This window comes from Streptomyces palmae (assembly GCF_004684805.1).
GTDB classification, from domain to species: Bacteria; Actinomycetota; Actinomycetes; order Streptomycetales; family Streptomycetaceae; genus Streptomyces; species Streptomyces palmae.
In genome coordinates, this window is sequence record NZ_SRID01000016.1 from 1 (window position 1) to 41,846 (window position 41,846).

A 41,846-nucleotide genomic window follows, 5' to 3' on the forward strand; every position below is an offset into this window, starting at 1 on the left:
GAGTGGTGGGCCCGCCGCGTACCGCGGGCTCCTGGGTGAACCGCAACTCCAGCGGCCACCGGTCCGCCCCGGCCCGGTCCGCGCCGGTGCGCTCCACGGTGAAGTGGTACGTGCCCGCCTGGCGGCAGGTCGCGGCGGGGCCGGAACGCAGCAGCCGGGAGGCGTAACCCGCCAGCGGATAGGCCACATCGGCCGCCTCGGCCACCGGATGGGCCTGGCCGCAGACCCGGCCCCCGGCGTCGGTCAGGGTCAGCTTGACGCCGTCGGTGAAGGCGGATACCCGGGCGCCGGGGCGGGGCACCGCGACGGCCGACACATAGGCGGTGGACCGCTCGTCCAGCCGGACCCGGTAGGAACGCTTCTCGCCGGCCCCGACGCTGTCCACATAGCTCTCGCCGGCGCTCATCGGCGGTGCGTCCCGCGGGTCGGCGGTGCCGCGGATCTCCCGCCCCCGCGGCTGGTACCCGGCGCTCCCGGAGGCGCTTCCGCCGGGGGCGGCCGGCGGTTCGCCCGGGGCACGGCCCACCTGCCCGGCCGGACCGCCGGCCCGAAGCCCTTCGGCGGTCCCCGCGGGGGCCGCCCGCGCCGGGCCCGGCGCGGCACCCAGCAGCGCCCCCAGGGCCAGCGCCGCCGCGAGGGCGGCGCCCCGCCTGCCGCGGTCCCTCATCCCGTCCCACCCCTCGTCGTACCGGCCGCCGCGCCGGGTGCCCCGCGGCGCGGACCAGGGCCTGTGCTCCGGATCCTGCCGGGCCGATGGTCGTTCGCGGAAGTGAACCGACTCTTGCGAGCCAACGTCAACGGGGCCCCGGCCGCCTCAGCGGTCAGGGCCCCGTTCGGGATCTGTGGGTGTCTCAGACACTCGAACCTGCGGGCACGGAGTCGGTCGCCTCCGTCCACAGGTCCTGCTCGGCGCGATCCGCCTGGATCTGGCGGTACACGAGGAGCCCGCCGATGGCGGCCAGTGCGACCAGGAGAAGCTTCTTCACCGCGCGACCTCGTCTTTCATTGACGTAGGGGACCTCTGGCGCCCGATGATACACACCGCTCGATATCAATCGGTGACCTATACCCGGTTTGGGGCGGCAGCAACCGGACAGCGCTCCGATACGACCCGTAAGGGGAATGCTCAGCCGACGTTGACGGGAAGGGCACGGCTGCCCGGGTGAGTGGCGCCCCACCGGCCCCGGCGGGAACAGTCCAGGGCCACGGAAGTCGGCGCGGTCCGTCCGTGGTGCCGTGCGGGCTGCTCTGGTCGGGCCAACCGGTGCCTGGGCGCCCCTCTGGGAGCCGCTCGGCGCCCAGAGCGCCGGCCTGGGTCCCGTCGGATGCCCTGGGCGCCCGCCCGACCCTGGGCACCGGCCTGGGAGCCGCCCGGGCCGCGCTCGACCTCGGCGGGACCGCCGCTCTTCGCGGGGAAGCCGCGAGGAGGCCTCAGAGGCCGTGGAGCCTGCGCCGCCGGATCCCGATGGGTCACCACACACGCCGGAACCGGAACCTCCGGAGGCACTCGACGCGGCCGGCGAACTCGGCACGGCCGAGAAACCGAAGGCGACCGAGAACGCCTCCGCCCGGCCCCGTCGGTGATCGGCCGGCACCCGGCAAAGGGGCGGCGAAAACCTTTTGCCGACGGGCGCGGAGGGGAAACGCGAAAACCCCGGAAACGCGAAAACGCCCGGCCCCTCCGAGGAGGTTCCGGGCGTCTGACCTGCTGGTCACGGTGCGGCTACCAGGACTTGAACCTGGGGCCTCTTCCTTATCAGGGAAGCGCTCTAACCGTCTGAGCTATAGCCGCTCGTTCGCTGCACCGAAAGATTAGCGCACCACCGGCCAAGTCCCAAAATCGGTATCGGGCGACCGTCGGCGACTGGTCAGTCGTCCTCCGCCAAGGTCACCTCCACACCCCCGACGAAGCCCGCGGAGATGTTGTAGATGAAGGCGCCCAGCGTCGCCAGGGAGGTCACCAGCACCACGTTGATCAACGCGATGATGGTGGTGAAGCCCATGACCCGGGGCAGCGACAGGAAGGACTCCAGATCGAAACCGCTGCCCTTCTTGGACTCGGTCGCCTCGCTGATGGTGCCGCCGACGGTGCTGAAGACACCCATCGCGTCCATGACCGTCCACAGCACCGCGGAGGCCACCACGGTGCATATGCCCAAGGCGATGGCGAGCAGGAAGCTGACCTTCATGACCGACCAGGGGTCGATCTTGGCGACCCGGAGCCTGGCCTTGCGCACCCGCGGCCCGGTGCGGGGCGCCGCGGCCGGCTTGGGGCGGCGGGCGGTGGCCCGGCCACTGGGGGCGGGAACGGACCGCCGAGCGCCCTCCCGGGCCCCCGAGGCGCCCGGGGCGCTCGACGCACTGGCGGCCGTGCCCGGGGCACTCGGTGCGCTGGGAGCGCTTGCGGGAGGCGTGTACGCCTGCGGCGGGTGGTACGGCTGCGCGGGCGGCTGGGCCGGCCGCTCACCGGGCAGCGGGCCCGCCGAGAACGGCTCGTACTGCGGCTGCGGCCCTCTGGCGTCCGTCACGGTTCGCCTTCCCCCTCGGGAGTCCGCGGCAAAGCCAGGGGCGCCGCCGGCTGCGGGCGGCGGTACGGCACCGGGATGTCCCTGGCCGCCTTCGCCGCCGCTTGCCGCGGCGCCCCTGGCTCCACTCACGTCTTACTCCTCGGTCTCCTCAGCCGGGGGCACCTCGCCCTCGGCCGGCGCCTGAGGCGTGGCGCCCTCGGCCACGTCGACCTCGTCGGTCTGGTCGACGTCGTCGGCCTCGCTGCCCGCCTCGGCGTTCCGGGCGATGCCGACCACGGCATCACGCTTACCCAGGTTGATCAGTTGGACGCCCATGGTGTCACGGCCCGTCTCCCTGACCTCATTGACCCGGGTACGGATCACACCGCCGCCGAGCGTGATGGCGAGGATCTCGTCGTTCTCCTCGACCACCAGCGCGCCGACCAGCGAACCCCGGTCCTCCACGATCTTGGCGGCCTTGATACCCAGGCCACCGCGACCCTGAACGCGGTACTCGTCCACGCTGGAGCGCTTGGCGTAGCCACCGTCGGTGGCGGTGAAGACGAACGTACCCGGCCGGACCACATTCATCGAGAGGAGCTCGTCCCCCTCGCGGAAGCTCATGCCCTTCACACCGGAGGTCGCACGCCCCATGGGACGCAGCGCGTCGTCGGTGGCGGTGAACCGGATCGACTGCGCCTTCTTGCTGATCAGCAGCAGGTCGTCCTCGGCCGAGACCAGCTCGGCGCCGATCAGCAGATCCTCGCCGCCGTCCTCGGTCTCCCGCAGGTTGATGGCGATCACGCCGCCCGAGCGCGGGGAGTCGTAGTCCTTCAGCGAGGTCTTCTTCACCAGGCCGGACTTGGTCGCCAGCACCAGGTACGGGGCGGCCTCGTAGTCGCGGATGGCCAGGATCTGGGCGATCTGCTCATCCGGCTGGAAGGCCAGCAGGTTGGCCACGTGCTGGCCCTTGGCGTCCCGGCCGGCGTCCGGCAGCTCGTAGGCCTTGGCCCGGTAGACCCGGCCCTTGTTGGTGAAGAAGAGCAGCCAGTGGTGGGTGGTGGAGACGAAGAAGTGGTCGACGATGTCGTCCTCGCGCAGCTTGGTGCCGCGCACGCCCTTGCCACCGCGCTTCTGCGAGCGGTAGTCGTCGGTCCGGGTGCGCTTCACATAGCCGCCACGCGTGATGGTGACGACGATGTCCTCCTCGGCGATCAGGTCCTCGATGGACATGTCGCCCTCGAAGGGCACCAGCTTGGAGCGCCGGTCGTCGCCGAACTTCTCGACGAGCGCGGTGAGTTCCTCGCTGATGATCTGGCGCTGCCGCTCCGGCGAGGCCAGGATCGCGTTGTACTCGTTGATCTTCGCCTGGAGCTCGTCGTGCTCCTGGATGATCTTCTGCCGCTCCAGGGCCGCCAGCCGGCGCAGCTGCATCTCCAGGATCGCGTTGGCCTGGACCTCGTCGATCTCCAGCAGACCCATCAGGCCGCCGCGCGCCACCTCGACCGTCTCACTGCGCCGGATCAGCGCGATGACCTCGTCGATGGCGTCCAGCGCCTTGAGCAGGCCGCGCAGGATGTGGGCGCGCTCCTCGGCCTTGCGCAGCCGGAAGCGGGTGCGCCGGACGATGACCTCGACCTGGTGGGTGACCCAGTTGCGGATGAAGGCGTCCAGCGACAGGGTGCGCGGCACCCCGTCGACCAGGGCCAGCATGTTGGCGCCGAAGTTGGTCTGCAGGTCGGTGTGCTTGTAGAGGTTGTTCAGCACGACCTTGGCGACCGCGTCCCGCTTGAGCACGATGACCAGGCGCTGGCCGGTGCGCGAGGAGGTCTCGTCGCGGACGTCCGCGATGCCGCCGATCTTGGCTTCCTTCACCAGGTCGGCGATCTTCTGCGCCAGGTTGTCCGGGTTGACCTGGTACGGCAGCTCGGTGACCACCAGGCACTGCCGGCCCTGGATCTCCTCGACCTCCACCACCGCGCGCATGGTGATCGACCCGCGGCCGGTGCGGTACGCCTCCTCGATGCCCTTGCGGCCCACCACCAGCGCGCCGGTGGGGAAGTCCGGGCCCTTGATCCGCTCGACGAGCGCGTCCAGCAGCTCCTCGGGGGTGGCGTTCGGGTTGGCCAGGTACCACTGGGCACCCTCGGCGACCTCGCGCAGGTTGTGCGGCGGGATGTTGGTCGCCATACCGACCGCGATTCCGGCCGAGCCGTTGACCAGCAGGTTCGGGAAGCGCGACGGCAGGACCGTGGGCTCCTGGTTGCGGCCGTCGTAGTTGTCCTGGAAGTCGACGGTGTCCTCGTCGATGTCCCGGAGCATCTCCATGGCCAGCGGCGCCATCTTGCACTCGGTGTAGCGCATGGCCGCCGCCGGGTCGTTGCCCGGCGAGCCGAAGTTGCCGTTGGAGTCCACCAGCGGCATCCGCATCGACCACGGCTGGGCGAGCCGCACCAGCGCGTCGTAGATCGAGGTGTCGCCGTGCGGGTGGTACGTACCCATCACGTCGCCCACCACGCGGGCGCACTTGTAGAAGCCCTTCTCCGGGCGGTACCCGCCGTCGTACATCGCGTACAGCACACGGCGGTGCACCGGCTTGAGGCCGTCCCGGACGTCGGGCAGCGCGCGGCTCACGATCACGCTCATCGCGTAGTCGAGGTACGAGCGCTGCATCTCCGTCTCGAGCCCGACGGTCTCGATGCGCATCGCGGCGCCCTCGGCGGCGGCAGCGGCGGATGCCTCGGAGGGTGTGGGAGTGTTCTCGTCGTCGGCCATTGCTGGTCAAAGTTCCTTTCGAAGCGGCCGGTGCGGTACGGGCCGGCGCCAGGGCCGGCGGGCCGACTCAGATATCGAGGAAGCGGACGTCCTTGGCGTTGCGCTGGATGAAGGAGCGCCGGGCCTCGACGTCCTCGCCCATCAGCACCGAGAACAGGTCGTCCGCCTGGGCGGCGTCGTCCAGGGTCACCTGGCCCAGGACGCGGTGCTCCACGTCCATGGTGGTGACCCGCAGCTCCTCGGCGTTCATCTCGCCCAGACCCTTGAAGCGCTGCACCGAGTCGTCCCTGACCCGCTTGCCCGCCTCCCGGCCGGCCTGGATCAGCACATCCCGCTCGCGGTCGGAGTAGGCGTACTCGAAGTCGTCCCGGCCCCACTTGATCTTGTACAGCGGGGGGCGGGAGAGGAACACGTGCCCGGACTCGACCAGCGGCCGCATGAAGCGGAAGAGGAAGGTCAGCAGCAGGGTGTTGATGTGCTGGCCGTCGACGTCGGCGTCCGCCATCAGGATGATCTTGTGGTACCGGAGCTTGCTGATGTCGAAGTCCTCGTGGACCCCGGTGCCGAAGGCCGAGATCAGCGCCTGGACCTCGTTGTTCTGCAGGATCTTGTCGACCCGCGCCTTCTCCACGTTGAGGATCTTGCCGCGGATCGGGAGGATCGCCTGGTACAGCGGGTTGCGGCCGGACTTGGCCGAGCCGCCGGCGGAGTCACCCTCGACGATGAAGATCTCGCACTTGGCCGGGTCGTTGGACTGGCAGTCGCTCAGCTTGCCCGGCAGCGAGGCGGTCTCCAGCAGGCCCTTGCGGCGGGTCAGATCGCGCGCCTTGCGGGCCGCCACCCGGGCCGTCGCGGCCTGGATGGACTTGCGGATGATGTCCGCGGCCTCGTTGGGGTTGCGGTCCAGCCAGTCGGTCAGGTGCTCGCGGACGACCTTCTGGACGAAGGTCTTCGCCTCGGTGTTGCCCAGCTTGGTCTTGGTCTGGCCCTCGAACTGCGGCTCGCCCAGCTTGACCGAGATGATCGCGGTCAGACCCTCCCGGATGTCCTCACCGGTGAGGTTGTCGTCCTTCTCCCGCAGCAGCTTCTTGTCCCGCGCGTACTGGTTGATCAGCGTGGTCAGCGCGGCGCGGAAGCCCTCTTCGTGGGTACCGCCCTCATGGGTGTGGATGGTGTTGGCGAAGCTGTAGACACCCTCGCTGTACTGGGTGTTCCACTGCATCGCGACCTCGACCGAGAGCATCCGCTCCTTGTCCTCGGCCTCGAAGCCGATGACGGTCGGGTGCACCAGCTCGCCCTTGCGCGAGTTGAGGTACTGCACGAAGTCGACGATGCCGCCCTCGTAGTAGTACCGGACGCTGAGCGGCTTGCCCTCCTCGTCGACATGCGCCTCGCGCTCGTCGGTCAGCGAGATGGCCAGCCCCTTGTTGAGGAAGGCCATCTCCTGGAAGCGCCGGGAGAGGGTCTCGAAGGAGTACTCGGTGGTCTCGAAGATGTCCGGGTCGGCCCAGAAGGTGACCGTGGTGCCCGAGTCCTGGACCGCCTCGTGCCGCGCCAGCGGCGCGGTCGGGACGCCCATCTTGTAGTCCTGCGTCCAGCGGTAGCCGTCCGTCTTGATCTCCACGGACAGCCTGGTCGACAGGGCGTTCACCACGGACACACCCACACCGTGCAGACCGCCGGAGACCGCGTAACCGCCGCCGCCGAACTTGCCGCCCGCGTGCAGCACGGTGAGCACGACCTCGACGGCCGGCTTCTGCTCCACCGGGTGGATGCCGACCGGGATACCGCGGCCGTTGTCCACCACGCGCACCCCGCCGTCGGCCAGGATCGTCACCTCGATGGAGTCCGCGTGGCCGGCCATGGCCTCGTCGACGGAGTTGTCCACGACTTCCTGCACCAGGTGGTGCAGACCGCGCTCACCGGTCGAGCCGATGTACATGCCGGGGCGCTTGCGGACCGCGTCCAGGCCCTCCAGCACGGTGATCGAGCTGGCGTCGTACGACGGCGGTGTGGGGGCCGCGGTGTCGTCGTCGGACGGGATGTTCTCGTTGAGGTTGCCGGAATCGGCCACGAAGCGCCCTTTCTGGCACAGCACAAGCCGACTCCGGGACAGGAGGAGGCTGCGTCAATCAGTGCTTGTCGACGTGTCCCGCCAAGCCGGGCGGGATTGCTCTCATTCTACCGGTAGCACTGACATGAATGGGGGTTTGCGGGTGCCTGGATACGCATGTGCCGCCCTGAACCGGCCGTGGCCGACTCCCCATATCTGGGTGAGGGCTCCAGGGGGCTCACACCGGCACTCAGCGCTTCGGACTGTCAACCGCGGGCTACCGTGACCGGGCTCACCCGAGAAGCCGCCCCCGCGGGGACGGCTCGAACGCCTGCTCGGAACGGCAAGGCGGCGGCGGGACGACGGGAACGACGGGACGACGGGAACGGAACGGTGAGAACGGCGGGAACCGAGGGAATGGAGGGAACGGTGGAGGTCCCGCCTCAGCCGTAGGTGTCGCCCGGGCCCGTACTGCCCGGAGCGCGCAGCGGCCCGTACCGGCGGGGCGGCCCGCCCGGCCCCAACACCTTGATCAACCGGACCGTGCCCTGACCCAGGTCCTGGTTGAGCCGCGCCACCAGCTGCGGGGCGAGCAGCCGCAGCTGGGTCGCCCAGGCCGTGGAGTCGCACCGCACGGTCAGCACCCGCGCGTCCTCGTCGTACCGCTGCGGCGCACAGTGCTGCGCCACCTCCGGACCCACCAGCTGCGGCCAGCGGCCCATCACCCCGCCCACCGCGGCCGGCGTCTCCCAGCCCCGCTCGGTGATCAGCCGGTTGATCGCCGCACCCAGCGGCAGCGGATCCCGCCCGTCGGCGCGCGCCCCCGAACGCAGACCCCCGCGGCGCGCCTGCTTCCGCTGCTGCGCCGCCGCGCCCCGCGCCCGCGCCTGCTCCCTGGCCGCGCGCAGCGCCACCCGCGCCAGGTCCACCCCGGAGGGCTCCGCGGGCCGCGGGGCCTGATGCTCCCCGCTCACACCCGCTCCACCGTGCCCGCGGCCACCGCGTACCGGGCGCCGCTGAGCACCGGCGGGACGTCCTCGTCCACCGCCGCCGTCACCAGCACCTGCTCCCCCGGGGCCACCAGCTCCGCCAGCCGCTCCCGGCGCCGCGCGTCCAACTCCGCGAAGACGTCGTCCAGCACCAGCACGGGCTGCTCCCCCTCCGCGCACAGCAGCTCGTAGGAGCCCAGCCGCAGCGCCAGCGCGTACGACCAGGACTCGCCATGGCTGGCGTACCCCTTGGCGGGCAGCCGGCCCAGCCGCAGCGCCAGGTCGTCGCGGTGCGGGCCGACCAGCGTCACCCCGCGCTCGATCTCCTGCTTGCGCGCCTCGCCCAGCGCGCCCAGCAGCAGCTCGTACAGCACCTCGCGCCCGCCCGCCTCGGCCGGCAGCTCCCCGGCCGAGGCCCGGTAGTCGAAGGCCACCGGACCGCCGCCCGGCGCCAGCTGCTCGTACGCCTTGTCGGCCAGCGGCTCCAGTACGGCTATCAGGTCCAGCCGCTGCGCCAGCAGTTCGGCCCCGGCCCGCGCCAGGTGCTGGTCCCACACGTCCAGGGTGGACAGGTCCATGGAGCGCCCGCCGTGCCGCCGGGCCATCGCGGCCGACTTCAGCAGAGTGTTGCGCTGCTTGAGCACCCGCTCGTAGTCCGCGCGGACCCCCGCCATCCGCGGGGTGCGCGCGGTCACCAGCTCGTCCAGGAACCGCCGCCGCTCGCCCGGATCGCCCTTGACCAGCGCCAGGTCCTCCGGCGCGAACAGCACGGTGCGCACCATGCCCAGCACGTCGCGCGGCCTGACCTGCGAGGAACGGTTGATCCTGGCCCGGTTGGCCTTGCCCGGGTTGAGTTCCAGCTCGATCAGCTGCTGCCGGTCCCCGCGCACCACGGCCGCCCGCAGCACCGCCCGCTCGGCCCCCATCCGCACCAGCGGGGCGTCGGAGGAGACCCGGTGGCTGCCCAGGGTCGCCAGATAGCCGACCGCCTCGACCAGGTTGGTCTTGCCCTGGCCGTTGGGGCCCACGAAGGCGGTGACGCCCGGGTCAAGGGGCACCTCGGCCCGGGCGTAGGAGCGGAAGTCGGCGAGCGAAAGGTGTGAAACGTACATGCTTACCTCTCCCCCATGACCCTTCGGGTATGGGCGGTACTCCCCGATCTCTCCCGGCGGACCTCTCCGGTCAGCGGTGCTGGGTGCTGCCGGTTACTTGCTCTCCACCGCGTGGCCGCCGAACTGGTTGCGCAGCGCGGCGATCATCTTCATCTGCGGGGAGTCGTCCTGCCGGGACGCGAAACGGGCGAACAGCGAGGCGGTGATCGCCGGCAGCGGGACCGCGTTGTCGATGGCCGCCTCCACCGTCCACCGGCCCTCACCGGAGTCGGCCGCGTAGCCGCGCAGCTTCTCCAGGTGCTCGTCGTCGTCCAGCGCGCGAACGGCCAGGTCCAGCAGCCAGGAGCGGATGACCGTGCCCTCCTGCCAGGAGCGGAAGACCTCGCGGACGTCGGTGACCGAGTCCACCGCCTCCAGCAGCTCCCAGCCCTCGGCGAAGGCCTGCATCATCGCGTACTCGATGCCGTTGTGGACCATCTTGGCGAAGTGCCCGGCGCCGACCTTGCCTGCGTGCACCGCGCCGAACTCTCCTTCGGGCTTCAGCGCGTCGAAGATCGGCTGCACTCGGGCCACATGCTCGGCATCGCCGCCGTACATCAGCGCGTAGCCGTTCTCCAGGCCCCAGACCCCGCCGGAGACACCGCAGTCCACGAAGCCGATGCCCTTGGCGGCCAGCTGCTCGGCGTGCTGCTCGTCGTCGGTCCAGCGCGAGTTGCCGCCGTCCACCACCACATCGCCCGGCGACAGCAGCGCGGCGAGCTCGTCGACGGTGGACTGGGTCGCGGCTCCGGCCGGCACCATCACCCACACCACTCGCGGGCCCTGGAGCCGGTTCACCAGCTCCTCGAGGCTGTGGACGTCCGCGAGGTCGGGGTTGCGGTCGTATCCGATGACGGTGTGGCCTGCGCGGCGGATGCGCTCGCGCATGTTGCCGCCCATCTTGCCGAGGCCGACGAGACCGAGCTCCATCAGTGATCCTTTTTGCCGTAGTCCTTGCGGGGGCGCGCGGGTGGCGCGCGGTTGCGCGGTTGGCGCGGGTGAGGCGCTGCGTACCTGGTCCGAGCGTACGCCGGGGGCGCCGGGAAGCGGGGGGTGCGCCGTGGGGTGCGTCTGGGGGGTGCGGTGTGTTGTCGGCTGCGGACCGTGGTGGGCTGGTCGCGCAGTTCCTCCCCCGGACTTCGTCCGGGGGGACCCCCAGCGCCCTTGGGGCGCGCTCCCCTAGCGGAGAGGAGAGCGCGCCGGGGGGTCAGCCGGAGAGGCGGACGGGCATGATCAGGTACTTGTAGGCGTCGTCCGCCTCCGCGTCCACCGCGGGCCGGCCGCTGAGCAGCGCGGGCTTGGTGGAGGTGGTGAACGACAGCTGGGCCACCGGCGCGTCGATCGCGCTCAGGCCGTCCAGCAGGAAGGTCGGGTTGAAGGCGATCGAGATGTCATCGCCCTCGAGCTGGGCGTCGACGCGCTCCACAGCCTGTGCGTCGTCGCTGGAACCGGCCTCCAGGGTCAGCACACCCTGCTCGAAGCTCAGCCGCACCGGGGTGTTGCGCTCGGCGACCAGCGCCACACGCTTGACCGCCTCGACGAACGGCGCGGTCTCGATCACCGCGACCGAGTTGAACTCGGTCGGGAACAGCGTGCGGTACTTCGGCAGGTCGCCTTCGAGCAGACGGGTGGTGGTACGCCGCCCGGCGCCCTCGAAACCGATCAGGCCCTCGCCCGCACCGGAGCCCGACAGCGCGAGCGCCACGGTGTCGCCGCTGGTCAGCGACTTGGCGGTGTCCAGCAGGGTCTTGGCGGGCACCAGCGCCACCGCGGAGATGTCCGGGGTCTCCGGCTTCCACAGGAACTCGCGGACCGCGAAGCGGTAGCGGTCGGTGGAGGCCAGGGTGACGGTGTCGCCCTCGATCTCGATCCGCACACCGGTGAGCACCGGCAGGGTGTCGTCGCGGCCGGCGGCGATGGCCACCTGGGCGACGGCGGCGGCGAAGACCTCACCGGGCACGGTGCCGGTGGCCGTCGGCATCTGCGGCAGCGCGGGGTACTCCTCCACCGGCAGGGTGTGGAGGGTGAAGCGCGAGGAGCCGCAGAGCACGGTCACTCGTACACCGTCTGTGGAAATCTCGACCGGCCGGTTGGGGAGGGCGCGGCAGATGTCGGCGAGCAGCCGGCCGGAGACCAGCACGGTGCCCTCCTCGTCGATGTCCGCCTCCACCGACACCCGGGCCGAGACCTCGTAGTCGAAGCTGGAGAGGCTGAGCGCGCCCTCCTCGGCCTTCAGCAGCAGGCCCGCGAGAACCGGCACCGGCGGACGGGCCGGAAGGCTGCGGGCCGCCCAGGCCACTGCCTCCGCGAGTACATCGCGCTCCACCCGGATCTTCACCGGAACCGCCTCCTGCTGTTGCTGGCTCGCCCTGCTGGCCTTCGTCGTCGGCTGAGTGCCGGGGACCAGTCTGACGTACAGCGCCGACAGGCGGAGCGGCTCGGGGTCAAGTCGGGGCCCAAGGTGCGGGGCGGCTCGGCGCCGAGTTGTGCACAGGCCCCGCTTCGAACCGATTTCCTCGCTCTAACTACGTGGTCGTAGTAGTAGGGCCTGTGGAAACCGTGGATAACTGCGTACGCGCAGGTCAGCGCCGCTTTTTTGTCCACCGCCCCTGTGGGCGGAGGCAGTGGATAACCAGGGGTGTCTGTGGATCGCCCGAGGTTGTGCACACCCCATACACAGGGAAGCCCTGGTTCTCCCCAGCGCTGTCCCCAGTTTTACCCAGGTTCCCCACAGCCCAACCAGGCTTGTTGGTGTGACGCCTTTCACTCGCTCCGGTGACGGGCGGTGTCTTGTTGCCGAACAGTGGACAAGGGTGTGGAGAAGCTGTGGGCAACGGCTCTTTTGCTGTGGGCGGGCGGTGGACAACCGAGACGGCGGGTTGTGGACGAGTCGGTCATCCACAACCTGTGGAAACTGGTTTGCCACAATTCCACAGGCGGATGACCTGCCTGGATGTCGATCACCAGAGTGGCCCTGTGGACAAGATCGGGACAACTTCGGCTTCCCCAGGGTGTGGATTCCGTATCGGGCCCGATTCTGTGGAGAACTGACTGTTCCCGCAGGTAATCGAACAGAGCCGGGAATCCGTTCGCCCGGCCGGAGACGGCCCCGGAAGGGGCCGGCGGGCTCGAAGCGGGCTCGAGGAGCGGTCTTCGAGGGTCCGCGGGGGCCTGGACGGCACGGGGCGGAGCCCGATCGGCGGGCCTTGCCGGAGGTCGCGGGAACGTGTGTCGAGGCTCTGCCGGGGCCCCGGACGGCAGGGGAGAGCCGGGTCGCGGCGGAGGGCTCTGTCGGGCCCTGGGGCGGTGGGGGAGAAGGCCTCCGGGGCGTACCGGGACCGTCGGGGAGCCATGCGGCGCTGACCCGCTGGTGTGCCGGAGGACGTGGTCCGGGCGGTCGGCGGGCGGCCCGGGGGCATGGCGAGGGCGCCCCGGGAAAGTCCTCCCCGGGGCGCCCTCGAAGATGCCGCGACCGCATGGCCACCGGCCGCCGTCAGCCGTTCTTGATGCGGTTCGTCAGCTCGGTGACCTGGTTGTAGATGGAGCGCCGCTCGGCCATCAGCGCACGGATCTTGCGGTCCGCGTGCATCACGGTGGTGTGGTCCCGGCCGCCGAACTGAGCCCCGATCTTCGGCAGCGACAGGTCCGTCAGCTCCCGGCACAGGTACATCGCGATCTGCCGGGCGGTCACCAGCACCCGGCTGCGCGAGGCGCCGCACAGGTCCTCCACCGTGTGCCCGAAGTAGTCCGCGGTGGCGGCCATGATCGCGGTGGCGGTGATCTCGGGGGCGGTGTCCTCGCCGCCCGGGATCAGGTCCTTGAGGACGATCTCGGTCAGGCCCAGGTCCACCGGCTGCCGGTTGAGGCTGGCGAACGCGGTGACCCGGATCAGCGCCCCCTCCAGCTCACGGATGTTGCGGGAGATCCGCGAGGCGATGAACTCCAGCACCTCCGGCGGGGCGTTCAGCTGCTCCTGCACCGCCTTCTTGCGCAGGATCGCGATCCGGGTCTCCAGCTCGGGCGGCTGGACGTCGGTGATCAGACCCCACTCGAAGCGGTTGCGCAGCCGGTCCTCCAGGGTGACCAGCTGCTTGGGCGGCCGGTCGGAGGAGAGCACGATCTGCTTGTTGGCGTTGTGCAGGGTGTTGAAGGTGTGGAAGAACTCCTCCTGGGTGGACTCCTTGCTCGCCAGGAACTGGATGTCGTCCACCAGCAGGATGTCCATGTCGCGGTAGCGCTTGCGGAACGCGTCCGCCTTGCCGTCGCGGATCGAGTTGATGAACTCGTTGGTGAACTCCTCGGAGCTCACGTAGCGCACCCGGGTGCCCGGGTAGAGGCTGCGCGCGTAGTGCCCGATGGCATGCAGCAGATGCGTCTTGCCCAGGCCGGACTCGCCGTAGATGAACAGCGGGTTGTACGCCTTGGCCGGTGCCTCGGCCACCGCCACCGCGGCGGCGTGCGCGAAGCGGTTGGACGCGCCGATGACAAAGGTGTCGAAGAGGTACTTGGGATTGAGCCGCGCGGTCGGCTCCCCCGGACCCGAGGCCGGCGCGGGCTGCGCGGTCAGCGGACCGGAGGCACCGCCCGAGGCGCCCGGGCCGCCCGTCGCTCCGGGGGCGGGCACGCCGCCGCCCGGGCGGCCGGTGCCCGCGGCGGGGCCGCCGCGCGGGCGCTCGCCCTGCTCGGGCAGCTCACGGCCGCGCTGCTCGTACGTGTGCTGGCCGCGCGGGGAGGTGTAGGGGTCGCCGCCGTCCGGGAAACCGCCCAGCCGGGGCTGCTGCCAGGAGTAGTCCTCCTGGGCCCGCGGCCAGGCGCCGGGCTCCGGACGCGACGACGAGTAGTCGGGGTACGCCGGGCGGGCGGCGGGCAGCTCGTCCGCGGCACGCCCGTAGCCCCCCTCGTAGCCGCCGTCCCGCTCGTACCCCTCCCGCTGCTCGCGGCCCTGGTACGGCTCGCGCGGCTGATCCTCGTAACGGGACTGCGGCGGCTGCGGGCGCTGCGGCGGCGCCGGCGGTTCGCCCGCCGAGTCGTCGACCGTGATCGCGATCCGGATCGGCCGCCCGCACTCGCGGCTGAGGGTGTCGCTGATCAGCGGTGACAGCCGGCCTTCCAGTACGCCCTTGGCGAACTCGTTGGGCACCGCCAGCAGAGCGGTGTCGGCGACCAGGGCCAGCGGCTGGCATCGCTTGATCCAGTGCTCGTCCTTGGCCTCCACGCCGTGGCCGCGGCCTTCGCCGAGCAGCTGCTCCAGCACGCGTGGCCACACTGCGGCAAGATCGGCAGGTACGTCAGCCACAGGGCACGCTCTCTCACTCAGGGCGGGGGACGCCGACAGGTCCCACGAATGTGTGGTTCTTGGGACGGGCGGGTAGGAATCGGAGCCCAGCCACGGTAGTCAGGCTGAGGTGCGCGGTTCAAGTCGTTGTCCACAGGGTGTGTACAAATGTGCCATGCGAGGCCGCCAGGTGCCCTATCGGCCTGGTGAGAGACGGGTTCCCAGGCTTGCTGGGCCGTCGGTTTGACCGGAAGACGCGGCCCCGCGTACCGTAACCAGGTCGAGTTGTCGATGGCTGCTGCCGCCTGCCTCCGATGGGCAAGGCCACGTTCCGTGGCTATGAAGCGGTGCACTCGGGCGTATTGCGAGCTACTCGTGGGCGCACGGTGACAGCCAGGCGATGTCCCGCCACCACCGAATCATTTCTGGAGCCCCCGAGTGAGCAAGCGCACCTTCCAGCCGAACAACCGCCGCCGCGCTAAGACCCACGGCTTCCGGCTGCGCATGCGTACCCGTGCCGGCCGCGCGATCCTCGCAGCTCGCCGTGGCAAGGGTCGCGCGCGCCTGTCCGCCTGATCAGCATCAGGTCATGACGTGCTGCCTACCGAGCATCGGCTGAGGCGGCGCGAGGACTTCGCGACCGCGGTACGCCGAGGACGCAGGGCCGGGCGCCCGCTCCTCGTCGTCCATCTTCGCAGCGGATCAACGGACCCGCACGCACCTGGGGAGAGTGCTCTCCCGGTGCGTGCGGGTTTCGTCGTGAGCAAGGCGATCGGCGGTGCGGTGGTCCGCAACCTGGTCAAGCGGAGGCTGCGCCATCTCATACGCGACCGCCTGGATGGGCTGCCCCCAGGTAGCCTGGTGGTCGTAAGGGCGCTGCCCGGCGCGGGCGAGGCAAGCCACGACGCGCTGGCCCGAGACCTCGACGCCGCGTTGCAGCGGCTGCTGGCTGGGATCACCCCTACCGAAGGTAAGGGGAGGGCGCCGCGATGAAGTACCCACTGCTCTGGCTGATCAAGCTCTACCAGTGGACCATCAGCCCACTGCTGGGACCGGTCTGCAAGTACTACCCGTCGTGTTCGCACTATGGCTACACGGCCATCGACCGGCACGGCGCGGTGAAAGGGACGGCGCTGACCGCCTGGCGCATCCTGCGCTGCAACCCCTGGTCGCTCGGTGGGGTCGACCACGTCCCTCCCCGGAAGCGTCCGGTCTGGCACCAGCGGCTGAGGAGCCGCTTCGGCGGGCACCATGAAGCCCCGCCTGCCGCACAGCCCGAGACTCAGCCCAACGCCCAAGGAGTCTGATTCGTGGACACGGTCCTCGGTCCTCTCTATTACGCAGTTTCCTGGATCATCGTCCAGTTCCACTCGTTCTACAGCCTCATCTTCGCGGCGAACAGTGGCTGGGCCTGGGGTCTGTCCATCGTCTCCCTGGTGGTCTTGATCCGTATCTGCCTGATCCCGCTCTTCGTGAAGCAGATCAAGGCGACGCGGAACATGCAGGCGCTCCAGCCGAAGATGAAGGCGATCCAGGAGCGCTACAAGTCCGACCGGCAGCGCCAGTCGGAAGAGATGATGAAGCTCTACAAGGAGACGGGTACCAACCCGCTCGCGAGCTGCCTTCCGATTCTGGCCCAGTCGCCCTTCTTCCTCGCGCTGTACCAGGTCCTCAACAAGATCGCCAACGGTCACACGGTCGGGTTCATCAACCAGTCGCTGCTGGAGAGCGCGCGTGACGCCCACATCTTCGGCGCCCCGCTCTCGGTGAAGTTCACCTCCAGCGCGGACAAGGTCGCCTCGCTGGGCGCCTCGCTGACCGATGTGCGCGTGGTCACGATCACCATGATCGTGCTGATGTCGGCCTCGCAGTTCTTCACCCAGCGCCAGCTGATGACGAAGAACGTCGACCTCACCGTGAAGACGCCGTTCATGCAGCAGCAGAAGATGCTGATGTACGTCTTCCCGGTCATGTTCGCCGTCTTCGGCATCAACTTCCCGGTCGGTGTCCTGGTCTACTGGCTGACCACCAACGTCTGGACCATGGGCCAGCAGATGTTCGTCATCCGCCGGAACCCGACCCCGGGCAGCGTCGCCTACAAGAACCGCCAGGAGCGGCTGCGGGCCAAGGGCAAGATCAAGGAAGAGCCGGCCGAGGTCGAGGCGAAGAAGGCCGCCGAGGAGGCGCGCGCCAACCGGCAGCAGCCCAAGCGGCAGACCAAGGCCAAGCGGCAGACCGCTCCCCAGCCGTCCGGCAGCCAGCAGCAGCGGTCCCGGGCGCAGAGCCGCCCCGCTTCCGAGAAGACCGGTGACTCCCCGTCGCTGGAGAAGACCTCCGAGAAGAAGAACGGTGCGCAGGGCGGCAAGTCGTCCGGCGGCTCCGCTTCCGGCTCCCGTAACGCCAAGTCCGGGCAGCGCAAGGGCCAGCAGCGGCCCAAGCACCCGTCCAAGAAGTAAGAAGGAGTCCATCCGTGACGGAAGGCACCACCTCGACTGCCGAGGGGAGCGACACCCTCACCCGCCTCGAGCAGGAGGGGGAGATCGCGGCCGACTACCTCGAGGGTCTGCTGGACATCGCGGACCTCGACGGCGACATTGACATGGACGTCGAGGCCGACCGCGCCGCAGTGTCGATCATCAGCGACTCGACCAGCCGTGACCTGCAGAAGCTGGTGGGCCGCGATGGCGAGGTGCTGGAGGCGCTCCAGGAGCTGACCCGGCTCGCGGTGCACCGGGAGACCGGTGACCGCAGCCGGCTGATGCTGGACATCGCCGGCTTCCGCGCCCGCAAGCGCGAGGAGCTCACCGCTCTGGGTGCCAAGGCCGCCGAGGAGGCCAAGAGCACCGGTGAGCCGGTGAAGCTCAAGCCGATGACGCCGTTCGAGCGCAAGGTGGTCCATGACGCGGTCGCCGCGGCCGGACTGCGCAGCGAGTCGGAGGGCGAGGAGCCCCAGCGTCGCGTGGTTGTGCTCCCGGCCTGATCCCGGCGCGCCCTGCCCCGGCCGGAACCCGGCTATGCAACACCCACGGCCCCGTCTGTACGCAGGCGGGGCCGTATCTTGTCAGCCTGACATCAGCGGTCTACAGAGTGCTTGGTACGGAAGGACGGTTCCCGTGACGGAAGCAGCGGAGCTCCCCCCGGCGCCGGAGGTGGCGCGGGACGTATTCGGTGAGCGCTTCCCGGAAGCTGTTCGATATGGCGAGCTGCTGGCCGACGTGGGCGTCACCCGCGGACTGATCGGCCCGCGGGAGGTGCCTCGGCTGTGGGAGCGCCACCTGCTGAACTGCGCGGTGCTCTCCGAGGTGGTTCCCGAAGGCGTCACGGTCTGCGATGTGGGCTCGGGCGCCGGCCTGCCCGGCATCCCGCTGGCTCTGGCCCGCCCGGACCTGCGGATCACCCTGCTGGAGCCGCTGCTGCGGCGCACCAACTTCCTCCAGGAGGTCGTGGAGCTGCTGGGGCTGGACCATGTCACGGTGGCCCGCGGCCGGGCCGAGGAGGTGCTGGGGAAGCTGCCGCCGGTGCATGTGGTGACGGCACGGGCGGTGGCCCCGCTGGACCGGCTGGCCGGCTGGGGCGTGCCGTTGCTGCGCCCCTACGGAGAGATGCTGGCGCTGAAGGGGGACACCGCGGAGGAGGAGCTGCTGCACGCCCGGGCCGCGCTGAGCAAGCTCGGTGTGGTGCGGACCTCGGTGCTGCAGGTCGGGGAGGGGATCGTGGATCCGCTCTCCACCGTGGTGCGGGTGGAGGTCGGGGAGAGCCCCGGCGGGGTGCGCTTCGCGGCCAAGCGCGCCAAGGCCGCGCGCAAGGGGACGCGGCGCCGTCGCTGATCGGCGACTGCTTCCGCTCATGGGGCGGGGCCCGTCAACCGGCTCCGCTCATCAGCGCCACCGACCGGCGCTCACCGGTGTCGCGCCCCGACTTCGTACGGGGCTTCGTTCACGGTTTCACGGGGGAGTCTCCGGAGGGTCTCGTCTCGGGCTGCCGGCCCAGTACGGGATCGGCTGGGCCGATGTCACCTGCCCGCGGGGTTCCGATCAGCGGATCCGCTTTTCGGTGAGCCCGGGAGAGGCCCACTCACCCGGCCCGCCGGCGGATCTCCGCGGGTCACCGGCCGGGAGTAGGGCTCTGCTCCATACAAGCTGCCAAAACTATGCATTTCGGAGTGTCGTAGCGGTTTGACCGGTTTGCGAGTGCATCGTGTTTCACGTGAAACGCCGTTCTCTGCTGCATGGAATCATCAGCCGCGGTCGCGCGGCTGCCGCTCCCCGCGACCGCGGACGCACCCCGGACGCGGCCTCATCCACAGATTCATCCACAGGAGAACGGGCCTCGCTGGTTCACGACCCCCAAAGCATGGCAGGCTCTGTTCATTGCGAGCCTGATGTCGAGGAGAGTGAATCCTTGCGGTCCGACGCCAATATCGCGGGGCCGATGACCGATCCGGTCCCCGGTCCCCGTACCGAATCTCCGGGACAGGGCGTATCTCCGTCCCTGCCCGGACAGGAGGGATCCGCCTCCTCGCAGCACTTCGGGCAAGCGCCCGGGGAGAACCCGGCCCCGAGCGACGCCTCGATCGGCCGGCCCGCCCAGCCGGTGATGGACGCCATGGGCCGTGCCGGCCAGGGATTCCCCCGCCCCGAGCGGACCCGGGTGATGGTGGTCGCCAACCAGAAGGGCGGCGTGGGGAAGACCACCACCACGGTGAACCTCGCCGCCTCGCTCGCTCTGCACGGCGGCCGGGTCCTGGTGATCGACCTCGACCCGCAGGGCAACGCCTCGACCGCGCTGGGCATCGACCACCACGCCGAGGTGCCGTCCATCTACGACGTGCTGGTCGACAGCAAGCCGCTCTCCGACGTGGTGCAGCCGGTGCCGGATGTGGAGGGGCTGTTCTGCGCCCCGGCCACCATCGACCTCGCCGGCGCGGAGATCGAACTGGTCTCCCTGGTGGCTCGGGAGAGCCGGCTGCAGCGCGCCATCGAGGCCTATGAGCAGCCGCTGGACTACATCCTGATCGACTGCCCGCCCTCCCTCGGTCTGCTGACGGTCAACGCCATGGTGGCCGGTGCCGAGGTGCTGATCCCCATCCAGTGCGAGTACTACGCGCTGGAGGGCCTGGGCCAGCTGCTGCGCAACGTGGATCTGGTGCGCGGGCACCTCAACCCCAAGCTCCATGTCTCCACCATCCTGCTGACCATGTACGACGGCAGGACCCGGCTGGCCTCCCAGGTGGCCGAGGAGGTGCGGGGCCACTTCGGCCAGGAGGTGCTGCGCACCAGCATCCCGCGGTCGGTGCGCATCTCCGAGGCCCCCAGCTACGGGCAGACGGTGCTCACCTACGACCCGAGCTCCAGCGGCGCCCTCTCCTATCTGGAGGCGGCCCGCGAAATCGCGCTCCGAGGTGTCGGGGTGCGCTATGACGGGCGGCAGGCTCATGCGCTGCCCGCAAGTAATCAGCACAGCATGCAGGAGGGAATTCGGTGACCGAGCGACGCAGAGGACTGGGCCGAGGGCTCACTGCGCTGATCCCTCCCGCTCCCAGTGGGTCGGAGGGCTCGCTGCCCAAGGTGACGACGGGGGCTGCTTCCCCGTCGGCGGTACCGGTGCTCACCCCGGACCGCGGGGTGGCGGCGGCGCGGCTGGCCAGGCTCCCCGGCAGCGGTGTTTCACGTGAAACCGCGCCCGAGCAGGAAGTGGAGCAGCCGGCCGAGGTGCGCCCGGCCGAGGACGGGACCGCGAGGGCGTACTTCGCGGAGCTTCCGCTGGGCTTCATCACGCCCAACCCGCGCCAGCCGCGCGAGGTGTTCGACGAGGACGCCCTGGCCGAGCTCGTCACCTCCATCCAGGAGGTCGGTCTCCTCCAGCCGGTGGTCGTACGGCAGTTGGGTCCGGAGCGGTACGAGCTCATCATGGGCGAGCGCCGCTGGCGGGCCTGCAAGGAGGCGGGGCTGGAGCGGATTCCGGCGATCGTCCGGGCCACCGAGGACGAGAAGCTCCTGCTGGACGCCCTGTTGGAGAACCTGCACCGGGCTCAGCTCAACCCGCTGGAGGAGGCAGCCGCCTACGACCAGCTGCTGACGGACTTCAACTGCACCCATGACGAGCTGGCCGACCGCATCGGGCGCTCCCGGCCGCAGGTGTCGAACACCCTGCGGCTGTTGAAGCTCTCTCCCCCGGTGCAGAAGCGGGTGGCGGCCGGGGTGCTCTCCGCCGGGCACGCCCGTGCCCTGCTCTCGGTCGAGGACGCCGAGGAGCAGGACCGGCTGGCCCACCGGATCGTCGCCGAGGGCCTCTCGGTGCGGACGGTGGAGGAGATCGTGACCCTGATGGGGTCCCGGCGCGGCAGCACCTCGAAGGCCAAGGGCCCACGGGCCGGTGCCCTGGTCTCCCCCTCGCTCACCGGTCTTGCCTCCCGGCTCTCCGACCGCTTCGACACCCGGGTCAAGGTCGACCTGGGGCAGAAGAAGGGCAAGATCGTCGTCGAGTTCGCCTCGATAGAGGACCTTGAGCGCATCCTCGCCACGATGGCTCCCGGAGAGGGCCCGGTCCTGGACCAGAAGTCCTCCCCGGAGGCGGCCGAGGACGCTCAGGAGCAGGGCTCCGCGGAGGACTAGCCCGTCAACGCCAGAGCGCGGGTCGTGTTCCAGCAGTATCGGAACGCGACCCGCGTTCTTTGCTCTATGGCGGTATCGGCGTAATGTCCGCACCGTTACTATGCGATCAGGTATGGCACATCAGCCACCCGACAGCGCGGCTGGTGGGAGAAGTGAGGAACTGGCTGCATGGGGCGTCGGCTCGTACCACTGACCTTGGACAACCTCCCGGATATCCCCAAGCGGTGTCGCTCCTGTGTGTTCTGGGAGCTCGACCCGGTCAGCGGTGAGGCCGCGGTGCGGGCCGGGCGGCCCGAGTTGGAGAAGGAGGCCTGGATCTCCGCCGTGCTCCTGGAGTGGGGCTCATGCGGTCGAGTGGTCTATGTGGACGAGGTGCCGGTGGGCTTTGTGCTCTACGCGCCGCCCGCCTATGTGCCCCGGTCCACCGCATTCCCCACCAGCCCGGTGGCGGCGGACGCGGTCCAGTTGATGACCGCCTGGCTGATGCCCGGCTACCAGGGACAGGGGCTGGGTCGGGTGATGGTGCAGACCGTGGCCAAGGATCTGATCCGGCGTGGCTTCAAGGCCATCGAGGCGTTCGGTGACGCCACCTGGAAGGAACCCGCGTGTGTGCTGCCCGCGGACCATCTGCTGGCCGTGGGCTTCAAGACCGTGCGGCACCATCCGCGCTACCCCCGCCTGAGACTGGAGCTGCGGACGACCATCTCCTGGAAAGAGGACGTCGAACTCGCCCTGGACCGGCTGCTCGGCGCGGTGCAGAAGGAGCCGGCCCTGCGCCCGCTCTGAGGTGCCGTATCCGGAAGCAGTGAAACACCCTCGAGAGGGACCTTGGGGTGTCTCCCAAGCCCCGACTCAGGCGAGGAAGTCGGCCAGGTCGCGCTCGATGGCGGCCTTCGGCTTGGCACCCACGATGGTCTTCGCGACCTCGCCGCCCTGGTAGACGTTGAGCGTCGGGATCGACATCACGCCGTACTTGGCGGCGGTGTTCGGGTTCTCGTCGATGTTGAGCTTCGCGATCACGATCTCGTCGTGCTCGGCCGCGATGGCCTCCAGCGACGGGGCGATCTGGCGGCACGGACCGCACCAGGCGGCCCAGAAGTCCACGAGGACCGGCTTCTCGCTCTTGAGGACGAGCTCCTCGAAGTTGGCGTCCGTGACGGTTACCGTGGCACCGGCCATGGCGATCTCCTAACTGGTGAGGGGGGAAGGGGAGGGGGAAGGTCAGGCGGCGTTCTCGCCGTCGGCCAGAGCGGCGAGGTACCGCTCGGCGTCCAGAGCGGCAGAGCAGCCGGTGCCGGCGGCGGTGATCGCCTGGCGGTAGGTGTGGTCCACCACGTCGCCCGCGGCGAAGACGCCGGTCAGGTTGGTCCGGGTCGAGGGCGCCTGGACCTTCAGGTATCCCTCGTCGTCCAGGTCGAGCTGGCCCTTGAAGAGCTCGGTGCGCGGGTCGTGGCCGATCGCGATGAACAGGCCGGTGACCGGAAGCTCCGAGGTCTCCCCTGTCTTGAGGTTGCGCAGGTTCAGCCCCGACAGCTTGCCCTCACCGTGCAGCTCGGTGACCTCGCTGTCCCAGACGAACGAGATCTTCGGGTCGGCGAAGGCCCGCTCCTGCATGGCCTTGCTGGCCCGCAGGCTGTCCCGGCGGTGGACGATCGTGACCGACTTGGCGAAGCGGGAGAGGAAGGTGGCCTCCTCCATCGCGGTGTCACCGCCACCGACGACGGCGATGTCCTGGTCCTTGAAGAAGAAGCCGTCGCAGGTGGCGCACCAGGAGACACCGCGGCCGGAGAACTCGTCCTCGCGGGGCAGACCCAGCTTGCGGTGCTGGGAGCCGGTGGTGACGATCACTGCCTTGGCCCGGTGGACGGTGCCGGCGGAGTCGGTGACGGTCTTGATCTCCTCGGACAGGTCGACCGCGACCACGTCGTCCGGGATCAGCTCGGCACCGAAGCGCTCGGCCTGGGCGCGCATGTTGTCCATCAGGTCCGGGCCCATGATCCCGTCACGGAAGCCGGGGAAGTTCTCCACGTCGGTGGTGTTCATCAGCGCACCGCCCGCGGTGACAGAGCCCTCGAAGACCAGGGGCTTCAGGGAGGCACGGGCCGTGTAGAGCGCGGCCGTGTACCCCGCGGGCCCGGAACCGATGATGATCACGTTGCGGACGTCGCTCACTGATGTCTTCCTTGTCTGCCGGCGGTGACGGATGGGGTCGCTCATCCCACCCAACGGATCCTACGGTCCGAGCATTCCCGAGTGGGCCAGCGCCCGGCCCTGCGCCTCAGGGCCGGGCGAACGTGCCGGTCAACAGGATGGTGCCCGGAGCCGGCGGCGTGGCGGTGGTGCATCCGGCGTCGATCACGAAGGCGTCGACCCGCGAGCTGTCCGCGGGGTGGGGCAGCACGAGGAGAAAGGCGGGGGTGCCCTGGTAGGTCTCCTGCCGGGTGGCGAGCGGGGCGTCGGACCGCCCGGTGCCGGCCTGGACGCAGGAGGGCACCTGGCTCTCCTCGGTGCGCAGGGTCGTGTCGGGCGACTTCCGCACGGTCACCTCGTGGGTGGGTTCATTCCGCCGGGGGTGCCCGCTCTGTTCGTCGAGGAGCCGCTGGACCTCGGTTTCCAGCCCGGCCTGGGAGAGCGCCGTACCGGGACTCTTCTGCCGTGTGCTGACGCCCAGCCCGGCCGCCGGCTGACGGTCGCCGTCGTCCGAGCCGGAGGTCTGCACGAAGAGGCCGCCCACCCCGATCACCGCCGCGGCGCAGGCGGTGCCCAGCAGGACCTGCGGCCAGCGCCGGGCGTGCCCCCTGCGGCCGGCGCGCTGGGGGTGCCGGCGTCCGGGGCCGGTGGTGGCGGCCCGGGGACGTCCGGCGGGGCGGTCGGCCGCCCGGGAACCCGTGCCGGAGGGCGCGGTGCCCGCCAGTTCGGGGGCGTCCGCGTCCACCGACGGCTGTGCCGCCTCATCCGCAGAGGCCCCAGTCGCCGCTTCCGCCTCGGACGGGGACTCGGTTTCACGTGAAACACGATCGGCCGCGGGGCCGGTTTCACGTGAAACCGCCTTCGTCGGCCGGGTATCCGAGGCATCGGCCACCTCGATGCGCTCCACCGGGGCGGTGGCGTCCAGCAGTGCCTCGGCGGCCAGTGCCGCGTCGATGCGGCCCGCGATCTCGGCGGGCATCCGCGGCGGACCCGGGAGGGAGCCCAGCAGTGAGCGGATCTCGCTCAGCGAAGCCTCGACATCCGCGCACAGCGGGCAGTCGGCCAGATGGCGGCGTAGCGCGGCCGCGCGGACCGGGGACAGCAGTCCCTCGGTGAGCTCGGAGATCTCCGCGACCTCCGGGTGCTCGTCCGTGTCGGTCGTCGATGTCATGTGCCCCCACCTCCGCCCTTCACGGCATCTGCGTCTTTCGGTCCTGCCGCCGGTGGGACGGATGCCCCCTGCGTCCGGTTCCTTTCCCGGCGGGATCCCCGGCTATCCCACCCGGTGGGGTGGAGATGTGACAGCAGGGGCAGCAGGCGCGCTCGACCTCTGGCGCAGCGGCTCTTCACGGTGCCGTTGGGCACCTCCAGTACCGCGGCCGCCTCGGCCACCGAGTAGCCCTGCATGTCGACCAGCACCAGGGCGGCCCGCTGCTCCGGGGGAAGGGTGCCGAGGGCCGTGATCAACTCGCGGTGGAGGTCACCGCGTTCGGCGGGTGCCTCGGCCGACTCATGGGGTTCGAGGAGCTGCTCCAGCCGCTCGGGCTCGGGTACCGGGGAGGTGCGGCGGGAGGCGGCCTTGCGGGCCCGGTCCAGGCAGGCGTTGACCGTGATCCGGTGCAGCCAGGTGGTCACCGCCGACTGCCCCCGGAAGGTGTGGGCGGCCCGGTACGCGGAGACCAGGGCGTCCTGGACGGCGTCGGCGGCCTCCTCGCGGTCCCTGAGGGTGCGCAGCGCCACCGCCCAGAGCCGGTCGCGGTGCCGGCGGACGAGTTCGGAGAAGGCGTCGGGCTCGCCCCGGACATGGCGAGCGAGGAGCTCGGCGTCGCTCGCCTCGGCGAACGCGGCGTCGTCGTCCAACGTCGAGCCCCTCCCCACGCGGTCCGCTGCCGGCTCAGTCGGTGAACTTCACGTCGGTGATCGCCTGCTTGAAGGGCCGCTCGAAGTACTGCTCCGGCGGCGACTCGGGCAGAGCGGTGAGCCACACCAGAACGTACCGTGTCTTGACCGAGCTGTTGATCGTGAGTTTCGCGGTGGTCTCCCCCGTCTGAGTGGGCTTGAGCAGTTCCTTGAACCCGGAGAGGGGGGTCTGGCTGCTGCCCGTGGGGTGGAGGGAGTCGGTGGCGTAGAGGCCGATCTCGGTGTAGGTGCTCTGGGTTCCGGGGTAGAGCAGGCTGATCTCGGCGCCACCGAGGCGCCGTTCGCCACCGAGGTCGTAGACGATGCCCACGCCCTTCTTGATGCTCGGCGCGAACTTGGGGCCTTCGTTGTAACCACGAGTGCGCCAGAGGGAGTCACGGCCCTTGCTGTCCGGGCCCGTGTCATAGGTGAGCTGCACCTTGTCGTCATCCTGCGGGGTGCCGTCGGGGGCGTACTCCGCCGCTCCCTGGATCGCGATCGGCTTGCCCACGTGCTTCTTGGCGCCGCCACCCGGCTTCTTGTCCTGGTGCTGGGAGTCGCCGGAGCGGTTCTCCGACTTCAGCAGGGTGTCGGCCAGTTGCCAGCTGCCGAGGCCGAGGGCGGCGATCAGCAGCGCGGAGACCGTCCACTTGAGGACCTTGCCGGTGCGGCTCTGCAGCGGAGGAGGCGGCGGCACCGGGGCCGGGACCGCGGGTCCTGGCCGCCCGTTGCGGATCGGCGGCGGGCCGTAGGCGCGCTGCTGGAAGGCCTCCGGCGGGGCGAAGGAGGGTTCGGGCGGACGGATGCGCGGCATCGCCGCGACCGCCTTGGCCAACTCCTCCGGGGTGGTGCAGGGCGGCTCCTGGCGGGAGGCGGTGGCCCCGTCGTTGACCAGGGCGCGCATGGCGAGGTCGGAGAGTCCGCGGTGCACCCCGGCACGTACCTGGTCGGGGGCGATCAGGCCGACGCCCTTGGGCAGGCCGGGCAGGCCGTAGGCGTCGCTCTCGTACGGCCAGCGCTGGGTGAGCGCCGCGTAGAGCAGGGCGCCGATCGCCTCGGTGTCGGTGCGCTGCGGGTGGTCGGAGCTGATCCCGCGCAGCGCGGCCATCACGGCGAGGCCGCGGATGCGGTACTGGCCCGACTCGGTGCGCAGTACGGAGCCGGGGTTGAGGCGGAGGTGGGCCAGGCCCTCCCGGTGTGCGGCGGCCATGGCCTGGGAGACCTGGCTGACGAGTTGGTAGGCGTCGTGCGGCTCGAAGGGGCCGGCGGCCAGGACGGCGGTGAGTTCGGTGGCGTCGGGCAGCCACTCGTGGACCACGTAGACGAGGTCGTTCTCCTCGACCGCGTCCAGCACCTGGACGAACCGCGGGTCGCCGAGGAGTGCCGCGGAGCGGGCCGCGGCGAGCACGGGGCGGGCGCGCGGGTGGTCGGCGGGCAGTATGTGCACCCCGACGGCCCGGCGCAGCTTCTCGTCGACGGCCCGCCAGCTGCTGAATCCGTCCAGACGGGTGACGCATTCCTCAAGGCGGTAGCGTCTGGCGAGTTTGTGGCCGCTGTGCAGCTCCGGGGGGCTTGTCCTGCCCTCCGCACCGGCGCTGTCCGGGCGCGCGGCGACGTCCTTGCCGGGCTCGCCGGCCTCTTGGGACTCGCTGGCCTCTCCGGACATGGTCTCGGTTCCCGCCCCGTCGGTCGTGGCCGTCTCCGCCTGGGCGGCCGACGGCTTCTCACCGTCGTTGTCGGCCACGTCGACGGCAGCCGTGCTCCGTTCCGCCACCGTCGTTCCTGCCTCCCCATCCATCGCGCTGGTCCACGGCTAATTGTGCCCACAGTCCGCCGCTATGCACGACACGCGGTGGCGGACGATGGTTGTGCTCAGCTCACCTGCCGAGACGTCCGCGGACCATACCAACCATGGCTGTCAGTTCCTCGATACGCATCCGCTTGGCAGCGACGAAGAAGACCCCGAGCAGCACCACGCCACCGCCCACCAGCGCCGCCAGCGAACCGACCATGCCACTGCCGAGGGACCCGGTGATGACGTAGGCCGCGCCGCCACCGAGGGCGGTGGCCGGGATGCAGGCACCGGCCAGACGGGTGTACGTGCGCGCCACCCGGCGGCCGTCGAGGTCGCCGCCGAGCCGGACGCGCAGGCGCTTCCAGGCGACACCGACGCCGACGGCGTAGGCCAGACCGTAGGAGGCGGCCATGCCGGCCACCGCCCAGCGGGCGGGCAGCAGCATGTAGCTGAGCCCGGAGCCGGCGGCGTTCACCACGGCGACGATCACGGTGTTGTAGAAGGGGGTGCGGGTGTCCTCGTACGCGTAGAAGCCGCGGAGGATCACGTACTGCGCGGAGAACGGGATCAGGCCCAGCCCGAAGGCCATCAGGATGTAGCCGAAGGCCTTGGCGGTCCCCAGGCCCGAGGTGCCGAAGAGCATGGTGCACATGGGGATGCCCAGGGCGACGAAGCCGAAGGACAGCGGCACGATGGCGACCGCGGAGGTGCGCAGGCCCTGGGAGATGTCGTCGCGGACCGCGCCGGCGTCCCCGTCGTGGGCGGCGCGGGAGATCCGGGGCAGCAGGGCGGCCATCACGGACACGGTGATGATGGCCTGCGGCATGCCCCAGATCAGCTGGGCGCTGGTGTAGCCGATGTAGCCGGTGCCGGGGTACGCGCTTTCCGCCTCGGCGCCGGCCGCGGTGGCGAGCCGGGTGACCACGATGTTGCCCGCCTGGTTGGCGAGCACGAACAGCAGGGTCCACTTGGCCAGCTTGGCGGCCTTGCCGAGGCCGTGGCCGCGCCAGTCGAAGCGGGGCCGGAAGTGGAAGTCGGCGGCGCGCAGGTAGGGGAACATCGCCAGCGCCTGGACCACCAGGCCGAGCAGGGTGCCGATGCCCAGCAGCCGGATGCCCTCCGGGGTGATGGTGGTGACGTTCATCTTGGAGTTGCTGGCGGTGCCGAAGACCCAGATGAACAGGCCGAAGGTGGCGATGACGACGATGTTGTTGAGGACCGGGGTCCACATCATGGCGCCGAAGCGGCCGCGGGCGTTGAGGATCTGCCCGACCACCACGTGCACGCCCATGAAGAAGATGGTGGGCAGGCAGTAGCGGGCGAAGGCGACGGTCACCTCGTTGGCGGGGGCGTCGCCGGCGATCTTCGGGGACAGCTGGCCGACCAGCCAGGGGGCCGCGAGCATGCCGAGCACCACCAGCGCCGCGAGGGCCACCATCACCAGGGTGAGCAGCCGGTTGGCGTAGGCCACGCCGCCGTCCTCGTCCTCCTTCATCGCGCGGACCAGCTGCGGGACGAAGACGGAGTTCAGACCACCGCCGACGGTGAGGAAGTAGATCATCGCCGGCAGCACATAGGCGACCGCGTAGGTGTCACCGAGGACGGCACCGCCGAGCGCGGCGATGATCACCATCTGCCGGACGAAGCCGGTGAGCCGGGACACCAGGGTGCCGGCCGCCATCAGGGCGCTGGACTGGAGCAGGTTGGAGGCCTTGCCGCCGCGCTTGGCGGCCTGGGTCTCCTCGGCGGGCCGCGGTTCGGTCGTCGGCGGTGCCGGAGGCGCCGCCGGTGCGGCCGGCCCGCCACCCGCCGGGGTGGCAGCGGCGGCCTGGCCCACCGGCTGGGGGGCGGCCTGCCCCTGCTGCGGCCCGGCGGCCGGGTACTGCGGCTGCTGGGCGTACTGCTGCGGGGCCTGCTGCTGGTAGTACCCGGGCTGCTGCTGGGGCTGCTGGTACTGCTGGGGCGCGTAGTCCTGCACGTGGTCCTGGGTGTACTGCTGCTGGCGCTGCGCCTGGTAGGGCTGCTGGTCGCGGTAGAGGTGCGCGAAGGCGTCCTGCGGGGGCTGCTCCCCGCCGTCCTGGCCCGGCGGCCCGGTCACGCCCAGGTACTGGGTGGCCGCCTGGTCGTCCGCGTAGGACGGCAGCCCCTGCGCCGCGCCCTCCGGGCCGGGGGGCGCGGGCCACATCTGGGTCTCGGGGTTGTGCGCCGAGGTGTGCGGCTGGTCGTAGTGCGGCGCCTGGTTCTGGTAGCCCGGCGCGGCCTGGTGCGCAGACCGGTCGTAGCGGGGGTCGGTCAGCGGGTCGTACGCGTAGGGGTCCTGCGTCGGGTACGGGAAGGGCGTGTAGGTGCCGGTGACGTACGGGTCCTGGAAGTACGGGTCCTGCGGATACGGCAGCTGGCTGTAGGAGGCCTGGCGGGGGTCGCCGAGATAGGGGTCCTGCTGGTGCGGCTCGGCCGGATAGGCGTCCGGGGGCGTGGCATGGGGCGGCGGGACCCGGCCTGCCGGGTCCTCGCCCGGGCCACGGCCGCGATCACCGTCGTACGGCGCGTTCATCGCTACCCCACCTCATCGTCCGCGGCCGGTCCGGCCACACCAGTGCTCAATGCTCCACTTTCTCACCTGAGCCGGATGGCTCAGCGCTTTGCGAACCGGTGTCCGGCTCCGGGTCACTCTGCTGCTCGGGTACGAGGATGTCCGGCGCGTCGTCGCCTTTGGCCTGTTCTCCCTCGTCTCGGGGCGTGTTCCCGTCCACGGGAGTGGAGTCCGTGCCGTTCTCGGCGCCCGGATTGTTGTCCTCGTCACGGTGGGCGTTCCGCTTGCGCTGAAGGTAGATGCGGACGCCGGCGAGGACCAGCAGCAGTACCCCGCCGCCGATGACCAGCATCACCGCGGAGGTGGCCTCGGTGACGTTCACCTCGAAGGACACCGCCTGGCCGTAGGGCTGGCCGTCGGCGGTGACCAGCTGGGCGGTCACCCGGACCCGGCCGTTGGCATAGGCCGTGGTGCCGAACTTCACGGACTGGCTGTGCCCGCCCTCGACGTGGATGGGCTGCGGATCGCCCACGGTGAGCCGGTTGCCCTGCGAGGAGGTCAGTTGCAGCTGAAGGCCCTGTACGGGCTGGAGCAGGCCGTTCTGCACGGTGACCGGGATGGTCGCGCTGCGGCCGGAGAGGGTGACCGTGGACTTGCGGATCAGCCGGACCTTCTCGGTGAGCCCCTGCAGCTCGCGGTGGACGGAGGTGCGGAAGGCGAGGCCGCCGCGGGCCTTGCCTCGCCAGGCGGTGGACATCTCCCGCAGGATCGCGCTGCCGAAGGGGGTCTCCACCCGGTCCTTCACGGTGAGGATGTCCGTGAAGAGGTCGAGCGCCCGCTGGTCCTTGCGGATCCTGTCGAAGGCCGCGTAGCGCAGCTCCCCGGCGCGCAGCCGGCTGGGGTAGGCCCGTCCGCTGGGTACCCGCTTGGTGGCCAGCGGGTCGGGCTGGGCGGCGGCGGCCTGCCCCAGGTTCTGCGGCTGGCTCCAGCGGTTGTCGGACAGGCCCCGCAGGGCCGCCGCCATGGTCTTGGCCTGCGCGGTGGTGGGCATGCGCTGCGGCGCGACCAGGATGCTGCGCTGCTTGGACGGGGCCTGCTGGGTGAGCATCTGGCTCTGGGCGAGGAAGCGCTGGACGGCCAGGGTGCGGCTCTCGGGCCGGGACATGTTGCCGGCGAAGGCCGTGGAGAGCCGGGCGTCGGCCACCACCGCGGTGTTGCCGCCGCCGATCTGCCGGGCGGCGTTGGGGGTGTACAGCAGGCCGCCGGTCTCCTGGAGGCTGTCGCTGCGGGCGATCACATGGTGGGCGCCGGCCGAGGTGGCCACGTCCACGATGGAGGAGTCGATCGCCCCGTCCACCGGCCAGGCGAAGTCGGTGCGCGGCTTGATGCCGAGGATGCCCTCCACCGTGCTGGAGGCGAGTTCGGTGGCCGTCTGGAGGTGGCTGAGCGCGCCGGGGACGTTCTTGCCGCGGTGGGCGAGCGAGGCCAGGTCCGGGTCGGCGAACGGCAGGGCCACCACCTGGTGGCCCTTGATGGCCTTCTCCAGGTCGCCCAGCCACTGCTCGGCGATCGCCTGGCCCTTCCCCGGCCTGGTGTCCTCGCCGTCCTCGACCTCGTAGTCCCGGGTCATGGCGTCCGCGGTGGCCAGCAGGTCCGGGTCGATCACCCAGGTGATCGGGAGGTCCTTGCCGAGGGCGACCATCTGCTGGAGCCGACCGCCGGGGCCGAGCTCGTCCTTGAGCCTGTCGTCCCGGAAGACCGGGGTCTGCGATTCGTCGGAGAGGGTGCGCGAGGTGACATGGGTGGGCGCTATGAGCGGCCACAGGAAGGCGAGCCGGGTCTTCTTCGGGGCCCCGGAGGGCTGCCAGGGCAGGAAGGTCCGCTCGATGCCCAGCACCTGCGGCCAGGGCCGGTCGGCCGTCTGGCCGCCCAGCGCGACGGCGATCTGGTAGGCCCCCGGGCTGGTGAGGCCCAGCCGCTCGACCGGGATGGAGAGGGTGAAGTCGCGGCTGCCGCCGGCCGGGAGCCGGCCGACCTTCTCGCTGTACCGGGCGTCTATCCGGCGGCCGTCCAGGTTCGGCGCGTAGCCCTTGCGGCGGGCCGCGTCCTCGATGGCCGTGCGGCTGTTCATCGGCGGGCCGAGCCGCAGTTCGACCTGGGCGTCGGTGACCGGGGAGCGCCCGGCGTTGGTGACGGTGCCGGTCACGGTCAGCGTGTCGTCGCCGGACGGGGTGGTGGGGGTCAGACTCTTGATCGCCACATCGACGGTGCGCGAGCCGGTGGGCGCGCTCTGCGCCTGGGCGTCGGAGGCCGCCGGCAGCTGGACCAGACCCGCGAGCAGCGGTACCCCGGTGAGCAGCGCCGCGGCGCGTTTGAACCACCGGCGGGCGGGAGCGGAAGGTGTGCCCTGGAACTCTGCCGCCTCGGCCACGTGCTCGCCCGTCCCTCGTCGTCGTCAGTGGTCGTCGTAGTGTGCGTGTCCACGCATGGTAACGATGCTCGCGGGGGCGCGGCGCCGCGGTGTGGCCCGCAAGATCGCAGCCGTGGTCCGGCGGTCGGATTCCCGGGGTGATCCCGACCCGGGGAGAACCGGGAGGCTTCGGGGCGCTGGGCCACGTACCCTGTTCTGTTGTGCCGAATGCCAACAATGACAGCCTCACCCCGCAGCCGACCAGCGAACTCAGTCAGGCGCAGCGCCTGGCCGTGAGTGAGCTGCTGCGGGTGTCCCCCGTCGCCGATGATCTCGCCCGCCGGTTCCAGCAGGCCGGGTTCACCCTTGCCCTGGTCGGCGGCTCGGTACGGGACGCGCTGCTCGGCCGGCTCGGCAATGACCTGGACTTCACCACCGACGCCCGCCCCGAGGACGTACTGAAGATCGTGCGCCCCTGGGCCGACGCGGTGTGGGACGTGGGGATCGCGTTCGGCACGGTCGGCTGCCGCAAGAAGTCGTCCGGTGGCAATGCCGCGGTCCAGGACTATCAGATTGAGATCACGACTTATCGGTCGGAAGCGTACGACCGCACCTCGCGGAAGCCCGAGGTGTCCTACGGCGACTCGATCGAGCAGGATCTGGTGCGCCGGGACTTCACGGTGAACGCGATGGCGGTGGCGCTGCCGGAGAAGGAGTTCATCGACCCGCACAACGGGCTGGAGGACCTCGCCGCCCGGGTGCTGCGCACCCCGGGCACGCCGGAGGAGTCCTTCTCCGACGACCCGCTGCGGATGATGCGGGCCGCGCGCTTCGCCGCACAGCTCGACTTCGAGGTGGCGCCCGAGGTGGTCGCCGCGATGACCGAGATGGCCGACCGGCTGGACATCGTCTCGGCGGAGCGGGTGCGCGACGAGTTCAACAAGCTGGTCCTGTCGGCGCACCCCCGCAAGGGCCTGCGGCTGCTGGTCGACACCGGGCTGGCGGCCAGGGTGCTGCCGGAGCTCCCGGCGCTGCGGCTGGAGCGCGATGAGCACCACCGGCACAAGGACGTGTACGAGCACACGCTGACCGTGCTGGAGCAGGCCATCGACCTGGAGGAGGAGGGCCCCGACCTGGTGCTGCGGCTGGCCGCGCTGCTGCATGACATCGGGAAGCCCAAGACCCGCAGGTTCGAGAAGGACGGCCGGGTCTCCTTCCACCACCACGAGGTGGTGGGCGCGAAGATGACCAAGTTCCGGATGATGAAGCTCAAGTACTCCAACGAGCTGGTCAAGGACGTGGCCCGGCTGGTCGAGCTGCACCTGCGGTTCCACGGGTACGGCACCGGGGAGTGGACCGACTCGGCCGTGCGGCGGTACGTACGGGACGCGGGGCCGCTGCTGGGCCGGCTGCACAAGCTGACCCGCTCGGACTGCACCACCCGCAACAAGCGCAAGGCGACGGCGTTGTCCCGGGCCTACGACGGGCTGGAGGAGCGCATCGCGCGGCTTCAGGAGCAGGAGGAGCTGGACGCGATCCGGCCGGACCTGGACGGCAACGAGATCATGGAGATCCTCGGGATGCCGCCGGGCCCGCAGGTCGGCAAGGCGTACAAGCATCTGCTGGAGCTCCGGCTGGAGCACGGGCCGATGGAGCGGGACGCCGCGGTGGCCGCCCTCAAGCAGTGGTGGGCGCAGCAGCCGCAGGGCTGAGGCAGTCCCCCTCGTTTCACGTGAAACACCGCTCCGGTCCCGCGGGGCGGTGTTTCACGTGAAACGGACGATCGGGGGCCCTCAGAGCCCGGGCCGGACCGGCCGGTAGCGGTACCGCGCCATCCCGACCGCGACCAGGGCGTAGATCACCGACACCAGCAGCACCAGCGCCACCGAGCGGCCGTCCCGCGGCAGTATCGAGGCGGCCACCCCCGCCGCGCCCACGAAGGCGACGTTGAACAGCACGTCGTAGAGGGAGAAGATCCGGCCCCGGAAGTCGTCGTCGATCGCGCCCTGGACGACGGTGTCCGTGGCGATCTTCGCACCCTGGGTGGCCAGCCCCAGCACGAACGCGGCCACCAGCATCGGAGCCGGTTGGAACGGCAGCCCCAGACCGGGCACCAGGACGGCCGATCCGGCCGCGCACAGCACGATCCAGCCGGAGGTCCCCAGCCGGCCCACCGCCCAGGGCGTCACCACCGCCGCGGCGAAGAAGCCGGCGCCCGAGACGGCCACCGCGAGCCCCAGCAGCGCCAGCCCGTCGGATCCGGCGTCGGCCCAGGCGTACCGGCAGAGCATCAGGAGTATCACGGTGAGCGCGCCATAGCAGAAGCGCATCAGCCCCATCGCGGCCAGCACCCGGGCCGCGGGTCGGCGGGCGGCCAGATGGCGCAGCCCGTCGGCGAGCCCTCGTACGGTGCTGAGCAGGGCGGTGCGCAGCCGCGGCTGGAGCCACTTCGGGTCGGGGCCCAGCAGGTCCGCGGGCATCAGCAGGGCCGAGAGCCCGGCGGCCAGGTAGATCGCCGCACCGAGCAGCACCACCAGCGCGTCGGTGGACAGCCCGCCACCGGGCACCACCAGGCGCACCAGGAAGGCGGCCCCGGCCCCGGCGGTGGCCGCCAGGGTCCCCGCGGTCGGGGAGAGCGAGTTGGCCATCACCAGTCGTGTGGGGCCGTCGACCACTCGGGGCAGCGCGGCCGACAGGCCGGCCAGGACGAAGCGGTTGACGGCGGTGACCGAGAGCGCCGAGACGTAGAAGAGCCAGTCGGAGACCTGAGCCAGGATCAGCACCGCGGTGCCCGCGGCGAGTCCGGCGCGCAGCACGTTGCCGAAGAGCAGCACCTGCCGGCGGCGCCAGCGGTCCAGCAGCACGCCCGCGAACGGCCCGAGGAGCGAGTAGGGAAGGAGCAGCACGGCCATCGCGGAGGCGATCGCCGCGGCGGAGGTCTCCTTCTCCGGGGAGAACACCACATAGGCGGCGAGGGCGGCCTGGTAGACGCCGTCGGCCAGTTGGGAGAGCAGCCGGACGGCGAGCAGGCGGCGGAAGTCGCGGAGCCGGAGCAGCACGCGCAGATCACGTACGACGGGCATGGCGCTCAGCCTCACACACACCGCAGGCCCCCGGGAGCAACCCGGGGGCCTGAGATCAGCGGCGGTGTTCCGCCACCGGCGGCGTGGTCAGCGCTCGACCTCGCCCTTGATGAACTTCTCGACGTTCTCCCGGGCCTCGTCGTCGAAGTACTGCACCGGCGGGGACTTCATGAAGTACGAGGACGCGGAGAGGATCGGGCCACCGATGCCCCGGTCCTTGGCGATCTTCGCGGCGCGCAGCGCGTCGATGATGACACCCGCGGAGTTCGGGGAGTCCCAGACCTCGAGCTTGTACTCCAGGTTCAGCGGGACGTCGCCGAACGCACGGCCCTCCAGGCGGACGTAGGCCCACTTGCGGTCGTCCAGCCAGGCCACGTAGTCGGACGGGCCGATGTGGACGTTCTTCTCGCCCAGGTCGCGGTCCGGGATCTGGGAGGTGACGGCCTGCGTCTTGGAGATCTTCTTGGACTCCAGGCGCTCGCGCTCGAGCATGTTCTTGAAGTCCATGTTGCCGCCGACGTTCAGCTGCATGGTGCGCTCGAGGATGACACCCCGGTCCTCGAACAGCTTGGCCATCACACGGTGCGTGATGGTGGCGCCGACCTGCGACTTGATGTCGTCACCGACGATCGGCACACCGGCCTCGGTGAACTTGTCCGCCCACTCCTTGGTGCCGGCGATGAAGACCGGCAGCGCGTTGACGAAGGCGACCTTGGCGTCGATGGCGCACTGGGCGTAGAACTTCGCCGCGGTCTCGGAGCCGACCGGCAGGTAGCAGACGAGCACGTCGACCTGCTTGTCCTTGAGGACCTGGACCACGTCGACAGGGGCCTCGGCGGACTCCTCGATGGTCTGGAGGTAGTACTTGCCCAGACCGTCGAGCGTGTGGCCGCGCTGCACGGTGACGCCGGTGGCCGGCACATCCGTGATCTTGATGGTGTTGTTCTCGCTGGCACCGATCGCGTCCGCGAGGTCGAGGCCGACCTTCTTCGCGTCCACGTCGAAGGCGGCCACGAACTCCACGTCGCGGACGTGGTAGTCGCCGAACTGCACGTGCATCAGACCCGGCACGCGGCTGTTCGGGTCGGCGTCCTTGTAGTACTCGACGCCCTGCACGAGCGACGCGGCGCAGTTGCCCACGCCGACAATGGCTACGCGAACCGAACCCATTCCGGTTGCTCCCTGTGTGTGTGTCGAAGCCCTGCGGGGGTGCAGAGGCTCACTTGGCGGTGTCATCGGTCGAGCCCGGCCGGGTCGTACCCCGGCGCCGGGGCAGACCGCCCGTCTCTTCGGACCGGTCCCGTCTCCCGGCCGCGGGCCGAGGGGTCTCCGGTGCGGCGGGCCCGCTGCGCTGGTCGCGCCCGGCCCGCTCGCTCTCGATCAGCTCGTTCAGCCAGCGGACCTCGCGCTCCACTGACTCCACGCCATGCCGCTGCAGCTCGAGGGTGTAGCTGTCGAGCCGCTCCCGGCTGCGGGCCAAGGAGGCGCGCATCTTCTCCAGGCGCTCCTCCAGGCGGCTGCGCCGCCCCTCGAGCACCCGCACCCGCACCTCGCGCGAGGTCTGGCCGAAGAAGGCGAAGCGAACACCGAAGTGCTCGTCCTCCCACGCCTCCGGGCCGGTGTGGGCGAGCAGTTCCTCGAAACGCTCCTTGCCCTGCGCGGTCAGCCGGTAGACGATCTTCGCCCGGCGGCCGGCCAGCGTAGCCGCTCGCGCGTCCTCCGGCGCACTCCCCGGCTCCTCGACCAGCCAGCCGTTCGCGACCAGCGCCTTGAGGCAGGGGTAGAGGCTGCCGTAGCTGAAAGCACGGAAGACGCCGAGCGAGGTGTTCAGACGTTTCCGCAGCTCATAGCCGTGCATGGGGGACTCGCGCAGCAGTCCGAGGACGGCGAACTCCAGGATTCCGGAACGCCTGGTCATCCTCCGCCTCCCCGCTGTCCGTGTTCCTTATGGCGAGCTGATGTATCGCCTCGATACATCCCGACGATAGAGCGGCCCACCCTCTGGTACAAGAGGGGCCATGGTGAACGGCGTCACATCAGGGATTCGTTGAAGTCAACCTGTGCGGTTTGGAGTGAAGATGGTCGGTGGGCGCGTTTTGACCGTGCGTACTCTGTTCGCCATGCAGACCACTGGGAACCGCGCGACGCCACTGGGCGTCTCCGTCGTGGATGCAGTGCGCCCGAACGCGGCCAGTCGGTCGGCGCGCACATCGGGGGGACCGCATGCCACCTGCCGCTTCCAGGCGATTGAGCCTGCCCGAGGAGTAGTCGTTCCATGAGCGAGCACCGTCGCAAGCCGCCGCAGCCGCAAGGCGGCGGACGAGCAGCGGCCCGTCGCGCTGCCCAGCAGTCATCGGGCCACCGCGCAGCACCGCCGCCCAGTGGCCAGGGGGCCCAGGCCGAACCGCCCGGTGAGGCGGCACGTCCGCATGGCGGCCGGGCCGAGGCCCGGCGCGCCGCCCAGCGCGGTGGCCGCCGCAGGGCGGCGGACCCGGCCGGTGCCGGCCATGCCTCCGGCGCCCCGGAAGGCGGGCGGCGCGGGCGCGGCGGCAAGAACCGCCCGCCGGGCAAGAAGCGCTTCATCGACTACCCGCGCCGGGGCAAGACGGGCTTCAAGCGCTGGGTGCCGTCCTGGAAGCTGGTCACCGGCACCTTCCTGTCCTTCGTGGGACTGCTGGTCGCCGCGGCGGGCATCGGCCTGATGCTGGTGCAGGTGCCCGACCCGGCGGCGGCGGCCGAGTCGCAGAAGAACGTCTACTACTGGGCGGACGGCCGGCAGATGGTGGTCTCCGGTGGCGGTGACTACAACCGCCAGATCGTGCCGCTCAGCAAGATTCCCAAGTCCATGCAGAGCGCGGTGATCGCCGCGGAGAACGCCAGCTTCTACAGCGACTCCGGCGTCGACCCGATGGGTATCGCCCGCGCGGTGGTCAACATGGCCAAGGGCGGTGCCACCCAGAGTGGCTCGACCATCACCCAGCAGTATGTGAAGAACACCTACCTGGGCCAGGAGCAGACCCTCAAGCGCAAGGTCACCGAGCTCTTCATCTCGGTCAAGGTCGGCTGGACCCAGGACAAGGACGACATCCTGGCCGGCTATCTGAACACCGCGTTCTACGGGCGCGGCGCCTACGGCATCCAGGCCGCCTCCCGCGCGTACTACGGCAAGGACAGCGAGGAGCTGAACCCCAGCGAGAGCGCCTTCCTGGCCGCGACGCTCAACGGCCCCAACCTCTACGACCCGGCCGGCGGCATCGGCAGGATCGCGACCAAGAAGCTCAACACCGAGCGGGCCACCAACCGCTGGAAGTGGATCCTCAAGCGCGAGGTCGAGACCGGCCACATGACCGAGGCCGACCGCGCCAAGTGGGTGGACAAGGGCTTCCCGCGCCCCGAGCCGCCGCGGCCGGCGACCAACAAGGGCGGCCAGATCGGCTACCTCACCGACCTCGCCGACCAGTACATCATCGAGCACACCAACATCAGCAAGGCTCAGCTGGACAAGGGCGGCTACCAGATCCACACCACCTTCGAGCGCGACAAGGTCAACAAGCTCAAGACCGCCGTGGAGAAGGTCTCCAAGGAGAACATCAACCCCAAGCTGCGGCCCAGGACGGACAAGTACGTCCAGTTCGGTGGCGCCTCGGTGGAGCCCGGCACCGGCAAGATCGTCGCGATCTACGGCGGCAAGAACGCCCTGGAACACTGGCACAGCAACGCCATCTACACCGGTGCCCAGGTGGGCTCGACCTTCAAGCCCTTCGTGCTGGCCGCCGCGATGCGGGACGGGGTCAGGGACCCCAAGCTCGGCCCCGAGCAGCCGCTCTCCGCGCGCACCAAGGTCTCACCGACCAGCGTCTACAACGGCGACAACAAGGTGACCCTGCTCAACTACGACAAGACCGTCTGGCACGACGAGAAGGGCCGGGAGTGGCACCAGGCCAACGATGACAACGGGGAGTACGGACCCGTCGACCTGCGCACGGCCATGGAGCACTCGGTCAACACGGCCTATATGCAGCTGGGCATGGACGTGGGCGTCGACAAGGTCAGGCAGGCGGCCAAGGACGCCGGCATGGACGAGAAGGAGTTCACCTCGCTGACCCCGACCTTCTCCCTGGGCACCTCGGCCCCCAGCGCCATCAACCTGGCCAACGCCTACGCCACCTTCGCGGCCCGCGGCCAGCAGGTGGACCCGTACTCGGTGGAGACCATCGAGCACAACGGCGTGGAGACCTGGAGCCACGACGAGGTGAAGAAGGAGGAGCAGGCCTTCGACACCAACGTCGCGGACAACGTCACCGACGTGCTGCAGTCGGTGGTGGAGAACGGCACCGGCAAGAACGCCCGGATCGGCCGCCCGGCGGCGGGCAAGACCGGCACCACCGACGACAACAAGTCCGCCTGGTTCGCCGGCTACACCCCGCAGCTGTCCACCGCGATCGGCATGTGGCGGATGGACGACCAGGCCGAGGTCCAGAGCTTCCTGCCGATGTACGGCGTGGGCGGCCAGGACAAGATCCACGGTGCCTCGTTCCCGTCCGAGATCTGGGCCGACTACATGCGTGAGGCCATGGACGGCGTCCCGGTGAAGCAGTTCCCGGAGCCGGGCCCGATCGGCGACAAGATCTACGGTGACGGCGCCAGCCCGGATCCGACCACCCAGGCGCCGACCCAGAGCCCGTCCACCGAGGAGCCCTCCGAGGAGCCGTCCAAGGAGCCGACCGAGGACCCGACCACCAAGAAGCCGACGGAGGACCCCTCGCCCACCGACAGCTGCGGCCCGCTCGACCCGCTGTGCGGCGACAACGGGAACGGTGGCCCCGGCGGACGACCAGGCGGGCCCGGCGGCAAACCCACGTCGCCCACCACCGACCCGACGGACGGCGATTCGGGCGCCTTCTTCGGCGGACCACCGGACTAGCTTCTACCCCCGCCCCAGCACCACCCGCGGCCACGCGGAGCGCACCCCGCTCCGCGTGGCCGCGGCCGTTCCTCCGGCCGGCCGCCCGCCCCGCCGTGTCGGGCGCCTCCGGGCCCCCCGCGGCGGCGGGTACGGCAGGATGGCCCGCATGAGGAGCTCGGACGACGATGACCTGCCGGTGCGGCCGACCGTCGAGGACGAGGTCGCGGCGGCCGGCAGCGAGGTGATCGGTGGGCCGATGGGCCGTCGCGCGCTGTCCGGGACGAGCTGGTGGACGCCGGTGCGGGTGGTGGTCCTGGCGGCCATCGTGATGTTCGCGCTCGGCATGGCCCAGAAGGTGTCCTGCTACAACGGCGCCTGGTTCCAGGGGTCCGGCAGCCAGTACGTCCACGCCTGCTACTCCGACATCCCGCACCTGTACGGCAGCCGGGGCTTCGCCGACGGCCTCGTCCCGTACTTCGACCGCATCCCGGACAAGGACTCGGGCGGCATAGGGTATTTGGAGTATCCGGTGCTCACCGGGCTCTTCATGGAGGTCGCCTCCTGGATGACGCCCGGCGGCGGCATCGAGCACCGCTCCCAGACCTACTGGTTGGTCAACTCGGGCATGCTGATGGTCTGCGCCGCCGCCCTGGCCTACTGCACGGTGCGCATCCACCGCAACCGCCCCTGGGACGGCATGCTGGTCGCCCTCGCACCGGCGTTCGCGCTCACCGCGACCATCAACTGGGACCTGTTCGCCGCGGCCCTCGCCTCGGCCGGCCTGCTGCTGTGGTCACGCCACCGCCCACTGCCCGCCGGGATCCTGATCGGCCTGGCCACCGCCGCCAAGTTCTACCCGCTGCTGCTGCTCATCCCGCTGTTCCTGCTGTGCCTGCGGGCCGGGCGGCTGCGGGACTTCGCCACCGCGGCGGTCGGAGCGGCGGGCGCCTGGCTGCTGGTGAACGTCCCGGTGATGTTCACCACCGGCGGCGGGCTGCACCTGCGCGAGGGCTGGGCGAAGTTCTACACCTTCAGCCAGGAACGCCCGGTGGACCTCGGCTCGGTGTGGCTGATCATCTCCCAGCGCACCGGCGACCCGATCGAGGACGCCAACACCTACGTCGCCGTGCTGCTGGCCCTGGCCTGCGCCGGGATCGCCGCGCTCGCCCTGTGCGCCCCGCGCCGCCCCCGCCTGTCCCAGCTGGCCTTCCTGGTGGTCGCCGCGTTCGTGCTCACCAACAAGGTGTACTCGCCGCAGTACGTGCTCTGGCTGGTGCCGCTGGCCGCCCTGGCCCGCCCCCGCTGGCGCGACTTCCTGATCTGGCAGTCCGCCGAAGTGGTCTACTACGTCGCCGTCTGGATGCACCTGGCGTACAACAGCAGCGGTGACGCCCACCGCGGGCTGCCCCCGGAGGGCTACCAGCTGGCCATCGCCGTGCACGTGCTGGCCACCCTGTACCTGGTGGCGCTGGTGGTGCGGGACGTACTGCGGCCGGAACGGGACCTGGTGCGCAAGGACGGCTCGGACGACCCCTCGGGCGGCGTGCTGGACCGAGCGCCGGACGTGTTCGTACTGGGCCGGGCCCGGGAGTACCAGGCGGCCGGCGCGCCGGCGGCGCCGTACCCGGGTCCGGCGGTGGCCCTGGCTCTTATACCCATCTCCGCG

General features: G+C 70.6%; 31 protein-coding genes, 1 tRNA gene and 1 pseudogene. 12 read left to right on the forward strand and 21 right to left on the reverse strand.

What is annotated here, in order from left to right:
- The 11 genes and pseudogenes from E4099_RS03335 to dnaA form a co-directional block, all read right to left on the reverse strand.
- Nucleotides 1–667: pseudogene (locus E4099_RS03335) on the reverse strand (hypothetical protein); the annotation flags it as partial.
- A 184-nt stretch (nt 668–851) separates the two neighbouring features.
- Nucleotides 852–986 (reverse strand): DLW-39 family protein, encoded by a 135-nt coding sequence (locus E4099_RS33505; protein ID WP_209446510.1) that lies wholly within the window; start codon nt 984–986, stop codon nt 852–854.
- A gap of 732 nt (nt 987–1,718) precedes the next feature.
- Nucleotides 1,719–1,792: transfer RNA gene (locus E4099_RS03345), tRNA-Ile, on the reverse strand.
- 76 nt (nt 1,793–1,868) lie between these two features.
- The gene (locus E4099_RS03350; RefSeq protein WP_135337386.1) at nt 1,869–2,528 is read right to left on the reverse strand and encodes a DUF3566 domain-containing protein; all 660 of its coding nucleotides are present in this window, start codon (nt 2,526–2,528) and stop codon (nt 1,869–1,871) included.
- Nucleotides 2,529–2,660: 132 nt separating this feature from the next.
- A complete protein-coding gene (gyrA, locus tag E4099_RS03355; RefSeq protein WP_135337387.1) occupies nt 2,661–5,282 on the reverse strand; it encodes a DNA gyrase subunit A in 2,622 nt (873 codons plus the stop codon).
- 67 nt (nt 5,283–5,349) lie between these two features.
- Nucleotides 5,350–7,380 carry a DNA topoisomerase (ATP-hydrolyzing) subunit B gene (gene gyrB, locus E4099_RS03360; protein ID WP_135337388.1) on the reverse strand — a complete coding sequence of 677 codons (2,031 nt, stop codon included), beginning with the start codon at nt 7,378–7,380 and terminating at the stop codon, nt 5,350–5,352.
- A 398-nt stretch (nt 7,381–7,778) separates the two neighbouring features.
- Nucleotides 7,779–8,309 (reverse strand): DciA family protein, encoded by a 531-nt coding sequence (locus E4099_RS03365; protein ID WP_135337389.1) that lies wholly within the window; start codon nt 8,307–8,309, stop codon nt 7,779–7,781.
- A complete protein-coding gene (gene recF / locus E4099_RS03370; protein ID WP_135337390.1) occupies nt 8,306–9,436 on the reverse strand; it encodes a DNA replication/repair protein RecF in 1,131 nt (376 codons plus the stop codon). Before recF ends, E4099_RS03365 begins: the two co-directional genes overlap by 4 nt.
- Before the next feature lie 93 nt (nt 9,437–9,529).
- Nucleotides 9,530–10,405, reverse strand: coding sequence for a phosphogluconate dehydrogenase (NAD(+)-dependent, decarboxylating) (gnd, locus tag E4099_RS03375; RefSeq protein WP_135337391.1), 876 nt, complete (start codon nt 10,403–10,405; stop codon nt 9,530–9,532).
- A 277-nt stretch (nt 10,406–10,682) separates the two neighbouring features.
- A complete protein-coding gene (dnaN, locus tag E4099_RS03380) occupies nt 10,683–11,813 on the reverse strand; it encodes a DNA polymerase III subunit beta (protein WP_135337392.1) in 1,131 nt (376 codons plus the stop codon).
- Nucleotides 11,814–12,968: 1,155 nt separating this feature from the next.
- Complete coding sequence (dnaA, locus tag E4099_RS03390) at nt 12,969–14,771, reverse strand: chromosomal replication initiator protein DnaA (protein WP_135337393.1); 1,803 nt, start codon at nt 14,769–14,771, stop codon at nt 12,969–12,971.
- A gap of 417 nt (nt 14,772–15,188) precedes the next feature.
- Between dnaA and rpmH the strand changes: the two genes are divergently transcribed.
- The 9 genes from rpmH (at nt 15,189) to E4099_RS03435 (ending at nt 22,150) form a co-directional block, all read left to right on the forward strand.
- Nucleotides 15,189–15,326: a 50S ribosomal protein L34 gene (gene rpmH / locus E4099_RS03395; RefSeq protein ID WP_125638610.1), complete on the forward strand. Its 138-nt coding sequence runs from the start codon at nt 15,189–15,191 to the stop codon at nt 15,324–15,326.
- 18 nt (nt 15,327–15,344) lie between these two features.
- On the forward strand, nt 15,345–15,743 hold the full coding sequence (rnpA, locus tag E4099_RS03400) for a ribonuclease P protein component (RefSeq protein WP_135337394.1): 399 nt from the start codon (nt 15,345–15,347) through the stop codon (nt 15,741–15,743).
- A complete protein-coding gene (gene yidD, locus E4099_RS03405; RefSeq protein WP_135337395.1) occupies nt 15,740–16,057 on the forward strand; it encodes a membrane protein insertion efficiency factor YidD in 318 nt (105 codons plus the stop codon). The genes rnpA and yidD overlap by 4 nt, the downstream gene beginning before the upstream one ends.
- A gap of 3 nt (nt 16,058–16,060) precedes the next feature.
- Entirely contained in the window at nt 16,061–17,206 is a 1,146-nt protein-coding gene (gene yidC / locus E4099_RS03410) for a membrane protein insertase YidC (RefSeq protein WP_135337396.1), read from the forward strand.
- A gap of 14 nt (nt 17,207–17,220) precedes the next feature.
- Nucleotides 17,221–17,730, forward strand: coding sequence for a Jag family protein (locus tag E4099_RS03415; RefSeq protein WP_135337397.1), 510 nt, complete (start codon nt 17,221–17,223; stop codon nt 17,728–17,730).
- A 133-nt stretch (nt 17,731–17,863) separates the two neighbouring features.
- Entirely contained in the window at nt 17,864–18,577 is a 714-nt protein-coding gene (gene rsmG / locus E4099_RS03420) for a 16S rRNA (guanine(527)-N(7))-methyltransferase RsmG (protein WP_135337398.1), read from the forward strand.
- A 526-nt stretch (nt 18,578–19,103) separates the two neighbouring features.
- Entirely contained in the window at nt 19,104–20,234 is a 1,131-nt protein-coding gene (locus E4099_RS03425) for a ParA family protein (RefSeq protein WP_135337399.1), read from the forward strand.
- Nucleotides 20,231–21,364 (forward strand): ParB/RepB/Spo0J family partition protein, encoded by a 1,134-nt coding sequence (locus E4099_RS03430; protein WP_135337400.1) that lies wholly within the window; start codon nt 20,231–20,233, stop codon nt 21,362–21,364. The genes E4099_RS03425 and E4099_RS03430 overlap by 4 nt, the downstream gene beginning before the upstream one ends.
- A 168-nt stretch (nt 21,365–21,532) precedes the next feature.
- The gene (locus E4099_RS03435; protein ID WP_135337401.1) at nt 21,533–22,150 is read left to right on the forward strand and encodes a GNAT family N-acetyltransferase; all 618 of its coding nucleotides are present in this window, start codon (nt 21,533–21,535) and stop codon (nt 22,148–22,150) included.
- Between the two features lie 66 nt (nt 22,151–22,216).
- Here E4099_RS03435 and trxA read toward each other — a convergent pair whose 3' ends face one another.
- From trxA to E4099_RS03470, 7 genes are all read right to left on the reverse strand, one after another.
- Nucleotides 22,217–22,543 carry a thioredoxin gene (gene trxA / locus E4099_RS03440; RefSeq protein WP_135337402.1) on the reverse strand — a complete coding sequence of 109 codons (327 nt, stop codon included), beginning with the start codon at nt 22,541–22,543 and terminating at the stop codon, nt 22,217–22,219.
- A 42-nt stretch (nt 22,544–22,585) separates the two neighbouring features.
- Nucleotides 22,586–23,536 carry a thioredoxin-disulfide reductase gene (gene trxB, locus E4099_RS03445; RefSeq protein ID WP_135337403.1) on the reverse strand — a complete coding sequence of 317 codons (951 nt, stop codon included), beginning with the start codon at nt 23,534–23,536 and terminating at the stop codon, nt 22,586–22,588.
- Nucleotides 23,537–23,642: 106 nt separating this feature from the next.
- A complete protein-coding gene (locus E4099_RS03450) occupies nt 23,643–24,725 on the reverse strand; it encodes an anti-sigma factor family protein (protein WP_135337404.1) in 1,083 nt (360 codons plus the stop codon).
- Nucleotides 24,722–25,414, reverse strand: coding sequence for an RNA polymerase sigma factor SigM (gene sigM / locus E4099_RS03455; protein ID WP_135337405.1), 693 nt, complete (start codon nt 25,412–25,414; stop codon nt 24,722–24,724). Before sigM ends, E4099_RS03450 begins: the two co-directional genes overlap by 4 nt.
- A 34-nt stretch (nt 25,415–25,448) precedes the next feature.
- The gene (locus tag E4099_RS03460) at nt 25,449–27,227 is read right to left on the reverse strand and encodes a protein kinase family protein (RefSeq protein ID WP_135337406.1); all 1,779 of its coding nucleotides are present in this window, start codon (nt 27,225–27,227) and stop codon (nt 25,449–25,451) included.
- Nucleotides 27,228–27,330: 103 nt separating this feature from the next.
- Complete coding sequence (gene murJ, locus E4099_RS03465; RefSeq protein WP_135337407.1) at nt 27,331–29,802, reverse strand: murein biosynthesis integral membrane protein MurJ; 2,472 nt, start codon at nt 29,800–29,802, stop codon at nt 27,331–27,333.
- Between the two features lie 46 nt (nt 29,803–29,848).
- Nucleotides 29,849–32,212 (reverse strand): DUF6049 family protein, encoded by a 2,364-nt coding sequence (locus E4099_RS03470; protein ID WP_135337408.1) that lies wholly within the window; start codon nt 32,210–32,212, stop codon nt 29,849–29,851.
- Between the two features lie 200 nt (nt 32,213–32,412).
- Between E4099_RS03470 and E4099_RS03475 the strand changes: the two genes are divergently transcribed.
- Nucleotides 32,413–33,903 carry a CCA tRNA nucleotidyltransferase gene (locus E4099_RS03475; RefSeq protein WP_135337409.1) on the forward strand — a complete coding sequence of 497 codons (1,491 nt, stop codon included), beginning with the start codon at nt 32,413–32,415 and terminating at the stop codon, nt 33,901–33,903.
- 81 nt (nt 33,904–33,984) lie between these two features.
- On the opposite strand, the gene E4099_RS03480 is transcribed toward E4099_RS03475, so the two are convergent.
- The 3 genes from E4099_RS03480 to E4099_RS03490 form a co-directional block, all read right to left on the reverse strand.
- A complete protein-coding gene (locus E4099_RS03480; protein WP_135337410.1) occupies nt 33,985–35,274 on the reverse strand; it encodes an MFS transporter in 1,290 nt (429 codons plus the stop codon).
- A gap of 87 nt (nt 35,275–35,361) precedes the next feature.
- A complete protein-coding gene (locus E4099_RS03485) occupies nt 35,362–36,444 on the reverse strand; it encodes an inositol-3-phosphate synthase (RefSeq protein WP_135337411.1) in 1,083 nt (360 codons plus the stop codon).
- A 49-nt stretch (nt 36,445–36,493) separates the two neighbouring features.
- Nucleotides 36,494–37,192 carry a PadR family transcriptional regulator gene (locus tag E4099_RS03490; RefSeq protein ID WP_135337412.1) on the reverse strand — a complete coding sequence of 233 codons (699 nt, stop codon included), beginning with the start codon at nt 37,190–37,192 and terminating at the stop codon, nt 36,494–36,496.
- 357 nt (nt 37,193–37,549) lie between these two features.
- Between E4099_RS03490 and E4099_RS03495 the strand changes: the two genes are divergently transcribed.
- Both E4099_RS03495 and E4099_RS03500 read left to right on the forward strand, forming a co-directional pair.
- A complete protein-coding gene (locus tag E4099_RS03495) occupies nt 37,550–40,198 on the forward strand; it encodes a transglycosylase domain-containing protein (protein WP_135337413.1) in 2,649 nt (882 codons plus the stop codon).
- Between the two features lie 148 nt (nt 40,199–40,346).
- Nucleotides 40,347–41,846, forward strand: a 1,500-nt coding sequence (locus tag E4099_RS03500) for a glycosyltransferase family 87 protein (RefSeq protein WP_209446511.1), incomplete at its 3' end; no start/stop codon positions are given.

Excerpts from the sequence above, each read along its gene's own strand:
- E4099_RS03425 (WP_135337399.1), top strand. The coding sequence starts at position 19,104 with ATGGCAGGCTCTGTTCATTGCGAGCCTGATGTCGAGGAGAGTGAATCC.
- E4099_RS03480 (WP_135337410.1), bottom strand. The coding sequence starts at position 35,274 with ATGCCCGTCGTACGTGATCTGCGCGTGCTGCTCCGGCTCCGCGACTTC.
- trxA (WP_135337402.1), bottom strand. The coding sequence starts at position 22,543 with ATGGCCGGTGCCACGGTAACCGTCACGGACGCCAACTTCGAGGAGCTC.
- E4099_RS03450 (WP_135337404.1), bottom strand. The coding sequence starts at position 24,725 with ATGACATCGACGACCGACACGGACGAGCACCCGGAGGTCGCGGAGATC.
- gyrA (WP_135337387.1), bottom strand. The coding sequence starts at position 5,282 with ATGGCCGACGACGAGAACACTCCCACACCCTCCGAGGCATCCGCCGCT.
- E4099_RS03485 (WP_135337411.1), bottom strand. The coding sequence starts at position 36,444 with ATGGGTTCGGTTCGCGTAGCCATTGTCGGCGTGGGCAACTGCGCCGCG.
- recF (WP_135337390.1), bottom strand. The coding sequence starts at position 9,436 with ATGTACGTTTCACACCTTTCGCTCGCCGACTTCCGCTCCTACGCCCGG.
- murJ (WP_135337407.1), bottom strand. The coding sequence starts at position 29,802 with ATGAACGCGCCGTACGACGGTGATCGCGGCCGTGGCCCGGGCGAGGAC.
- E4099_RS03435 (WP_135337401.1), top strand. The coding sequence starts at position 21,533 with ATGGGGCGTCGGCTCGTACCACTGACCTTGGACAACCTCCCGGATATC.
- gnd (WP_135337391.1), bottom strand. The coding sequence starts at position 10,405 with ATGGAGCTCGGTCTCGTCGGCCTCGGCAAGATGGGCGGCAACATGCGC.
- yidD (WP_135337395.1), top strand. The coding sequence starts at position 15,740 with ATGAAGTACCCACTGCTCTGGCTGATCAAGCTCTACCAGTGGACCATC.
- E4099_RS03495 (WP_135337413.1), top strand. The coding sequence starts at position 37,550 with ATGAGCGAGCACCGTCGCAAGCCGCCGCAGCCGCAAGGCGGCGGACGA.
- E4099_RS03490 (WP_135337412.1), bottom strand. The coding sequence starts at position 37,192 with ATGACCAGGCGTTCCGGAATCCTGGAGTTCGCCGTCCTCGGACTGCTG.